This window comes from Arthrobacter sp. UYCo732 (genome assembly GCF_040547265.1).
Classification (GTDB): Bacteria; Actinomycetota; Actinomycetes; order Actinomycetales; family Micrococcaceae; genus Arthrobacter.
The window spans coordinates 54,794-110,341 of record NZ_JBEPPJ010000006.1 but is presented as its reverse complement, the minus strand read 5'-3'; the positions used below and the strand labels follow the sequence as shown (position 1 = coordinate 110,341).

Below are 55,548 nucleotides of genomic sequence, written 5' to 3'. Positions count from 1 at the left end.
CATGAAGCTATTCACTGCAGTGGCCGCCCTGCAGTCGCTCGGTCCTGAGCACCGGTTCAGCACCAGGGTACTGGCCGGTGCCGCCGCCAACCAGGTGGTGCTCACCGGAGGCGGAGATGTCCTCCTCGGTGCCGGCGAATCCGCGCCGGACCGAGTGATGGGACACGCCGGGCTCGCCACGCTCGCCACCTCCACGGTGGCAGCGCTCCAGGCCAGCGGAACAACCGGCGAGCTAACGGTCCTGGTAGACGATTCCCTATTCAGCGGACCCGCGTTGAACCCAGCCTGGGCTGACGGCGACGTTGCGGCCGGTGAGGTTGCGCCGCTGTTCCCGCTCGCCCTGAACGCCGCGCGATACAACCCCGCCGTCACCACCGGCGCCCGCCCGCAGGACTCGGCGCTCACGGCCGGGGAGGCGTTCGCCGCGCAGCTCAAGGCGGCCGGCACAGCTGCGGGACTTACGGTAGCGGCCCGCGTCGGACGTTCCCCGGCGCCCGAAGCCGGGCCCGGCGCCGCTCCCGAAACCACTGGCAGCGCGCCCACCGCGCTGGCGGAGGTCCAGTCCGCCACGGTCGGCGAACAGGTGGGCCTGATGCTGGAGACCTCGGACAACTACCTGGCGGAGGTCCTGGGCCGGATGGCAGCGGCGGCTGCGGGGGAGTCCGCGAGTAACGACGGCGCCACGGCCACCGTCCGCGCCCAGCTCGCCGAAATCGGCATTGACACCGGCAGTATGCGGTTCGCGGACGTGTCCGGTCTCGCCATCGGCAACCAGGCGTCTGCCCGCCAGTTCGCCGGCGCGGTGCGTGCCATCACCAGCGGAACCGATCCCCGGCTCCGGGCCGCACTGGACGGCTTCCCGGTGGCAGGACTGACCGGAACCCTGCACGACCGCTACGAGGACGCGGCATCGTCCCGGGGCGCGGGCCTGGTCCGGGCCAAAACGGGCACGCTGAACACAGTGATCGCACTCAGCGGATACGTGGTGGACGCCGACGGCAGGCTCCTGGTGTTCTCGTTCATCGGCAACGGACTGGCGCCTGGTGCCGCCGGCAACCGGCAGGCCGTGGACCGCGCGGCCGCCGCACTGGCTGCCTGCGGCTGCCGGTAACGGCTCACGGCTTTCCGGAACTGTCCACGGGCGCCATTACCGAAAAGTCCAGGTCTGCGGCCACTGCGGAGGTCGCGGTAGTGCCCGGCAGACCGGCCATCACGACGGCGGCGACCACCGACTTCCAGCCCCCGCCGGGTCCGAGGGTAAGGGGAGGAACAGGACGGTAGGGGACCATGGGTTCTCCTTTCGGGGCGGTTATGACCACTTTGCCGGCGGGAGCTGTCACGCCGCTTTCCCTCACCTGTGGGTGGCTGTGAACCGGTCGGCCGGGGGCGCCCACCACGGCCAGGGCGTTCGCCGGTCAGCGAACTTAAGGGCCATCCGCCGAAGGCTGTGATGTGATGGGGCTATGGAGTCCACTGCACGTGATTCGTCCGCACCGGTATCATCCAGCCCGGCCCAGGCCCTGATTAACTGGGACCTGGCCGCATCCACCGCCGCCCGGCTGGCTTCCGCGGGTCCAACGCTCGGCTCGGCGGAAATCGGCGAGGCCGTGGACAGCCTGCGCCGCCTCGCGGATGCCTCCGTCCCCCACGTCCACGAGATCACTGGCCTCGAGGCCGCGAGGGACCTCCGCGACTCCTCTGTCCTGGTAGTCGACCGGGCAAACTGGGCCAAGGCCAACACCCAGAGCTTCGCGGTGATGCTCAAGCCCGCCATGGAAAAGATGCTCGAAAGTCGCCGCGGTACGGTCAGCCCGGCGGCGGCCAGCGTCAGCGGCGCCATCACGGGCAGCCAACTCGGCGCTGTCCTGGCGTTCCTGTCCAGCAAGGTCCTGGGCCAATACGATCCGTTCGCCGCGCTCGCCGAAGGTTCCAAAGCGCCCGCCGGTGGAAGGCTGCTGCTGGTGGCCCCCAACATCGTGTCTGTGGAGCGGGAACTCAACGTCACCCCAGAGGATTTCCGGCTCTGGGTCTGCCTCCATGAGCAGACGCACCGCGTTCAGTTCGCGGCCGCGCCCTGGCTCCGCCACCACATGCTGTCCGAGATCGATAACCTCAGCGTCCACCTGCTGGGCAACGTCGATTCCCTGATGGAGCGGGCCTCCGCCGCCGCCCGCTCCCTGAAGGACCGGACCGCAGACGGCCACACCCCCGGCCGCGGCGCCATCCTGGACCTGCTGCAGAACCCTGAGGAAAAGGCGTCCCTCTCGCACCTGACGGCTGTGATGAGCCTGCTGGAGGGCCACGCGAACGTGGTGATGGACGCCGTCGACGCCAGCATCGTCCCGTCGGTCAAGACTATCCGGCAGCGCTTCACCGACCGCGGCAAGGACCGCGGCGTCATCGAGAAATTCATCCGCAGCCTGCTGGGTCTCGATGCCAAGATGCGCCAGTACTCCGACGGCGCCAAGTTTGTCCGCGCCGTAGTAGCCGTCGCCGGGATGGAGGGCTTTAACAGGGTCTGGGAGTCCGCGGACAACCTTCCCACCGAGCCTGAAATCCACGAGCCCAAGCTGTGGGTTGACCGGATGGGTTTGTAGGTGCCCGGTTTCCCTAACGCTTCAAGCGGCCGACGGCGGCCCGGCAGGCTGGCGCCCGTCGTCGGCAAAGCGCGCAAGATGCTCCAGAACGCCCTGGCGGAGGCCGGCTACCCGGCCCACGTGCTGGTGGCGTGCAGCGGCGGCCCGGACTCCCTGGCGCTCGCCGCCGTGGCCGCCTACTTTGCCCGCCGCGGCCACGTTGACGGGCACCCGCTGACGGTGGGCGCCGTGGTGGTGGACCACCAGCTGCAGGAGGGGTCGGCCCAGGTTGCTGCGGCCGCGGCCCAGGCACTGAAGGAACTGGGGCTCTCACCGGTGGAGGTCCGGACGGTCGATGTGGCGCCCACAGGCATGGGCCCTGAGGCTGCCGCCCGCGATGCCCGCCACGCAGCGCTTGACGCCGCGGCCCGCGAGCAGGGCGCCGCCGCGGTCCTGCTGGGCCACACGCTGGACGACCAGGCCGAACAGGTTCTCCTCGGCCTGGCCCGCGGCTCCGGCACCCGCTCGCTGGCCGGAATGCGGCCTGCCCGCGGCCTGCTGCTCCGGCCCTTCCTGGGCCTGCGCCGCGAGGAAACCCTGGAGATCTGCCATGTGGAGGAACTGGCGCCCTGGCACGATCCGAGCAATTCGGATCCGTCCTTCGCCCGCTCCCGGACCCGGGTGGAAGTGCTGCCGCTGCTGGAGGAAAAACTCGGGCCCGGCGTGGCTGAATCGCTCGCCCGGACGGCCGCCATCCTGCAGCTGGACGCCGACTACCTGGAGGACGTGGCAGAACGCACATACGCCGGTTTGGCGCAGCGTTCCGGCCCGGAAATCAGCCTGCCCGAAGACGCCCTCGGTGAACTTTCCCCGGCCATCAGGTTCCGGGTGATCGCCAAGGCGGCGGCCGACGTCGGGGGTCAACAACCCAGCTACCACCGCCTTCTGGCCGCGGAAGCGCTGCTGCGGCGGCAGGGCTCCGCCGGTCCCGTGGAGCTCCCCGGCGGCGTGAGCGTCTACCGGCTGTCACTGGCGCAGCTGGACGCCGCCGGCCAGCGGAGCAGGACCACGGACGGGACCGACGGCGGCACTTCCGTTCCCCGCGAAGCGGCGCGCTGTGGGAAGCTAGTATTCCGGCCTCAAAAACCGCCCCAAGAATAGTCGCACCCCCGCATCTACACAGGAGCCATTGGTGGATTCAAACGACGTCCAGGCAGATCTCAAGCACGTTCTCTACACCAAGGAACAGATCCAACAGCGGATCACCGAGCTCGCTGCAGAGATTGACAAGGACTACGAAGGCCGCGAAATCCTCGTCGTCGGCGTACTCAAGGGCGCTGTGATGGTCATGGCCGACCTCGCCCGCGCACTCCACAGCCACGTGTCGATGGACTGGATGGCAGTGTCCTCCTACGGCTCCGGCACCCAGTCCTCCGGCGTGGTCCGCATCCTCAAGGACCTGGACACGGACCTGATGGGCAAGGACGTCCTGATCGTTGAAGACATCATCGACTCGGGTCTGACGCTGTCCTGGCTCAAGACCAACCTCGAATCCCGCGGCACAGCGTCGGTGGAAATCTGCACCGCCTTCCGCAAGCCCACGGCCGCCAAGGTTAAAATCGACGTCAAGTACGTCGGCTATGACATCCCCAACGAGTTCGTGGTGGGCTACGGCCTGGATTACGCCGAGAGGTACCGCAACCTGGACTTCGTGGGCACCCTCGCCCCGCACGTCTACGAGTAAACCTTCTTCCCGCCGAGATGGCGTTCCATGGCATTCGCGCGCCCGCGCCTTGCCTTGAAATGCCATCTCGCGGCATTTAAATGAGCGGGGAGAGATGTGAGCGGCAAGAACGTCGGCATCAAGGACGTTGCGGCCGCCGCCGGCGTCTCTGCCACCACGGTGTCTCACGTCCTGAACAACGTGGCGTCCGCCAGGATCAGTCGGGAGACCCGGGAACGGGTCAGGTCCGCTGCAGGACAGTTGGGCTACGGGCCGGACAGTGTTGCACGCGCCCTGCGGACCAGCCGGACAGCCCTACTGGGGCTGGCCATCGAGGACATCGGCGCCGGTCCCCACGCCGGGCAGATCATCCTCGGGGCCGATGAGGCTGCCCGCGCCCGCGGCTACCACCTCGTGGTCATCAACGTCCCTGCCTCCGCGACCGACGGGTCCGCGAGCGACGAGTCGCGGGAGGCCGGCGTCGAGTCCCTCCTGAAGCGCCGGGTGGACGGCATCATGTACGCCCCGCTCCACTTCCGGCAGCTTCCGGGACCGGCCAACCTCGGCAGCGTACCGGCGGTGCTGGTGAACGCCGTCAGTACCAACGGCAGCATCGCCGCAGTGGTGCCGGACCACGACGGCGGCGCCCGGGACGCCGTCCGATGCCTCCTTGCAGCAGGGCACACCCGTATTGGGTTCATCAACAACGCCGACGGCACGCCGGCCGCCCAGGACCGCCTCAGCGGCTTCCGGGGCGCCTTGTCCGCTGCAGGGCTCGACGGCGGTGCGGCGCCGGTTGATTCTGTTCCCCTTGTGTCCGCCCCGCCCGCTGAGTCCGCCCAACCCTTGGAGCAGGGCGGCTACGAGGCCGCCCGCCGGATGCTGGCGCGCGCGAACAGGCCAACCGGGCTGGTGTGTCACGATGACCGGGTGGCCATGGGCGCCTACCGCGCCGCCGCCGAACTGGGACTCGCCATCCCCGCAAACCTCTCCGTGGTGGCCCTCGCCGACCGTGAAGGGATCGGCGCGAGCCTGTACCCGGCACTCACCACGGTGGCGCTGCCCCTTGCCGAACTGGCGGCCAGGGCCGCCGAAATCCTGATGGACGCCATCGAGGACACCTCGGACACGGCCCGCCGTGCCAACTCGAAAGAAGTCACCGCATGCCTGCTGGTGAAACGCGGATCGGTGGCACCGCCCCGCGGAACCGCTACGCCCAGAGGGAACTTTTGAGCGGCACCGTGCGTGAATTACTCCGGACGGTGTATAGCTAGTAGCTGATGCAGCACCACACGCGCGTGGACTACTCGCCGTGCAGCACTACCAGGAGGGACGGGGCCAGCCCCCGAACAGATGAAAGCTAAGAGTTTCTTCAAGGGCCCGGGCATCTGGATCGTTGTTGTGATCGCCATGCTCCTCGTGGCCTTTGCAACATTGGCTCCCGGTGGTGCGGCACGGATCGACACCGACAAGGGCCTTGGGCTCCTCGCCGACGGCGGCAAGGTTGAACAGGCAAAGATCTTCGACGGCGAAAACCGTGTTGACCTGGTCCTGAAGGACAGCCTCAACGTCGACGGACAGGACAAGGGAAAGAGCGTCCAGTTCTTCTACGTCGACGCCCGCGCCGCGAACGTGGTCAAGGCCGTGACCGATGCCAAGCCGGCCAACGGCTACACGGACCAGCCGATCGAAAGCAATTGGTTCTCCGGGCTGCTCTCGCTGCTGATCCCCGTCATCCTGCTCGGCGCACTGTTCTGGTTCCTGATGACCCGCATGCAGGGCGGCGGCTCGAAGATCATGCAGTTCGGCAAGTCCAAGGCCAAGATGGTCAACAAGGACATGCCGCAGGTGACGTTCGCTGACGTTGCCGGCGCGGATGAAGCCGTGGAGGAACTCCAGGAAATCAAGGAGTTCCTGCAGGAACCGGCCAAATTCCAGGCCGTGGGCGCCAAGATCCCCAAGGGTGTGCTGCTGTACGGCCCTCCCGGTACCGGCAAGACCCTCCTGGCCCGCGCAGTCGCCGGCGAGGCCGGGGTGCCGTTCTTCTCCATCTCCGGCTCGGACTTCGTAGAGATGTTTGTGGGCGTGGGCGCATCCCGTGTCCGCGACCTCTTTGAGCAGGCGAAAGCCAACTCGCCCGCCATCATCTTCGTTGATGAGATCGATGCCGTCGGCCGCCACCGCGGCGCAGGCATCGGCGGCGGCAACGACGAACGCGAGCAGACCCTCAACCAGCTGCTGGTGGAAATGGACGGCTTCGACGTCAAGACCAACGTGATCCTGATCGCGGCCACCAACCGTCCGGACGTCCTGGACCCGGCGCTGTTGCGCCCGGGCCGGTTCGACCGCCAGATTACCGTAGACGCGCCGGACCTGATCGGCCGCGACCAGATCCTGCAGGTCCACGCCAAGGGCAAGCCTATGGCGCCCGGCGTTGACCTCAAGAGCGTGGCCAAGAAGACCCCCGGCTACACGGGTGCCGACCTCGCCAACGTCCTCAACGAAGCCGCGCTGCTGACGGCCCGTTCCAACGCCAACCTCATTGATGACCGCGCCCTGGACGAAGCGATCGACCGCGTAATGGCCGGCCCGCAGAAGCGCAGCCGCGTTATGAAGGAACACGAGCGCAAGATCACTGCGTACCACGAAGGTGGCCACGCCCTCGTGGCCGCGGCGCTGCGGAACTCTGCGCCGGTCACCAAGATCACCATCCTGCCCCGCGGCCGAGCCCTGGGTTACACCATGGTGGTGCCGGAGAACGACAAGTACTCCGTGACGCGCAACGAGCTTTTGGACCAGATGGCCTACGCTATGGGCGGCCGCGTTGCGGAGGAAATAGTCTTCCACGATCCCTCCACCGGTGCCTCCAACGACATCGAAAAGGCAACCTCCACGGCCCGCAAGATGGTTACCGAATACGGCATGAGCGAGCGTGTCGGTGCAGTACGGCTCGGCCAGGGCGGCGGCGAACCCTTCCTGGGCCGCGACGCCGGCCACGAGCGCAACTTCTCCGACCAGATCGCCTTCGTAGTGGATGAGGAAGTGCGCCGTCTGATCGACCAGGCGCACGACGAGGCGTACGCCATCCTCATCGAAAACCGCGACGTCCTGGACCAGCTGGCCCTAGAACTCCTGGAACGGGAAACCCTGAACCAGGCCGAGATCGCAGAGATTTTCAGCGACATCCGCAAGCGTGACTTCCGCGAGGTGTGGCTGTCCAAGGAGACCCGCCCGGTCCAGCAGGCCGGCCCGGTGGAATCCCGTCAGGAGAAGGCCGAGCGCGAAGCCCAGGAGGAAGCCAAGCGGGCCCGCCTGGAGGAGCCGTTGGACGCACAGCCCCCGCACCCGCAGGGTGTCCCGGAGGATGCTCCGTTCCAGGGCGGCATTCCCGACTCGGGGCCTGACGCCCTGCGCGGCTAAGCTTTCTACTGTGAATCACTTCGACGACGATGACGCCCCCGCCTCCGCCGGTCACCCGGAGGAGGACGGATCCCACCACAAAAAGCACGAGAAAGTGGACCGGCCGCGGATTGAAGCTGCCGTCCGCGAGATCCTGCTGGCCATCGGTGAAGACCCGGACCGCGGCGGGCTGGTGGACACCCCCAGGCGGGTGGCCAAGGCGTACGCCGAGGTGTTCGCCGGGCTGCACCACGACCCCGCCGACGTCCTGTCCACCACCTTCGACCTGGACCACGAAGAACTGGTCCTGGTCAAGGACATCCCGTTCTACTCCACATGCGAGCACCACCTGGTGCCGTTCCATGGAGTGGCGCACGTGGGCTACATACCCTCGCACGAAGGCAAAGTGACCGGCCTCAGCAAGCTGGCACGGCTCGTGGACATCTACGCCCGGCGCCCCCAGGTGCAGGAGCGGCTCACCACCCAGATCGTTGAAGCAATGGTCAGCCACCTTAAGCCGCGTGGCGCGATCGTTGTTGTTGAATGCGAACACATGTGCATGTCCATGCGCGGTGTCCGCAAGCCCGGAGCGAAGACCGTCACCAGTGCGGTACGCGGGCAGCTCCATGACCCGGCCACCCGCGCCGAGGCCATGAGCCTCATCCTCGGAAGGTAATTATCAGACCATGGACTCACTAGCTGCAGCCCCGGGAACCGGGCCCGCAACATCTCCGCTGCCCATCCTGCGTAAAGCGCGCACGGCCGCGAAGTTCGCAGACCTGCCCACCGGCCGCACCCTGGTCATGGGCATCTTGAATGTCACCCCGGACTCCTTCAGCGACGGCGGCAAGCACGCAACGGCGGACACCGCCATTGCAGCCGGCTTGCGGATGTTCTATGCGGGGGCGGACATCATCGACGTCGGCGGCGAGTCGACGCGCCCCGGCGCTGAGGATGTCAGCCCCGAGGAGGAACAGCGCCGGGTAGTTCCCGTCATCGAGGGCCTGGTTAAGGCCGGTGCCCTGGTTTCCATCGACACCACCCACGCGTCTACGGCTGCGGCCGCGCTGAAGGCCGGCGCCGCCATCATCAACGACGTCTCCGGACTCACCATGGAACCCGAGATGGCAGAGCTGGTGGCCACATCCAAGGCGCCCTACGTTCTCACCCACCGCCGCGGCGACGCCCGTACCATGAATGCCCTGGCCGAATACCAGGACGTTGCCGGCGAAGTGGTTGCCGAGCTGGCGGGCGTGCGGGACAAACTCTACGCCGCCGGTGTGAGCCCGGAGCAGATCATCGTTGACCCGGGCCTGGGCTTCGCCAAGAACGACGCCCAGAACTGGGAGCTCCTGCAGAACCTGGGCCAGCTGGACAGCCTAGGGCACAGGGTCCTTGTGGCAGCATCACGCAAGCGCTTTCTGGGTACCCTGCTGACCGTGGCCGGCAAGTCCGCCGCCCCGGAGGAAAGGGACGCCGCCACCGCGGCCATCACCGCCATCAGCGCCTTCCGCGGCGCCTGGGCTGTCCGCGTGCACGACGTCGGTCCGAGCCTTGACGCTGTTAAGGTCGCCTCGCGTGTGGCGGCCACCCGCACCGAACACTAGGGCCGGGAGACCCATGGACAGGATTACGCTGAGCGGCGTCACCGCCGTCGGCCATCACGGCGTGTTCGAATTTGAGCGCCGTGAGGGCCAGCCATTCGTGGTGGATGCTGTCCTGCACCTGGACTTTGCCAAAGCCGCGGAATCCGACGACGTCCGGGACACGGCGCATTACGGTGAAGTGGCTGAACGGATCAAGGACTGGATCACGGGGGAGCCCCTGAACCTGATCGAGGCCCTGGCCGTCCGGATCGCCGATGGCCTCCTCGCCGAATTCGCTGTCCACGCCGTGGACATCACTGTCCACAAACCCAAGGCGCCCATCGAGGTGCCCTTCGGGGATGTGGCCGTCAGTGTGCACCGGGACCGGGCAAACAGCGCCCGACACGAGGCGTGGCAAGAGGAGCGCCGGCCATGACCGGCTACACTAAAGCGGTCCTGGCACTTGGCAGCAACCTGGGCGAACGGAACGACACCCTGGCCGAGGCGGTCGCAGACCTCGTGGACCCGCCGGAGGTTCGCCTGCTGGCAGTCTCCCCAGTGGTGCAGACCAAAGCCGTCGGCGGCCCGGCTGGCCAGCCCGACTTCCTGAATATGGTCCTGACAGTGGACACCATCCTGTCCCCGGCAGAGCTCCTGAAGCACTGCCAGGCGGTAGAGAACAAGCATCTCCGCGTACGGGAGGTGCACTGGGGTCCGCGAACGCTCGACGTCGACATCATCACCTACGGCGACGTTACCAGCGGGGATCCGGACCTGACCCTGCCGCACCCGCTGGCCGCGGAGCGCGCCTTTGTCCTGTATCCGTGGTCCCTGATCGAGCCGGCGGCCACGCTGGGCGGCGAACGGATCGCTGAGCTGGCCGCCCGCGCCGCGGACTTTGCGGACATCGTCCCCTTCGACGGCTTCGGGAACTACGACGGCCTCCCCACCGCCGGTACGGTTGAATAGCAATGAAGCCCATCAACCCTGTCCGCCTCCTGCTGATCGGCCTGGTCACTACAGTGGCCGGCTGGTCAGCCACTGTAGTGACAACCCGTTACAGTATGGCTACGCCTGTTCTGCCTGCTACGGCTTTGGCCACCATGTCTGTCATCGTTGTGATCACCCTGGTTCTTGGCATCCGCGTCCTGCAGTGGCGCAACAGCACCAAGCGCAAGAAAGCGCTTGACCCGATCCTGGCAGCCAGGACCTTGGTCCTCGCACAGGCATGCGCGTACGCGGGCACTGTCCTGCTCGGCTGGCACGTTGGGATTTTCCTGGACCAGTTGCGGATCTGGAACCTCCGCAGCGACCAGGGCCTCACGTGGGTGGCAATCGCGGTAGCCGCCGGCGGGCTGGTGATGATTGTGGTGGGCCTGCTGGTGGAGAGGTTCTGCAGGATCCCACCCGAAGACAGCGATGCGGCGCCCGGCGACGGGAAACCCGGCCACGGGGTACACGGGGAAGTCGCAGGGGAAGGCGAGTATGCCTACCGGGGCGATTGATCCAGCGGGTATCACGTGGCAGCGGGTGTCGCCGAAGTACGTCACGGTGCGGTTGGTGGAGTGGGCAATCGGAAATGTCCTGGCCGTGCTGGTCCTGTGCCTGCCCCTGGTTTTTGTCCTTCTAGGCTGGTGGAAGTGGCCGCCGCTGTGGCTGGCCATCGTGGTGCCGGCCGCTCTGCTGGTGCTTGCTGTGTGGCGGCTGCTGCTCATCCCGCGCCAGGTCCGTGCCATCGGCTACGCGGAACGGGACGATGACCTGTTGATCCGTGGCGGCATCTTCTTCCAGCGGACCATGGCCGTGCCTTACGGCCGGATGCAGTACGTTGACATTGGTGTTGGTCCGGTGGAACGCGGGCTGGGCCTGTGCACGCTCAAACTCCACACCGCCGCACCCGGGACAAATGCCACCATTCCCGGCCTGGCCGCAGAGGAGGGGGCGCGCCTGCGCGAACAGCTCGCCGCCCGGGGCGAAGCCAGGCTGGCAGGGCTGTGACTGCTGACGTTCCGGAGCGAGGTGCGCCCGGTGCGCCAATCGCAGCGCCCGACGGCCAGTGGCTGCGTGTGCACCCGGCGTCGCCTTTTGTGCGGGGCTGGGTGGCGCTGGCCGCCATCGGCGTCTTCTTCGGGCGGGACATCTTCGAACGGATGCTGCAGGGAAGGCCCCTGGTCGAAGAGGATTTCGCGGGCCGGGCGCCGTGGCTGGTGGCCGGCGGTGGCATAGTGCTGGTGATTACTGTGCTGGGCTTTATTCTGACGTGGTATTTCACCAAGTACCAGGTGTCCGGGGGGTACGTCAGGGTGAACTCGGGCTTCATCTTCCGGCAGCAGCGGCAGGCCCGGCTGGACCGCGTGCAGGCCATCGACATTGTCCAGCCCCTGCTGGCCAGGATCTTCGGCCTGGCAGAACTCAAGTTTGAGGTGGCCGACGCCGGCGAGTCGGCCGTCACGCTCGCCTTCCTGCGGATGGACGATGCCAAGCAGCTCCGGGCCACCATCCTGGCGCGTGCTGCCGGTGTGGTCCCGGACCCGGCCCGGCCCCAGGAGGCCCCGCCCGAGGCGCCCCAACATCTGGTGCTGTCCGTGCCGCCGTCGCGGCTGGTCGGTTCGCTGCTGCTCAGCGAGCAGAGCTTCTTTGTGGTGCTCGGCGGCGTGGTCTCCGTGATCCTGTCCGCGGTAACCGAGAACCGCGGGTTCTATTTCTACCTGATTCCCGCGGCGCTGGGCCTGGCTGCGAGCTACTGGGGATCCTTCAACAAGGGCTACAATTTCACCGCGGCCATTTCGCCGGAAGGGATCCGGCTTCGCTACGGGCTCCTGGACACCCAGGCGCAGACGCTCCCGCCCGGCAGGATCCAGGCGCTGAAAGTGACCCAGTCGCCGCTGTGGCGGGTCTTCGGCTGGTACCGGATCCAGGTCAACGTGGCCGGGTACGGTGCCGTGGGCAGTAACGGTGAGGCGGCGCCACGGACCACGCTGCTGCCCGTGGGCAAACTCCCCGACGTGATGAGCATGATCGCGCTGGTGCTCCCGGAACCCGGTACCTCGGAGTCCGGGCGCACCTTCGCGGCGGGGCTCAGCGGGGTGGATTCCGACGGCGGTTTTGTCACCACGCCGCGCCGCGGCCGCCCCCTGGCGCCGTTCGGCTGGCGGCGCAACGGTTTCGCCAGCACTGATACGGCCTTGCTGATCCGCTCGGGCCGGTGGTGGCGCCAGCTGGTGATGGTTCCGCATCAGCGCACCCAGTCCATGGCCCTGCACCAGGGCCCGCTCGCCCGGCGGTTCGGCTTGGCGGACCTGGTCCTCCACACCACAGCGGGGCCGGTTTCTCCGCGGCTGACCCAGGCTGGGGTGGACCAGGCCCGGGCTCTCTTTGACGAACAGTCCGCCCGGGCGCGGCTGGCCCGCAAGCGGCAGGCCAGCGAACAGTGGCTGGTGCAGGTGGCCCCCACGCTGGCGGGTGAGCCCGTCCAGGATCCGGTGGGTGAACCTGCTCCATCCCCGGTGGGTGAACCTGCTCCATCCCCGGTGGTCGAGCCCACTCAAGCCCCGGCGGGTGAGCCCGTCGAAACCGCTCTTCAACAGGAAGGCCCGAACCATGGCTAAGCCCGGACGCCTCGGCGTCGGAATCATCAGTGCCGGAAAGGTGGGCGCGGTCCTCGGTGCCGCTCTCCGCGCGGCCGAGCACGCCGTCGTCGGGGTTTCCGCAGTGTCCGAAACCAGCCGCGAACGCGCAGAAGCACTGCTGCCCGGCGTGCCCGTGCTGGAGATCCAGGACATTGTGGAGCGCGCCGAATTGGTGCTCCTGGCCGTGCCGGACGACGCCCTGGCCACCCTGGTGGACGGCCTGGCCAAGCTCGGAGCGTGGCAGCCCGGACAGCTGGTGGCCCATACTTCAGGCCGGTTCGGGGTGGGTGTGCTTCGCCCGGTGCGGGCCGCCGGAGCGATCCCCCTGGCCCTGCATCCGGCCATGACCTTCACAGGCATGAGCCTGGACCTGACCAGACTGCTTGACTGCACGTTCGGGGTGACCGCGGACGCCGCGATGCTCCCCATCGCCCAGGCCCTGGTGGTGGAGATGGGGGCCGAGCCCGTGGCCATCGCCGAGGCGGACCGGACGCTGTACCACACGGCCCTGGCCCATGGCTCGAACCACCTGGTCACACTCGTGGCGCAGGCTTCGCAACTGCTGCGGGACGTGGGCGTGGACGAGCCGGGCCGCATGTTGGGGCCGCTGCTGCGGGCCACGCTGGAGAACGCACTGGCCTCCGGTGAAGCGGCGCTGACCGGGCCGGTGGCCCGCGGCGACGTGGGAACCGTGGCAGCCCACGCCGAGGCGTTGCGGGAGTACGACGCCGGGGCGCACGGGGATGTGCTTGAGGCGTACCTGGCCATGGCCCGTGCCACTGCCCGGCGGGCGGAGAGCCGGGGGCTACTTAAAACCGACAAACTGGGCGCCATCCGTGCGGCCTTGGAAGAAGGAGACTGACATGGTTGCGCAAGTGGTGCGAACAGCGGCGGAACTGCGGGCGGCGAGTGCCGTGCTGCTGGCCGAACGAGGGGGCAGGTCCCAGGGCCTCGTGCCCACCATGGGAGCCCTCCATGACGGGCATGCCGCGCTGGCGCGGACCGCCGTTGAACAGAACGACGTTGTGGTGGCCTCCATCTTTGTGAACCCGTTGCAATTTGGCGACGCGGTGGACCTGGACCGCTATCCCCGGACGCTCGAAGCCGATGTCGGCCTGCTCGAAGAACAAGGTGTGGACCTGGTTTTCGCGCCGTCGGTGGACGAGGTCTACCCCGGCGGCGAGCCTTTGGTGCGCGTGACCGCCGGCTCCTTGGGGGAGAAATGGGAAGGCGCGTCCCGCCCCGGGCATTTCGACGGCGCCCTCACCGTGGTTGCCAAGTTGCTGCATTACGGGCTGCCCGGTGCAGGCCTCCCGCCCGCCGGCGCGTTCGTCACGGGCGGCGGCGCCGGACTGCCCGCCTACCGTGCGTACTTTGGCCAAAAGGATGCCCAGCAGTTGGCGCTGGTTCGCCGTATGGTGTCGGACCTGAACTTCCCGGTCGAGATTGTTGCCGTGCCTACGAAGCGGTCCGCGGAAGGGCTCGCGTTGTCCAGCCGCAACCGCTTTCTGTCCGACGGCGAGCGAGAAGCAGCCTTGGTGCTGTCGCGGGCGCTGCGGCTTCTTGAGGCGCATGCCAATGCCCATGAACCCCTCGACCTCGACGCGGCCCAGGCCCTGGTCGCCTCACAGCCGCTGGTGGAACTGGATTACTTCGACGTGGTGGATCCAATGACCCTCGAACCGCTCGCCGAAAACTGCCGGAAAGTGCCCTTCCGAGGCGAGGGCCTGGCGCTCATCGCGGCCAGGGTGGGACCGGTCCGCCTGATCGACAATGCGCCGCTCAGTGCCTGATTCCCATGCGGGTACATTTGGGCGGGTCCCCGGCTTGATTGCGCGCGGCGCTGAGTCATCGTGGCCAGTGCGGGCATCCTATAACGTTGATTCGCCCATTGGTGCCCGGTTGAGCATCAACTGCTGGAGGAGTGCACGTTCGGGACGGCCGGGGTTCTGGGCCACGCAACGGCGGAGCCTGGCCCTGGCCAGCTCTTCGCCGGGTTCCGTTCCGTTGAGCACTTCATCGATGATTTCCTGTGCCTGCCAGCGAAGGGACTCACGGGCGAACTGCCGTACCTCGGCTGACGCCGCGGTGGTTTCAATCCACGGGTCGGGGTCGTTGCATGGGATAAACTCGAACGTTCGCTCTGCTGACATTGGGGCCTCCTTGCACCAGACCGAAAGGTCCTGGAAGGGGCCTGTCGGCGTCAAAAGCACTTTCGTTTGTAAAGACAATACAGTGAGTAAGACCGGTCTGTCTGTACCCGAGGTAAACTAATATCACGATGAATCGCGATGGAGAAACCACACTGCCGCCTGCGGATGACCACGCAGCGCTGGCGGGCCGTCGTGCCGATTCCCACGAGCGGATCCTGGCCGTGGCCTACGATCTTTTTTCTCGCCGTGGGGTCCGCGACGTTGGCGTTAATGAACTCATTGAACGCTCGGGCGTGGCCAAGGCAACGTTCTACCGGCACTTCCCGTCCAAGGATTCGCTCGTCCTGGCGTTCCTCGAGCAGCGCGACCAACTGTGGACCGTGGATGCCATTGTTGCCCAGGCGAAGCTCCGTGGCACCACGCCCAAGGATCAGTTGCTGGCCATCTTCGACGTTTTTGGTGAATGGTTCCGCCAGGACGACTTTGAAGCCTGCTCCTTCATTAACATCCTGCTTGAAATGGGTCCGGCGCACCCGCTGGGCCTCGCCAGCATTGATTACCTGTCAAGGATCCGGGGGCACGTGCAGGCCCTCGCCGAGCAGGCCGGTCTGGACCGCCCGGAGGATTTCGCCAGATCCTGGCACATCCTCATGAAGGGGTCCATCGTCTCCGCCTCCGAAGGTGACACGCTTGCGGCGAAACGCGCCCAGCAGATGGCCGGCTGGCTGATCGAGCACCACAGCGGCTGAGCGGCGGCGCGCTTCATGCGTCCCTCGGTGCCGTCTCGAGGCATTGCCAGTTAGTCTGCTTGCTTAGAATGTCAGAACACAACATCGCAGGCAAGAAGGTCGCTTTCCTGTTGACGGACGGCGTGGAGCAGATTGAACTCGCCAGCCCGTGGCAGGCGGTCAAGGATGCCGGCGGCGAAGCAACTCTGGTGGCTCTCGCAGGCGGGCGTCTGCAGGTGGGTGAACCCGTGCCGGTGGAAGAACGGCGCCGTGCGAAGTCCGGTGGCCCGGCGTCCGCCGAGGCCATGGATGTGGATAACCCAGGAACCGGGGTCGGCGCCGGGAACGAACCAGGCCGGCGCAGGCCCTGGGAGGGTGATGTCGTCGAAAGGCAGACCAGCTGCTGCAGGGCCCGGGTAGACGTATCCGGACACGTACCCCGAAGTATCCGGCGCAAGCTGGCCTGCGAAGATCGCCTCCACCCGGCGGGTGACTGTGCCGGTCTTCGTGTCGCTGAATAACACCTGGCCGATGCGGGCATGGCCAGAGTGTTGGCCCCAGAAGAGGCTGAAGACGCCGGCAGCCAAGGTGTCGCGGTCGGCACGAAGCGTGACAGTGCCGTCGCCGGAATCCACAATCCTGATTCGTTCGCGATGCCGGCCCGGCGGGGTGACCAGAGCCTTTGCTATGTGAAGGCTCACCCAGCCCGCCAGGGATGCCGCGGCAGCAGCTGCTGCGCCGAGGAGGATCCGGATGTTCACAATTGCCAAAGTATCGGGGTTTCGCCGACGCAACGCGGGGTCACTGAGCGCCCGTCCGGACCACCGCATTGGGCGTTTAGTGACCCCGCGTTGCTTTGGTGGAGGTCAGCCGGCGAAGAACTCGCTCAGCTCGGTGATGAGCTTGTCCGGGGCGCGGAGGACGCCGTCGTGCCCGGAGCCCTGCAGGATGGTGTAGCTGGAGCCGGAGAGGACGTCGTGGATCTGGCCGCACGCCACACCAAAGTAGGCCGGGCTCTTCTCACCCACCACGATCAGGGTTTCCAGCGGCAACTCCAGGAACGGTTCGGCAGGCATGTCCGCGGCGATGATCGCCTTGATCTCCCGGACACCGGTGCGCATCATGTCCCGCATCTGCTTGCCCAGGTGGGTGCCGGCGGTGAGCTTGTTGGCGATGGTCAGCATGGACAGCGGCATCCGGGAGAAGGCGCCCGTTTCCAGGCCCTTGGTCAGGACGGCCAAAGCTCGGTCATCGTCTCCGGCGGCAGTGGCGCGCTCATATTCCGTAGTCCAGTCGGCCTTGACGCTGTGGTTTACGGACACGGCGGGGTCGTAAACGGCCAACCGCTCCACGGGGAGTGTGCGCGCCGCGTGCAGGGCCACCGCGCCGCCGAAGCTGTGGCCAAACACGTCAGTGCTGGACGTGTGCTTCATGACGGCGTCCAAGTCCCGGATGTCCGCATCGAGGGTGTAATCCCCAGCCTGCGGCGAGGATGTACCCCGGCCGCGGCGGTTGAACGTGTGCACCGGCCGGCCCAGAGCGGCGCTGAGTTTCTGCGCAAACCGGGTGTAATCGGCCGCCGTCACCATGGAGGCGGGCACCACCACCACGCCGGAGCCGGCAGACGCCAGTTCCGAACCCGTGGTGAAGAGCTCCAGAGTGCCGCCGTCGGGGGTCGTGATTGTCTCGCGCGTCATCATCCGAGCCTAGTCGAGCAACCTGCGGAATGTCTCAGCCGGTGAAGTACTCGGCGATGTCCGTGACCAGTTCCTTCACTGCGGCCGGAACGGAGCCGTGAAATCCCTTCGGCGAGAGCTCGAACGTGCTGCCGGGGACGGCCGCATGCAGGCGCTGGGCAGTGACCTTGTAGTAGCGCGGGCTTTTACCGCCCGCCATGAAGTGCGTGTTGGCGGGCAGGACGGTGAAGTCCCGAGCGTGCTCGGCTTCGTCGTAGGCGGCTCTCAGCTCGCCCACCCCCGTGGGCATCAGCTCCAGTGCCAGCCTGTTAACCTTGGTCCGGGAGACCACCGCCATCAGCCCTGCGAGGACCGGTTCGGGGACTTTCGACAACGCGGTGGCCGGCTGCATGCCCTTCTTTAACCGCGCCATGGCGTGGCCCAAGTTGCCGGCATTGACCGCGGCCTCAAAGGCCTCCAACCACGACGTATCGATGCTGCCGTCGATGTTCACAGCCGCGTCGTAAACCGCCAGTTTGTCCGGCTCGTGCGGCGTTCCCACGGATTCCTGGACGGCATTCAGGGCCACCGAACCCCCGAGGCTGTGGCCCAGGAGGTTGCGCGCGCCAGTGGCATCCATGATCGTACGGACATCGGCGATCTCCGTAGCCATCGAGTAGCCGGCAGGCTGTTCCGTGGACTTGCCGCGTCCGCGCCGGTCATAGACGTCCACGGCCCACCCCTCGCCCAGGCCCTTGGCCAATGCCATCGAGAACGGCCGGTAGATCAGCGCCGTGAGGAAAGCTCCGCCAATCACCACCACCCGGCGCTCTCCCGGGGCATCCTCGGTGCCGTAGCTGTATAGGGCCAGCCTGCCGCCGTCGTGCGTGGGGACTTCCTGTTCTTTCACGGTTCCCATCCTAGGTGGGTGCCGCTGCGCCCCGCCGGCGATGCGCGTTACCGCCGCCGCCCCAGCGACCGGGCCTGGCCGTCGCTGGCGTTGATGAACCGGGCAATCCGCACAGCCAGCCCTTTGCCGGGCCGGATGGGTCCCTCATGCAGCTGTCCCGGGACCACCCGGAAGTCGATGGACGGGACCGCAGCGGCGAGTTGCCGGCCCGTTTCGGCGAAGTACGCCGGGCTCCAGCCGCCGCTGAGCATCAGGATGGGTGAGGTGAGGGCGGTGAAATCACTTAGTTCGGCACCGGCGTCGATCACGGCGCGCATTTCCTTGACGGCGGTGGGCAAAAGTTGCCGCATCTCTGTCCCCAGATTGGTCCTGGCGGACAGGATGCTCAGCATGCGCAGCGCGCCCAACGGCAGGTAGGACAGCGGGCCGGCTGTGCCCAGGCCCTGGACCAGGTGTGCCCAGGCATGATTGAGCTGGCCCGCCGTGACGGCGTCCTCAAGCTCGGGCCGCCAGCGGTGACTGAGGTTTCCGGACAGTGACACCGCGGCGTCGTAAGTCACCAGCCGGCCGATCGGCAGGGTCCGGGCGGCCTGCAGCGCCACGAAGCCGCCGTAGCTGTGCGCAACAACATCCCTAGAGCCCGTTTCGTGCATGACCGCACCGAGGTCGCTGACCTCAGTTTCCGCCGAGTAGCCGGCTGGCTGCGGCGAGGACCCGGCCCGGCCACGCCGGTTGTAGCAGTGCACCGGGCGCCCCAGCAGGACGCTGAGCTTCCGCGCAAAAGGGCGGTAGAGGGCGTCGGTGACCAAAGTGCCGTGGACAAGTACGACGCCGGGACGACCCGCCGTCGTCGGCTCCTGTTCCGCAGGGGTGAGGAACGAGTGCCCCTCGATGTGGCCGCCGTCCGACGTTTCAAGTTTCCAGGACTCCACAGCCCGAGTCTATGCCCACCTCCCCTCGGAGTTTTTGTCCAGATAATCCACGTCCGGGGGCCATCTGGGGGCATTATCTGGACAAAAACTCGGGTGGAAGGGTGGACTGGGCGCCGGAAGCCGGTCAGCGGAACTCCCGGTAAACTTAGGGATTGTGACTTCCCAAAACACCCCCGCCCCCCAAAATGCCCCAGAGCCCCTCGACGCCAGCGAGCAGATGCGCATCCGCATGGAGAAGCGCGCCAGGCTGATCGAGCGCGGCACCGAGGCGTATCCGGTGGGTGTGGAACGCACACACTCCCTGACAGAGATCCGCGAAAAGTACGCGCACCTCGAAGCCGACGAGACCACCGGCGACGTTGTGGGCGTCACCGGCCGCATCGTTTTTGTGCGCAATACCGGCAAGCTATGCTTCGCCACCCTGCAGGAAGGCGGCGTAGACGGCAAGGGCACCCGGCTCCAGGCCATGCTGAGTCTCGCCAATATAGGTGAGGAAGCGCTGGCCGACTGGAAGGCGCTGGTGGACCTGGGCGACCACGTCTTCATCAAGGGCGAGGTCATTTCCTCCCGCCGCGGCGAGCTGTCCGTGATGGCCGAGTCATGGTCCATGGCGTCCAAGGCGCTGCGCCCGCTGCCTGTGCTGCACGCGGAACTGAACGAGGAAACCCGGGTCCGGCAGCGCTACGTGGACCTGATGGTGCGCGACGAAGCCCGCGAAATGGTCTACACTCGCGCCGCGATCACGCGCTCCATCCGCGAGAGCCTGTACCGCCACAACTATGTTGAGGTGGAGACCCCCATCCTGCAGCTGGTTCACGGCGGCGCCCTGGCGCGCCCGTTCGAGACGCACATGAACGCGTTCGACCAGAAGATGACCCTGCGCATCGCCACCGAGCTTTACCTCAAGCGCGCCGTGGTGGGCGGGATCGACCGGGTCTACGACATGGGCCGGGTTTTCCGCAACGAGGGCGTGGACTCCACCCACAGCCCCGAATTCACCACCCTTGAGTGCTACGAGGCCTGGGCGGACCAGTTCGTGATGGCCGAACGCATCAAGGAGATCATCCTTGACGCCGCGGACGCGGTGGGTGCCGGCCGCACCCTCCAGACGGAAGCCGGGGAGATCAACCTCGACGGCGACTGGGCCTGGGTTTCGGTTTACCCGGGACTGTCCGACGCCGTTGGCCAGGAAGTCACGCCGGACACTTCGCTGGAGGTGCTGCGCGAGATCGCCGCGAAGCATGAGGTCAAGGCGGACCCGAAATGGGATGCCGAGAAACTGGCGGTGGAACTGTTCGGCGAAATTGTGGAACCCACGCTCCTGAACCCCACGTTCGTTTACGATTACCCGCCGTCCGCCCAGCCGCTCGCCCGGCCGCACCGCGAGGACGGGCGGCTGATCGAAGCCTGGGACCTCATCATCGGCGGCATGGAACGCGGCACGGCTTTCTCCGAACTGATTGACCCGGTGATCCAGCGCGAGCGGCTCACCGAACAGTCCCGGCACGCGGCCGCCGGTGATGTCGAGGCCATGCAGCTGGACGAAGACTTCCTCCGCGCCCTCGAATACGGCGCCCCGCCCATGGGTGGAATCGGCCTGGGCATCGACCGCCTGGTGATGCTGTTCACGGGCGCAGGCATTCGCGAAACTATCCTCTTCCCGCTCCTGAAGCCCGAAGGAAACTAATTATGGAATATGTAGCCGTACTGCTGCCGTCATTGGTGGTGGGCCTGATTTTCTGGTTTGCCATGAAATCAATCTTCAATGCCGATAAGTCCGAGCGGCAGGCGGAGGCGCGCGCCCAGGCCGACGCTGAAGCAAGTGCCGCCAGGCCATTGAACGGCCAAGACCCGGAATCCAGTAAATAGATCGAAAGTTTTTACTGTGGATTTCCGCAGGAACCAAATGGAACTTTGACGCGTTGCCATTAAGAGGGTCATACTTTTGTAGGGACATCCTGCTTTTTTGACAACCCGCTCCTTTCCAACAGGAAGACTATTTAATGGCTCAGAAAGTAAACATCGTCCTCGTCGATGATCTGGACGGGGGATCCGCTGACGAGAATGTCCGGTTTGGCCTTGACGGGGCCGGTTACGAAATCGACCTCTCATCGGCAAATGCTGCGGAACTGCGGTCAACCCTTGAACGTTTCGTTGCGGCCGCACGTAAAACGACTGCGGGGCGCACTACCCGCACCAAACCGGCCGTGCAGGCCCGTGGCAACGATTCGGCCCAGATTCGCCAATGGGCCCGGGATAACGGCTACACGGTTAACAGCCGCGGCAGAATTCAGGCTGAAATCCAGGAAGCCTACCAAAAGGCTAATTCCTAGGGGCAGTGTCTCTTTGAGTTCTAAAGACCCTGTCCCGCCGTTTGGCGGGACAGGGTTTTTTGATGCCAATTGAATGGAAGGCCGGGCTGTTCACCTGCGGATATGGCAATGCCATGAATAATGGGCCGTTACAGCGAAGCCCACGCAATACTGGGCGCCACCAGGGCAGCCAGCGACAGCCAGGTGCGGTGGATGTTCCAGAGGGTCCACCGGCGTTCGAAGGATTTCCTGCCGGTGGCGGCATTTCCGGACGCTGGCCTGTCGTGGAGTTTGTTATTGAGGGGGATGTTCACGCCGCTGGTAATGCCCAGTGTGGCCGTGTAGCAGGCCAAGGACACCAACGCAGGCAGCGCACTGTCAGCCCATTGGCCCACGACGAGGCTGCCGTGCCCGCCAAGGCCACTAAAGTCCCCACGAAGCTCGGCGCAAACACCGGGTTCTGGATTGCAGTGTTAATCCGGGACATGGCGCTGACAAAAGTTGCATCATCAGTGGCGCGCAGTCCCGGCATCACTGAACGGGCGCAGGAGTAGTGAACGCGCCATGTTTCCCCTGTGGCGAACACGCTCCACAACTCGGGATCGGGCACGTAGCATCAAAGTACGTTGTAGCTAGGAGTGTGGCGAAATGTTTGAGCGATTTACGGACCGTGCCCGTCGCGTCGTTGTGCTTGCCCAAGAAGAGGCACGCATGCTGAACCACAATTACATTGGTACCGAACACATCCTCTTGGGGCTGATCCATGAGGGTGAGGGTGTGGCCGCCAAGGCGCTTGAGTCCTTGAGCATTTCGCTCGATGGCGTCCGCGAGCAGGTACAGGAGATCATCGGCCAGGGCCAGCAGGCCCCGTCCGGCCACATCCCCTTCACGCCCCGCGCCAAGAAGGTGCTGGAACTCTCCCTGCGCGAAGCGCTGCAGCTGGGCCACAACTACATCGGCACGGAGCACATCCTGCTGGGACTCATCCGCGAGGGTGAGGGCGTTGCTGCACAGGTGCTCGTCAAGCTCGGTGCTGACCTGAACCGGGTCCGCCAGCAGGTCATCCAGCTGCTCTCCGGCTACCAGGGCAAGGAAACCACCGGCGCAGGCGTCGGCCCGGGCCAGCCCGAAGGCACCCCTGCCGGTTCCGTGGTCCTGGACCAGTTCGGCCGCAACCTGACACAGGCTGCGCGCGAGAACAAGCTGGACCCGGTGATCGGCCGCGAGTCCGAAATGGAACGCGTGATGCAGGTCCTGTCGCGCCGGACCAAGAACAACCCCGTCCTGATCGGTGAGCCCGGCGTTGGCAAGACCGCCGTCGTTGAGGGCCTCGCGCAGGCGATCGTCCGCGGCGACGTCCCGGAAACCATCAAGGACAAGCAGCTCTACACCTTGGACCTTGGGTCCCTGGTGGCCGGTTCCCGGTACCGCGGTGACTTCGAAGAGCGCCTGAAGAAGGTCCTCAAAGAAATCCGCACCCGTGGCGACATCATCCTCTTCATTGACGAGATCCACACCCTTGTTGGTGCAGGTGCCGCCGAAGGTGCCATTGATGCTGCATCGATACTCAAGCCCATGCTGGCCCGCGGTGAACTGCAGACCATCGGCGCCACCACGCTGGATGAGTACCGTAAGCACATCGAGAAGGACGCTGCGCTGGAGCGCCGCTTCCAGCCGATCCAGGTCAAGGAGCCTTCTGTCGCACACGCGATCGAGATCCTTAAGGGCCTGCGTGACCGCTACGAGGCGCACCACCGCGTGACCATCACCGACGGCGCCCTCGCCTCGGCCGCCAGCCTCGCCGAACGCTACATCTCGGACCGCTTCCTGCCGGACAAGGCCATCGACCTGATCGATGAGGCTGGCGCCCGGTTGCGCATCCGCCGGATGACGGCCCCGCCGGAGCTTAAGGCCATGGACGAGCGGATCGCCCAGCTGAAGATGGAGAAGGAATCAGCCATCGACGCGCAGGACTTCGAAGGCGCTGCGTCGCTCCGGGACAAAGAGCAGAAGCTAATTACCGAGCGCGCCGAGAAGGAACGCCAGTGGAAGTCCGGCGGCATGGACGACATCTCCGAGGTGGATGAGGATCTCATCGCCGAGGTTTTGGCCAACTCCACAGGCATCCCGGTGTTCAAGCTGACCGAGGAAGAGTCCTCGCGCCTGCTGAAGATGGAAGACGAACTGCACAAGCGAGTGGTGGGCCAGAACGAGGCCATCAAGGCGCTGTCCCAGGCGATCCGTCGCACCCGTGCAGGCCTGAAGGACCCCAAGCGTCCCGGTGGTTCGTTCATCTTCGCCGGCCCCACCGGCGTCGGCAAGACCGAACTGGCCAAGGCCCTGGCCGAGTTCCTGTTCGGTGAAGAGGATGCCCTCATCACGCTGGACATGTCCGAGTACTCCGAAAAGCACACGGTTTCGCGGCTCTTCGGTGCCCCTCCGGGCTACGTCGGCTACGAAGAGGGTGGCCAGCTCACCGAGAAGGTCCGCCGTCGCCCGTTCTCCGTGGTCCTGTTCGACGAAGTGGAGAAGGCACACGCCGACCTCTTCAACTCACTCCTGCAGATCCTCGAAGACGGCCGCCTGACCGACTCCCAGGGTCGCGTGGTGGACTTCAAGAACACCGTCATCATCATGACCACCAACCTGGGCACCCGGGACATCTCCAAGAGCGTTGCCACCGGCTTCCAGTCCGGCACGGACACCCAGACCGGGTACAACCGGATGCGTGCCCGCGTGACGGAGGAGCTCAAGCAGCACTTCCGCCCGGAGTTCCTGAACCGTGTGGATGACGTTGTGGTGTTCCCGCAGCTCACCCAGGACGAGATCATCGAGATCGTGGACATGTTCGTTGGCCGGCTGGAGAAGCGCCTCCAGGACAAGGACATGGGCATCGAGCTCACACCCGCGGCCAAGGTGCTCCTGGCAACCCGCGGCTACGATCCTGCCATGGGTGCCCGGCCGCTGCGCCGCACCATCCAGCGCGAGATCGAGGACCAGCTCTCCGAGAAGATCCTGTTCGGCGAGCTCCACGCCGGCGACATCGTGGTAGTGGGTGTGGACGGCGAAGGAGACGACGCCAAGTTCACCTTCGCCGGCAACGCCAAGCCGCGCATCCCGGAGATCGCCCCAAGCGTCTAAGCACCAAACCGAAGCCCCGCCCGTTCCACAAGAGCAGGCGGGGCTTTCGTGTGCCGTGTGTTGGGCGGCGTCCGCGAAGGTACCGGCGCCATTTGCCGCTTGCTGCTCCTTTGTCGCTCTGACGCAAGCTACACAAATGTCTGGGAGCCGGGGCCGGACCCGGCGGTCGATTCCGACCCTGACCCCGCAGACGGCCGCCGTAGGATTGTGGGTGTGACTGACTCCTTCCGTATCCGCCCTGCCCGTACCGGCGACGTACACGCCATCAAAGCCCTCGTGGCGCCGTTGGCCGACCGACGGATCCTGATGGCAAAGGAAACGGTGGCCTACTACGAGAGCCTGCAGGAATTCCGGATCGCCGAGTCGGCCGACGGTGTAGTCATTGGCTGCGGCGCCCTGCACGTGATGTGGGAGGACCTTGCCGAAGTACGCACCTTGGCCGCCTCGGATGCATGGCGCGGCAAGGGAGTGGGCCACGTGCTCGTGGAAAGCCTGCTCGAGGAGGCGCGGGCGCTCGGCGTGGACCGCGTCTTCTGTCTCACCTTCGAGGTGGATTTCTTCAAGCGCCACGGCTTCGAGGTGATGGCGGACCAGTCTGCGGTGGACCCGGTGGTCTACTCGGAGCTGCTCCGCTCCCATGACGAAGGCGTGGCTGAATTCCTGGACCTGGCCCGGGTCAAGCCCAACACCCTGGGCAATACCCGAATGATCAAGGCCCTCTAACCCTGCCCGCCGTAAACGGACTTCACTTTCCGTTTGTTTTAGTCGAATTGATGGATAAACTGAGCGGGCTGCAGTTTGGGGCCCGCCGGTACGGGACGGTCATTGGGGGCTGTCCCTTACCTCAGCCCTGGCGGCGGGAGACGGGAGGCTACCGGAGTACATGCTGCGGTAGTAGGGTCAAAGTGCATCGTGTAGGACGAGCCCATACCCAGGAGTTCTGCCATGAAAAAGCTCATCAATGACCCCCGTTCCGTAGTTGACGAGTCGGTGGAGGGCTTTGGCCTTGCCCATGCCCACCTCGTCACCGTCAGCGCGGACCCCAAGTACGTCACGCGCAAAGACGCTCCCGTGGCCGGGAAGGTCGGACTCGTTTCCGGCGGGGGAAGCGGCCACGAGCCGCTGCATGCCGGTTACGTCGGGAAGGGAATGCTCGACGCCGCCGTGCCGGGGGCGGTGTTCACCTCACCCACGCCTGACCAGATCCTTCCGGCGACGCTTGCCGTTAACTCGGGTGCCGGCGTCGTGCACATAGTGAAGAACTACACCGGCGACGTCCTGAACTTTGAGACCGCCGGCGAACTGGCTCAGGCCGAGGGCGTGGAGGTCCGCACGGTCCTCGTCAACGACGACGTGGCGGTGGAGGATTCGCTGTACACGGCCGGACGCCGCGGAGTAGGCGGAACGGTCCTCGTGGAGAAGATCGCCGGCGCCGCGGCTGAACGGGGCGACAACCTCGATGCAGTGGCCGCAATCGGCGACCGTGTCAACAGCAACGTCCGCACCATGGGCGTCGCGCTGTCGGCGTGCACGGTGCCGCACGCCGGGGTGCCGAGCTTCGACCTGGCGGACGACGAGATCGAGATCGGCATCGGGATCCACGGCGAACCCGGCCGGCACAAGATCCCGATGGAGAATGCGGACGGCATCACCGACCGGCTGCTGGAGCCTGTCCTCAGCGATCTGGGCATTGCCGCTGGCGAGAAGGTCCTGCTGTTTGTCAATGGAATGGGCGGCACTCCGTTGAGTGAGCTGTACATCGTATACCGCCGTGCGGTGCAGGTGATCGCGGATCGGGGAGCCACTGTGGAGCGCTCACTGGTAGGTAACTACATCACCGCACTGGAGATGCAGGGTTGTTCCATCTCGGTGCTCCGGCTCGACGATGAACTGACGCAACTGTGGGACGCCCCGGTGCACACGGCTGCGCTGCGTTGGGGAGTATAGCGATGCTGCTCGACGTCAAGTGGGCCGTGAAATGGCTGACGATGTGCGCCGAGGCGATGGCCGAGAACCGGGTGTGGCTCATAGAGCTGGACCGCGCCATCGGCGACTCGGACCACGGCGAGAACATGGACCGTGGCTTCCAGGCCGTCCTGGCGAAGCTGGCTGAAGCCCCGCCGGAGACGCCTGGCGCGGCACTCAAACTTACGGCCATGACCTTGATGTCCAAGGTGGGCGGTGCCGCCGGACCGTTGTACGGCACGGCCTTCCTGCGTGCCTCCACTGCCCTCGGTGATGCACTCGAGGTTGACCCGGCAGCCCTGGCCACTGCACTGGTTGCTGCCCGTGACGGGATCGTGGCCAGGGGCAAGGCGAAGTCCGGCGACAAGACCATGGTGGATGCGTGGACGCCCGCGGCCGAAGCTGCCCAGGCCGCCGCTGCCGACGGCACTGGCAATGCCCTGGCTGTGCTGGTGGCTGCCGCCGAGGCCGCCGAAGCGGGCGCGGTGGCAACGGACCCGCTGGTGGCCCGCAAGGGCAGGGCCAGTTATCTGGGGGAGCGGAGCGCCGGCCACCGCGACCCCGGCGCCGCCTCCAGCGCGTTGATTCTCCGGGCCGCCGTCGGGGCCGCAGCATGACAGTACGCCTGGTGGTGGTCTCGCATAGCGAAAAAATCGCCGACGGTGCCGTGGAGCTTGCCGCCCAGATGGCGCCCGACGTCCTGATGGTAGCCGCCGGGGGCACCGCGGACGGCAGGATCGGGACGAGCCTGGAGAAGGTCATGTCGGCGCTGGATCAGACTGCAGGCGGCGACGGTGTGGTGGTTTTGACCGACCTTGGCTCCGCCGTGATGACGGCGGAATCGGCGCAGGAACTCGCGGGGGACCCGTCCGGGGTGCTCCTCGCGGACGCACCCTTGGTGGAAGGCTTGGTAGCTGCCGCAGTGGCCGCCCAGGGCGGCGCGGACATGCAGGCCGTCAAGCGGGCCGCCGAGGCCGTGTATGCCTGCGGTCCGGCGTCCCCCGTCAGCTCCGTCGCGGAAGGTTCGGTGACAGGTACCGGACCGGAATTCACCGGTGACTTCGAGCTCATCAACCAGGCCGGCATGCATGCCCGCCCGGCGGCCAAGCTCGCGGGCGGCCTGGCGGCCCTGAACGCGGAAGTTACAGTCAACGGGGTGGATGGCGCCTCCATGACGTCACTCATGACCCTGGCCGCGGGTAAGGGGTCCATGCTGCACGTTGAGGCCTGGGGACCGGACGCGGAACGCGCCATGAACTACGTGGGCGGCCTGGTCCAGGCAGGCTTCGGCGAGCCGTAAGCGTCCGCAGTTCTGGGCTGGTCAGGGTTGCTTGAGGCTCTTGCGAAGCCGCCGGGGGTGCGAGCCCAGAAGCAAGTATGTGCCGGCCCCCATGAGAAGGAAGCCGCCGACGCCGACCACGATGATTTGCGTGCTGACGCCGGTGATCAGCAAAACCAGCCCGAGCAGGCATAAGGCCAGCCCGAGAAAGGTCCTGGCACGGAGCCTGGACCTGATGGAACCTGACGAAAGTCTTTGCGCGAGCTGCGGATCGACCGCCGCCAGATCCGCCTCCAGCTCTTCCAGCTGCTTGCGCTCCCGATCTGATAGCGGCATCGGAACCCCCGTCTGGCGTCCAGTAACTCTCTAAATCTAACATTCGCAGTGTTAGTAAACCTGACGCTAAGAGTGTTGTCGACGGAAGTCAATACCCGCTGGGGGCGGGCGCCGCTGGCCCGGATTGGCGGGTATTTTTCTGCCAGGCCCGCTGGCCGGGGCCGCACGGAACTGAAGGTCAGGAGCTCGCCCGCAACCCCTCGGCGTCGAGCACTACAGACGCGCTGACGAACCTTCCGCAGTTTTCGCCAAAGGGGAAGTTGCCGTGCGGCCGGAATTCGAGCGTACGGACCGGCAGGGCCCTCCCGTCGGGGGCGTTCCCGGTGGCGGTCACCGCCATCGTGGCCTCCGTGAGGGAGTCCAGGAACAGCATGCCCGTCAGCGTCCCGTCCGGCGAGGCGGTGGCCGAGCAGCTGCCGTCGGGGGTGCAGCCCTGGTCCACGGAGACAGATCCCGGGCGGAGTTCCACGGCGTCTTCCTTGCACACGCCGTCCTGGCACGCCTTAAGGCGGAGGGTGGCCACCTCAGGCACGTAGGAAACCGGAATGGTCACCGAGACCACTGTCGCCTGGGCGATCGCCGGGCAGCGCCGCGGGCCCGGATAGTAGTAGCAGCTGGAGGCGAGAACCGTCGTTGTCAGCAGTGCCAGAAGCAGTCCGGACTTGCGCATACTTCAGCGTAGGACGGGCACCCGCGGGGCGGCACGGCTACCGGGAAAGTGACCCAAACATTGTTATGGCCGCCGCGCCAAAGAGCACCAGAATGAGACCCGTCGCCAGGCGGCCCTTAGCAATAACGAAACCCCGCAGCGTGGATTCGGCCGGCCAGGCCGGGTTGTACACCACGGCGATGCGCTCACCGATGATCGCCTGGTCCTGGCTGTAGATGTCGGACTGGCCCAGCCGGCGTTTGCCGTTGGCGTCCTCGAATTCGTAAGACGGCGCAAAACGGTCCCGGCCGTTGCTCCCCGGTCCGTCCTTGCCGTGCAGGTTGCCGGTGACAGTGGCGGAGGCGTGCGACCACCCGGCCATGGAACGTTTCCGGCGGAATGACGCGGCGAGGGGCAGCCCTGCCAGGATCAGGCCCAGAATGAGGAAAAGTCCGGGCAGCACCATAAAAAGCAGTTTCAGGAAATCCACGGTTCAGTCCAGCGGGAAGGCGCCGACAACCCAGAACAGCAGCAGGCAAAACAGCGCGAAGAACGGCACCAGGCACCCGAGCACCATTTTGGATTCAGAAGCTACCTGGAACGACTGGTTGGGATTGGCCGGGTTATACGCCACCTCCACCAGCGATCCCGGTACCTGCTGGTTGCGGTACGAAACCTCGGATTCGCCGGCATACAGGGTCCCGTTCGGGTCGGCGAACCGGAACGTGGGGTAATATCGCCGGCTCTGTGATGAGCCGCCGCTGCCACCGCTCCAGCCGCCCACGTTGCCGGTGACGGTGGCCTGGACTTTTGGCCAGCTGGCGATCAGTTTTTCCTGGCGCCTGGTTTTCCGCAGCGAATGGATCAGCGCGAAAATGACGCCGGCCACGAACAGGGCCCAGATGATGTACAGCACGATTCTCATAGATGTCCCCCGATACGAGTCACCAGAAAGTATGCCACCCGGGCCACGGACGGCCCTAAAAATGCCTTAGGCAGGCAGCCGGTAACCGCCCTGGTGCAGCTCGACCAGCCCGTCGCCCAGCAGCCCGGCCAGCGCACGCTCCAGCTGTTCGGGGGCGGATTTCAGCCGGTGCAGCGCGGCCAACGGCACGCCGATGCCCTCCGGTGCGAAGCCCAGGTCCGCGGGCTCCTGCTGGAACATTTCCGCCGGAACCGGGGTGTCCGCCAGCCGCAGCACAGCCATCACGGCGCCCCGGACCTGACGGTCCGTACCGTGCCACGCCTGGCCTTTGGGGATGTACGACGGCGGCGGCTCGCCGGCTGCCAGCCAGGCGCAGGAGTCGCGCACCGGGCAGGCCGCACACTTCGGCGCCCGCGCCGTGCACACCAGTGCCCCCAGCTCCATGACCGCGGCGTTCCAGCGCACAGAAGTGCCGTCGTCGTCGGGCAGCAGTTCCGCGGCGAGCCGCATCTCCGCGGCGCTCAGGGACGGGGAAGGGAGCGCGACGCCGGAAATGAGGCGGGCGTGCACCCGCCGGATGTTGGTGTCCACCACAGTCTCACGGCGTCCAAAGGCGAAGGCAGCCACAGCCGCGGCCGTGTAGCTCCCCACGCCGGGCAGCGCAAGGAGCTCAGCGTAATTACCGGGGACTTCACTGCCGTGGTCGCGGACGATGGCTGCGGCGGCTGCGTGCAGGCGGAGCGCGCGGCGGGGGTAGCCGAGCCGGCCCCAAGATCGGACTGCTTCGCCCGCGGGTTCTCCCGCAAGGCCGGCGGGGGTGGGCCAGCGCTCCAGCCATTCGTGCCAAACCGGCAGCACCCGCACCACGGGGGTCTGCTGCAGCATGACCTCACTGACCAGGATGCCCCACGGTGAGCAGTCCGGTTCGCGCCAGGGAAGCTCCCGCGCCGTCTCCGCGAACCAGCCCGTGATCCGGCGGTGCAGTCCGCTGAGTTGGCCGGCACCGGGCCCATCCATGGCGGGCTGGATCGGAACGTGCGCGGCGTCAGGGGCATCAAAGGGAGCGGCGCCCGCGGGCAGTGCTGGGGAAAGGGTTGTAGCGTCGATCCCCACACTGTAGTTGATGCCTCGCGGGCGATGCCAAAGTGCCGGCAAGGCGGCCGCATGACCGCCCGCATGACCGCCGCCGGCAAACTGTGACCTTAGCGTTGGCTGGGCGACGGCGTGGTGGGCAGGCAGAATCCGGCCGGTTCTTTAGCCTAGAAGGATGGGCAGGCAAGACAATTCATCACAGCGCAGCACGGCATCCGCTTCCGGTTCCCGGACTGGTTCCGGTGCGCCGCGCACGCCGAGCCCTGCCGTCTACCGCCGCCGTCGACTGTTTGTGGGCATAGCCCTCCTGATTGTGGTGGGCTTGGCGTTTAGCGTCTTTGCCGCGGCCGGCGCTTTCAACGGCACAGAGAAGGCGTCGTCCACCGCCGCCAGCCCGGACGCCACCGGAGAGGCCCCCGTTCCCAGCGGGTCGCCGTCGGCCTTGCCCAGTAACACCCCGACTCCCACGCCCACACCGACGCCCACCTGCAACCAGAACCTCGTCACCGTTTCGGCGTCCACTGACAAGGCCGCGTACGGCCCGGATCAAAAGCCGCTGCTCAGCCTGAAGGTGACCAACGGGGGCACCACGCCCTGCGAAGTGAACATAGGGACGTCCCAGATGGAGTTCCTGGTGACCAGCGGAGCGGACAGGATTTTCTCGTCCAAGGACTGCCAGGCAAAGAGCGAAGACCTCGTGAAGACCATTGCGCCGGGCGCCAGCGAGACGGCCAACTTCCCGTGGGCCATGAACCGTACACTCGAAGGATGCAAGCCCATCGAGGCGAAGCCCGGCGGCGGCGGGGCCTACTACATCTACACGGCCAAGCTTGGCTCGAAAGCCAGCCCCAAAGCAGTGTTCCAGCTCAACTGACCATGCCGTTCCCCTGAGCCCACGCCGGCAGGGAGCCGGTAGGGACTTGCGGGGCCGGGGGTGCCGGTGGGGACTAGCCGGTGGGGATCAGAGGAAGCGGTCCAGCAGGCTTGCTTCGGCCATCCGGCTCAGGCCCTCGCGGACGGTGCGGGCGCGCTGGTCGCCGATGCCGTCAACGGTCATCAGGTCATCAATGGAGGCAGCCATCAGGAACTGCAGGCCGCCGAAGTGGTCCACCAGGCGGTCGGCCACGGCTTTGGGAACTGCCTTGAGGCCGGAGAGGAGCCGGTAACCGCGGGGCTGCACCACGGCGTCGAGCGTGTCCACACCGCCGGCGAAACCGATGATCCCGGAGATCTTGCCGAGGTCGATCAGCTCTGTGGGGCCCAAGTGCACCAAGGCGCTCACAGCCTTTTCGATGTCGTCGGCGGAAGCGTCCGGGCCGGCGTAGTCGCGGATAATGACATCGCTGCCCGGGCCACGGCCCACGGTCAACTCATCCAGCTGGAGCGACAGCAGCCGGCCGTCCTCGCCGAGTTCCAGGACGTACTGCGAGATTTCCTCGGAGATGCGGCGGACCATTTCCTGCCGCTGCAGGGTGACGGCGACGTCGCGGACGGTCACCATGGCCTCGATCTCCAGGGCGGACAGCGAACTGGTGACCTGGTCCAGGCGCGAGCGGTACCGCTCCAGCGTGGCCAGGGCCTGGTTGGCACGGGCCAGGACCTTTTCGGATCCCTCCAGAACGTGCCGGAGGCCGTTGACGTAGAGCGCAATGATCTGCATGGACTGGCTGACGGAGATCACCGGGACGCCGGTCTGGATGGCTACTCGCTCGGCGGTGCGGTGCCGGGTGCCGGATTCCTGGGTCTCGATGCTTGAATCAGGGACCAGTTGGACGGCGGCGCGCAGGATGTTGCCGGCGTCCTTGTCGCAGATGATGGCACCGTCCATTTTGGCCAGCTCGCGGAGCCGTGTGGGGGAAAAGTCGATCCCGATGTCGAAGCCGCCGGAACAGATGGATTCGATGGTCCGGTCGATCCCCAGCACGATCAGTGCGCCGGTCCGTCCGCGGAGAATGCGCTCGAGTCCGTCCCGCAGCGGCGTTCCCGGAGCCACTCTGCCGAGAGTCGCCTTGAGCGATTCTTCAGGGCTCCGCGCCATAGGTGTTCCCTTCAAAGGTGCGGACCAGCGCCCGCAGAATGCCGGAAGTCACGCTGAGCCGGCAGGACCAAAAGTACTCATTTTTCTGCTAGGTCAATGATAGGGGTAAAAAATCCGAACAACCGCACGGGCAAGCCCCAAAGTGCCCCATGCGGGGGTGCCGTCCAAAGGCGCGGAACACGTTCGACAGCGGGTGGCCGGGCGGGCACTTTGTAGGTCAGCGGGTGTGGGGCGGGAAAGTCAGGCGGACTGGGCTCAGCGCCTCCCCGACGTTGTATTGACCGCCCAGCAGCAGGCGCCCCTGGCCGGTCAGCGACGCCAAGAAAACGACTGACCCGGACGCAGCGCTGTCCCCGGACGCGGAACCATCCCGGGAGCCGCCGTCGGACCCCGCGTTTGCCACGCACATTCAGCGTGGCAAACGGGAGGAACTTGTCAGTGTCCCGGCCGCCGCGCTGCCTGAGGTGCAGCGTGCAGCCCCCTTCGGTGAGTTCAATCCGCGGATCCCGGAGTCAGACGTCGAGCATTCCCAGTGGCCCGTCAGCCGGACCGCACCCTGGAACTGCAGTGTGCCCGTGGATAGATTTGCCAAAGCAGCAGGTGCGGCGCCGTCCCAGGGAAAGGCAAATTCCGCCCCGGTCCGGACTGCGGGCGCCACTGCCTTTGACGGCCCAGCTCAATCCTGATTCGTTAACCAACGCAACCTCCAGCAGTCCGTCTTGGCCGCCGCCGCTCCTCGGTGGGCACGCGGGACTCAGAGCGTATGACATCCGAAAAGCGAATGGACAACATTGTGACTATTCATTCGGCGGCGTGCATAGTGGCGAGGAAGCGTGCAGTGAGGAGATTTCCTGCCCGCCGGCTGAAGTGAGGAAGCAACCGGCGCTGCGATAAACTTGGAACTTGGCTGACAGAGAGCCACGCTTTACCTTAAGGCCTGACGAGTGCCCTGGGGTATCCCCATCGCAGCGAAAGTAGCACCGTGTCCCAAGATGTCCTTAGCCCCGCCCGGGTCCACGAGATTCACAAACAGGCGGCCCGGCGTCGGACCTTTGCTGTTATTTCGCACCCTGACGCCGGCAAGTCCACGCTTACCGAAGCATTGGCGCTGCACGCGAAAGTGATAGGTACCGCCGGTGCCTCAAGCGGCAAGGCCAACCGCAAGGAAACGGTCTCGGACTGGATGCAGATGGAGAAGGACCGCGGCATCTCCATCAGCTCCGCCGCCCTGCAGTTCTCCTACCGGGACACCGTCATCAACCTGCTGGACACCCCCGGCCACGCCGACTTCTCCGAGGACACCTACCGGGTCCTCGCCGCCGTCGACTGCGCAGTGATGCTGGTTGACGCGGCAAAAGGCCTGGAAACCCAGACAATGAAGCTGTTTGAGGTCTGTAAGGCGCGGAACCTGCCCATTATCACCGTGATCAACAAGTGGGACCGGCCCGGCCTGGACGCTCTGGCGCTCATGGACGAGCTAACCGAGCGGACCGGCCTGCAGCCGATGCCGCTGACCTGGGCCGTGGGCATCTCCGGTGACTTCCGCGGCGTCTGGGACCTCCGCCAGGACCGCTTCGCCCGCTTCCAGCGCAACAATTCCGGCGCCAACATCGCGCTGACGGAGTACTTCACGCCGGAAGAGGCCGCCGAGAGCCAGGGCAACAACTGGACCGACGCAGTAGACGAGGCCGGCCTGGTCATCGAGTCCAATCTTGAATTCGACGTCGAAGCCTTCCATGCAGGCACCGCCACCCCCATCCTGTTCAGTTCCGCCGCCCTGAACTTCGGCGTGAAGGAACTGCTGGACGCACTGGTGGATTTCGCACCGCCCGCCGCACCCCGCCCGGACATCGAGGGCAGCCCGCGCCCGGTTGAATCGTCCTTCTCCGGCTTTGTCTTCAAGGTCCAGGCCGGCATGAACAAGGCCCACCGCGACCATGTGGCCTTCATCCGCGTCTGTTCGGGTGTCTTTGAACGCGGCATGGTGGTCACCCAGACCCGCACCGGGAAGTCGTTCGCCACCAAATACGCCCAGCAGGTGTTCGGCCGCGAACGCGAGGTCATTGACGAGGCCTACCCCGGCGACGTGGTGGGCCTGGTGAACGCCTCCACGCTGCGCGTAGGCGACAGCCTGTTCCTCGAAGGCGCGGTGGAGTACCCGGCCATCCCGCTGTTCGCCCCGGAACACTTTCAGGTGGCCCGGTCCAAGGACCCCAGCAAGTTCAAGCAGTTCCGCCGCGGCATCGAGCAGCTCGAGCACGAGGGCGTCATCCAGGTGCTCCGCTCCGACGTCCGCGGCGACCAGGCGCCGGTGCTTGCCGCCGTCGGACCCATGCAGTTCGAAGTGGTGGAGGACAGGATGGCGCATGATTTCAGCGCGCCCATGCGGCTGGAACGGCTGCCGTACTCCATCGCCAGGATTTCGACGGCGGAAGCCATGCCCGCGCTCGCCAACGTGCCGGGCGCCGAGGTGCTGTTGAGGTCCGACGGCGAATACCTCGCCTTGTTCAACGACGTCTGGGCCCTCCGCCGGATCGAGAAGAACCACCCCGATCTGACCCTCATGCCCATCGGCACCCACAATCCCGCGAAGTAGAGTCCAATGACTGCAGTCCACCCACGCGCGCTGATCACCGGCGTCGGCACCATCAATCCGCTCGGCTCCACCGCGGCCGAGACCTGGTCCGGCCTCGTGACCGGGAAATCCGGGATCGCCGCGCTGGATGCTGACTGGGCGGCGCAGCTGCCCGTGCGGATGGCCGGGCAGGTCGCTGCCGACATGTCCGAGCACCTCACCACCCGCGAGCTCAAGCGGATGGACCGGTGTGGCCAGCTGGCGCTGGTGGCTGCCCGCGAAGCCTGGCACCAGGCCGGCGCGCCGGACGTGGACCCTGAGCGGTTTGCCGTGGTGATCGGCTCTGCCTACGGCGGCCTGGGCTCCACTTTGGAGCAGGACCGGGCACTCGCGAGCGGCGGCCCCCGCCGCGTTTCGCCGCACACCCTTACCCGCCTGATGGTCAACGGCCCGGCAGCCTGGGTGTCCATTGACCTTGGCGCCCGCGGCGGAGCCCGCACACCGGTCAGCGCGTGCGCGTCCGGCGCCGAAGCCATTGTCCAAGGCGCCGAAATGATCCGTTCGGGAGCGGCCGACGTCGTCATTGCCGGCGGTGTGGACGCCTCCGTGAACGACCTGGTGATCACCGGGTTTTCCCAGATCCGCGCCTTGTCCACGCGCAACGATGAGCCCCAGCGGGCATCCCGCCCGTTCGACGCCGGCCGCGACGGTTTTGTCCTCGCTGAAGGCGCCGGGATTGTGGTGCTTGAGAGTGAGGCGCATGCCCGGGCACGCGGCGCCGCCGTCCTCGGCGCAGTAGCAGGCGGAGCGGTCACCTCCGATGCCAACGACATCGTGGCGGCGGATCCGGCCATGCAGCAGCGCGTCATGCAAAAGGCCCTGGCCTCGGCTGGATTGCAGGCTTCGGACATCGGATTCATCCACGCCCACGCCACCTCCACGCCGGTAGGGGACCGGCTGGAAGCGCAGGCCATCAACGCCATCTTCGGCGCTGACGTGCCGGTGACCTCTACCAAGGGCCACACCGGCCACCTGCTGGGCGGTGCCGGTGCACTCGCCGCCGTGGTGGTGGTCCAGGCCCTGCAGGCCGCCCAGCTGCCGGGCACGGTGAACATCGAGGCGCTGGATCCCGAAGTGAACCTGAACGTCGTCACCGAAAACTCCCGCACGCTGCCGTCCGGTTCAGCCCCCGCCGGACTCGTAAACGCCTTCGGCTTCGGCGGACACAGCGTTGCGCTGGTGATTACGGGGAGCTGACCGTCGCAGCCGCTCGGTGAAGGTGCGCCCTGGGACAACTCGGGCGATTCCCCCGAATCTGGCTGGTTCGCCGGCGCCAAGAGCTTCAAGCCCCGCAACAAGTTTTAATCGGAACCACCATTCAACAGCTCCTGTCCCGGGCGCCGTCGATGGGGGAGCGGACGACGCCGTAATCGGCCTGTGCCCATTCAAGGAGGCACCATGACGGCAGCCAAACACGAAAACCACAACCACGCCGTCACGCCTGCCCACGAACGCAACCAGCCGGAAGAGTTCGTCCACACGCCATGGGCAGGGTGGTACTAGGAACAATGCGCCCTCGTCGCCGGCCTGCCTGCCGCATAGGCCCGACCGTCCGACGGCCTAGCCGATCAGCAGGCTCAGCGCCTCCGTCAGGTGCTCCACTTCCCGCACGGAGAAGCCCGCCGGGACGGGGCCAGGCCCGTTATGGCTGGCCGGCACCACGGCGTGCGTGAAGCCCAAGCGGTGGGCCTCCTGGATGCGCTGGTTGATGCCTGGCACAGGACGCACCTCACCGGCCAGGCCCACTTCACCGAACGCGATCAGCCGGATGGGCAGGGGCTTGCGGGCCTTGGCCGAAGCCACTGCCAATGCAATAGCGAGGTCCGTGGCGGGTTCGCTGAGCTTCACGCCGCCCACCGTGGCCACGTAGGAGTCGTCCTTGTGCAGCAGGCAACCGGCACGCTGCTGCAGGACGGCCAACAGCATGGACACCCGGGAACTGTCCAGCCCGCTGGTGGCGCGGCGGGGCTGCGAGTTGGGGCTCTCGGCCAGCAGCGACTGCACTTCGGCCAGCAAGGGCCGCCGGCCTTCCATGGTCACGGTGATGCAGGTGCCGGACACAGGCTCCTTGGTGCGGCTGACGAACAGCCCGCTGGGGTCCGTGAGCCCTTCAATTCCGTTCTCGTTCAGGTCAAAACAGCCGACGTCGTCCGTGGGCCCGTACCGGTTCTTCACCGCGCGCAGCATCCGGAGCCGGGAATGGCGTTCACCTTCGAACTGGCACACCACGTCCACGAGATGTTCCAGCAGCCGTGGCCCTGCAATGGACCCATCTTTGGTCACATGCCCCACCAGCAGCGTGGTCATGTTGCGCCGTTTGGCCGCCGCGATGATGGACGCTGCCACCTCACGCACCTGGGACACGCCGCCGGCACTGCCGTCCACGTCCGCGCTGCTGAGGGTCTGGACCGAATCCACAATGAGCAGCCGCGGCTCGATCTTTTCGACCTGTCCCAGAGCCTGCCCCAGGTCCGTTTCCGCTGACAGGTACAGGGAATCGGCGACGGCGTCGATCCGCTCGGCGCGCAGCTTCACCTGCGCGGCGGACTCCTCGCCGGTCACGTACAGGACGTCCTGCGCGGTCCGGGCGAACTTCGCGGCGACATCCAGCAGCAGCGTGGACTTGCCCACGCCCGGCTCGCCGGCCAGCAGGATGACTGCGCCGGGGACCAGTCCGCCGCCCAGGACGCGGTCCAGTTCGTCCACGCCGGTGGGCAGGAAAGCCGCGGTCGTGGCGTCCACCTCGGCAATCCGGCGCGCCGGCTCCACAACCGTTGTGGCCGCCGTCGTACGCGCAACCGCGGCGCCCGTTTCTTCAACGGTGCCCCACGCCTGGCACTCACCGCAGCGCCCCACCCACTTAACTGTGGTCCAGCCGCATTCGGCGCACTTGTATGCGGGCGCCTTGGCGGCGCGGGAAGTCTTTGTTGCCATGCGTTCCACCTTAACCGTGGGGGCGGACATTCCCCGTCGGCGCCCTATACTCGCAAGTCCCCACCGGGGCAGGCTACAGGCCGGGCAGCACGTCCCGGGCCTCGCGCGAATCCATGCCGGCGGCCTCCAGCAGGTCCACCATGAGCGGACGGAACAGCATCACTACTGTCTCACCCTCCAAAAGCTGGACCTCCAGCAGTTTGGGATGCAGCCGCAACGCAATCTCGCTTAGTTCGTGCCTGGCGGTGCGGAGATGGGCGCGGCGCACGCCGTCGTGCGTTTCTGCCAGGCCCAACGACAGCTCATCAATCGCTGCGGCGGTTTCTATCAGGACGTCGGAGATGTTCTCGGTAGCTTCGTCGGACAGCGCCGTGTGGTTGATGGCGCTGGTCAGCCGCCGTGCGAAGACACGGCTGTTGCGGAGCGCCAGGTCGATGAAGTCCAGGGACTGTTCCAGCCGGTCCAGCTCATCGCGGTGCCGTCGGTGGGCGGGCGACAGGGTGGCCACTTCGTTCGATGAGCGCAGCGACTGCCTCATGCGGTCCACCAGGGGCTGGCCATTGCGGCCGCGGACTAGGGCATGCCAGGCGCGGGTGGAATCACTTTCCGTCAGGGCCACGGCACATTCGCGCAGCACCTCGGAGAGTTCGTGCAGGATTTTCCGAACGTCGCTGCGGGGCTCCCGGCGCGGATCTTTCGGGATCAGGACCGTAACCAGCAGGGCGAAGAGGCCCCCCACCACGGCGTCCAGGCTGCGCGTGAACGGCCCGCCGGCCGGCGCCGGCAGCAGGACCACCAGCAGCGATTGCAGCCCCAGCTGCGTGGCGAAGATGGTGCCGCTGTCCAGGAACCGGGCCAACAGGATGGAGAACAGAAGTACGACGGCGGCCTGCCAGATGCCGCTGCCCAGCCAGTGCAGGAGCAAATCACCGACGGCGATGCCGATGGTGCAGCCCAGGCCCACCTCCATGACGCGCCGCAGGCGTGGGTCACGCGAAAAGCCCAGTGCTATCAGTGACGACGTGGCCGCGAACAGCGGACCGGAATGGCCCAGGACGTACTCGGCGAAGGCGTACGCGCCCACCGCGCAGCCAGTCATCTGGACGGCAGGGAGCAGTGAGTTCCGGCTCCGGATCAGGCCCGTGCGGATCCGTCCGCGCAGGAAGCGCCTGCTTGCTGAGAGTCCTGCTGCTGCGGCCATGCCCTCCAGTCTATTTGCCGCCCGGCCCCCTACGGCCAAAAGTGTGACCTTCGCAATGGTGACGTCGCACTTGTTGGCTAATGGCCAACGTTCGTTAACCTTCCGTTCACTCTCGGCCGCCAATCCCGTTACCTGCGGCGCCTAAATTCGATGAAGGTACAAAACGTACGCATCGCGCTGCAGGCCGCCTCCGGCCCTGCCCGCAACTGAATAACCCTGGAAGGGGTACATCTAGTGAAGGCATTCCGTTTCGGCCGCCACGCGGCTATCGCTGTAATCGCGGCCGGCGCACTCGCGCTCACCGCCTGCGGTTCAGACAACGCCACGGGCAACACGCCTGCCGGCACCCAGACTTCCGGCACCAAAGTGACCGGCACCCTGACCGGAATCGGCGCCTCCTCCACCGGCCCAGCCATGGACGCCTGGAAGGCAGGCTTCGCAGCCGCCAACTCCGGTGCCACTGTGCAGTACTCCCCGGACGGCTCGGGCGCAGGCCGCAAGGCCATCATCGACGGTTCGGCCCAGTTTGCCGGTTCCGACGCGTATCTCAAGGATGAAGAGCTGGCCAGCTCCAAGGCCAAGTGCGGCCCCGACGGCGCCCTCAACCTCCCGGTGTACATCTCCCCGATCGCCGTGGCCTTCAACCTGCCCGGCATCACCGAGCTGAAGCTTGACGCCACCACCGTGGCCAAGATCTTCCGCGGCGAGATCGCCACCTGGAACGATCCGGCAATTGCCGCCCTGAACGCGGGCGTCACCCTCCCGGACACGAAGGTCACCCCGGTGAACCGCTCTGACGACTCCGGCACCACCACTAACTTCACCGACTACCTCTCCGCTGCTGCAGCCGACGTCTGGACCGACAAGGCTTCCGGCGTCTGGCCCGCAACCCTGCAGGGCGAAAACGCCAAGGGCACCTCCGGCGTTGTCAAGACCGTCACCGACACCCCGGGCGCCGTGACCTACGCTGATGACTCCGCCGTGGGCGGCAAGCTGGGCACCGCCTCCATCAAGGTCGGCGAAGGGTTCGTCAAGATCTCCGCTGACGCCGCTGCCAAGGCCGTTGAAGCCGGCAAGCCGGTCGAAGGCCGCTCCGCCAACGACGTTGCCATCAAGCTGGACCGCAAGACCACTGCTTCAGGCGCCTACCCGATCGTCCTGGTTTCCTACCACGTCGTCTGCTCCACCTACGACAAGCAGGAGACCGTTGACCTGGTCAAGGCTTTCGAAAGCTACGTAGTTTCGGACGCCGGCCAGAAGGCAGCAGCTGACGCCGCGAAGTCTGCACCGCTCTCGGCCTCCCTCGCCGAGAAGGCCACCAAGGCCATCGAATCCATCAAGGTCAAGTCCTAGTACTTAGCCCTGATCCAAGTTCCCCGCCACGCCGAAAGGCGGGGTGGGGAACTTGGCTTTGTAAGCTAGTTCTTGCGCACCGCCAAACAACCGAAGGGTCTGGAATGACCGCCACCTCCCTGAGCAGTTCCCAGGGCGCAGGCCGCGCCGGGGATAAGATCTTTTCCGGCGCCGCACTGGCCGCCGGGTGCCTCATCCTCGCCATCCTCTTCGGCGTTGCTTTGTTCCTTGTTGTCCAGGCCATTCCGGCGCTGACCGCCCCGGCCGCCGAAATCCAGGGCGGAGCAGGCTTCTTCGTTTACATCTGGCCGATCGTCATTGGCACGCTCATCGCCGCTGTCATCGCCCTGGTAATAGCCACGCCGGTCGCCATTGGGGTGGCGCTGTTCATTTCGCACTATGCCCCGCGCGGGCTCGCCTCCGGCCTGGGCTACGTGGTTGACCTCCTGGCCGCGATCCCCTCGGTGATCTACGGCGCCTGGGGTGCAGCGTTCCTCGCCAAGGAAATCTCCCCGGCCTACAACTGGCTGGCCGAAAACATGGGCTGGCTGCCCATTTTCCAGGGCCCGGCCTCCGCCACCGGCAAGACCATCCTTACCGCCGGGATCGTGCTTTCGGTCATGGTGCTGCCCATCATCACCTCCCTGACCCGCGAAATCTTCCTGCAGACCCCCAAACTGCACGAGGAAGCCGCACTGGCCCTCGGCGCCACCCGCTGGGAAATGATCAAGATGTCAGTGCTGCCGTTCGCCCGGCCGGGCATCATCAGCGCCGTCATGCTTGGCCTGGGCCGCGCGCTCGGCGAAACCATGGCCGTGGCACTGGTGCTCTCCTCGGGTGCCCTGACCGCCAGCCTGATCACGTCCGGCAACCAGACTATTGCCGCGGAAATCGCCCTGAACTTCCCCGAAGCCAGCGGCCTCAAGGTCAGCACACTGATCGCCGCCGGCCTGGTCCTGTTCCTCATCACGCTTGCCGTGAACATGATCGCCCGCTGGATCATCAGCCGGCACAAAGAATTCTCGGGAGCCAACTAAATGTCCTCCACTATTACTCCGGTGCGCAATAAGCGCTCAGCCCTCACAAAGGGCCAGCTTCCGTCCTATGCACCGTACGTGGTCCTGGCGGCTGCGCTTATTGTCGGCGCCGCGATCCTGGCACTGATCGGTTTCAACGCCTTTGGCTGGGGGATCGTCTCGGCCCTGCTCTTCGCCATCGGCCTGGTGAGCTGGAGCGCCATTGTGGAGGGCAGCCGCAAGGCCAAGGACAAGCTGGCCACCTGCCTGGTGGTGGGTTCGTTCCTGATCGCACTGCTCCCGCTGATCTCGGTGATCTGGACCGTGCTGGTCAACGGCATCCCCGGGCTCATCGCCCCGGGCTTCCTCACCAGCTCCATGAACGGCGTCACGGGCGCCTATGACAACAAGGCCGTGGAAGCGGGTGCCCCCGTGATCGGCGGCATCTACCACGCATTGATCGGCACCGTCCAGATCACGTTGGTAGCCACCATCATCTCCGTTCCGGTCGGACTGCTGACCGCCATTTACCTGGTGGAGTACGGCAATGACGGCAGGCTGGCACGCGCCATCACGTTCTTCGTGGATGTAATGACGGGCATCCCGTCCATCGTGGCCGGCCTGTTCGCCGCCGCGTTCTTCTTCGCGGTAGTGGGGCCCGGCACCAAAACCGGCGCCGTCGCCGCCGTCGCCCTTTCCGTGCTGATGATCCCCGTGGTGGTGCGCTCCAGCGAGGAAATGCTGAAGATCGTTCCCAACGAGCTGCGCGAAGCGGCTTACGCGCTGGGTGTCCGGAAATGGCGCACCATCATCAAAGTGGTTATCCCGACGGCGATCTCCGGCATTGCGTCCGGCGTCACCCTCGCGATCGCCCGCGTAATCGGTGAGACCGCCCCCATTCTGGTCACCGCCGGGTTCGCCACCAGCATCAACAACAACGTTTTCGGCGGCTGGATGGCTTCCCTGCCAACGTTCATCTATACCCAGATCCTGAACCCCACCTCGCCGGCCAACCCTGATCCGTCGTCGCAGCGTGCTTGGGGCGCAGCCTTGGTGCTGATCATCCTGGTGATGGTCCTGAACCTCGGGGCCCGCCTGATCGCCAGGATTTTTGCCCCCAAGACGGGCCGCTGAAAAAGTTTCGGCAGGCCATTTTGGTCCTCGCGACCAAACCCTAGACTTCAATCCGTACCCCCAGTAAGTGAAGGAACATCATGTCTAAGCGCATCGACGTCAAAGACCTGAACGTGTACTACGGCGATTTTCTGGCCGTGGAGGATGTCAGCATCAACATCGAGGCAAAGTCCGTGACGGCCTTCATTGGTCCCTCAGGCTGTGGCAAGTCAACTTTCCTGCGCACGCTGAACCGCATGCACGAAGTGCTGCCCGGCGCCCGCGTTGAAGGCGAAGTCCTGCTGGACGGCGACAACCTCTACGGACCCGGTGTTGATCCCGTGACCGTTCGATCCCAGATCGGCATGGTTTTCCAGCGGCCCAACCCGTTCCCCACCATGTCCATCCGCGACAACGTGCTGGCCGGTGTGAAGCTGAACAACAAAAAGATCTCCAAGGGCGAGGCTGACGCGCTGGTGGAAAGCTCCCTGCTGGGCGCCAACCTCTGGAACGAGGTCAAGGACCGGCTGGAGAAGCCGGGCTCGGGCCTGTCAGGCGGCCAGCAGCAGCGCCTCTGCATCGCCCGCGCCATCGCCGTGCAGCCGCAGGTGATCCTCATGGACGAGCCGTGCTCGGCCCTGGACCCGATCTCCACTCTGGCCATCGAGGACCTCATCAATGAGCTCAAGGACCAGTACACCGTGGTGATCGTGACCCACAACATGCAGCAGGCGGCCCGCGTCTCGGAAAAGACGGCGTTCTTCAACATCGCCGGTACCGGCAAGCCAGGCAAGCTGATCGAATACGGGAACACCCAGAACATCTTCAGTAACCCCACCCAGAAGGCCACCGAAGACTACGTTTCCGGCCGCTTCGGATAGCCCACCAACATCCTGTGTTTAAGGGGTTACCTGCAGGGCTGGGCTTAGGCGCCCGCCAGGGGTGAGAGCGCCAGCGCGAACACGAAGGCGACGGCTGCGGCCGTCAAGGGCGTGAGCACCCACAGCCCCAGAATCTGCAGGACAAGTTTCCGGTTGGTCACCGCGAAGTGCTGGTTCTCGCCCGCGCCCAGCACGGCGGATGTCACGGTGTGGGTGGTCGAGAGCGGCGCCTGCAGCGCGATGGCACCAAAGAACAGCATCATCGCGCTGAAGGTCTGGGCTACGGAACCGCGCAGCGGATCAACCCGCGTGATCTTGTAGCCGATGGTGTGGGAGATCCGCCAGCCGCCGCAAAGCGTTCCGGCAGTGAGCAAGATGGCGGACGCCAGCGCCACCCACACAGGGATACTGTCGCCGTCAGTATAACCGGCCCCCACCACAGCCAGCAGCAGGACTGCACCCACTCGCTGGCCATCCTGCATGCCGTGGCCGAACGCCACAGCACCGGCCGCAATGGCCTGGGCACGGCGGAAGCGCTGGTTGATGACATTGGGCTGGGCATAACGGGCCGCCCAGCTGACAGGGAAGACCGCCAAGTACGCGCCGATGTAGGCGACGATGGGGGAGAGTAGGAGCGGCAGGATCACCTGGACCACTAGGGACCGGTCAACGCCACCCACTCCCATCCCGCCCACCGCGAGGCTGGCGAGTCCGGCGCCGGCAAGTCCGCCCACCAAGGCGTGCGTGGAGGATGCGGGGATGCCCCGCCACCACATCAGCAGGCCCCACGCGCAGGCGCTGCCCACGCCGGCCAGCAGGATGCTCAGGCCGCTTACCCCCTCCGGCAGGTGGATCCACGTGTGGCTGACGGACACCACTATGGAGGCGCTAAGCAAGGCGCCCACAAGGTTGAAGAAGGCGGCCAGCAGCACACCCACCGTGGGCGTGAGTGCCCGGGTCCGGACGGCAAGTGCCACGGAGGTGGAGACGTCCCTGAAGCCATTGAGGAAAGCAAACACCCCGGTCAGCAGGACCACGGCGCCGAAGAGGACTGCTGTCACCTCAGGATTCCTTGACGATGATGCTGCCTACCTGGGTGGCAATCCGGCGCATGTCCTTGGTGACTTCTACGAGCTGGTTGGCGACGTCACGGTTACGCGAGTACTGCGCCCACTTCATGTCCCGGATCATGTCCGCCACCCAGATCCGGTGCGTCCGTTCTGCACGCTTGGCCAGCCTGAGGATTTCGATCCAGTAATCCTCGAGGTCATCGAGGTTGTTGAGCCGCCTCATGGCGTCCACGGTGAGTTCGGCCTGCCGGCTGATGATCTCCAGCTGGTCCGCGGCCCGCCGGGGCAACCGGTCCAGCCTGTACAGGAAAACGAGTTCCGCGGCGCCGTCCAGCTTCTCGAGCGCCTCGTTGAGGTAGCGGGAAAGGGCGTACATGTCTTCGCGGGGGAGGGGGTTTACGAAGCTCGTGCGCATATGGGTCAGCAGGGCGAAGTGCAGCTCGGCGGATTTGGCTTCGTGGCTATGCATGTCGTCCACCAGCTTGGCGTGCTCGCTGGCGGGAACGCCGAGGATCTCGGCCATGGTGCCGCTGGCGCGCACAATTTGCTGGGCCATCTGGGACAGCAGGGTCAGCCCTGCAGGTTCCTGGGGGAAAAGGCGCAGCTTCACGTTGGGTTACCGGTCTCCGGGTGATGTACTGGGTCGGGGGCCGCCCACTGTGACTTGACGCAGGCCAGCAACTGGTTTTGATTCTACCCGGCCCCTGTCCACGCCCGCCAAACAGGCATAAAAATGGTGCCGAACCGGATACGCCTCTCGGCGGTAGGCCGCTCTAGGCGGCTAAATGTTGAAGCCCGGGGGTTTCGCGGTTCGACACCAGTTTCAGTGTTCTACGTTGGCTGGCCCAAGTCAACATTGACAGATCGGGCCGGTGGGGTCAGTCCAGCTCGCCCAGCCGCCAGGCATTCGCGGCGTGTTCGAGGTCCTCAGCTGTTTTTACGAGCTGGTGGGAGTTGCGTGTGAGCTTGCTCGCGTGGGCCTCATTGGTGTGCTCAGCACCATCGGCGAGGGTCGCCTGGCCGAGCGCCACAACGCGGCAGAAAGCAGCGGAACGTTCCAGCGCGACGTCGAACTCGCCGTCGAACGCGCCCGAGAGAATGGCGTCAGCCAGCGTCCGCATTTCCTCGGCGCCCGGCGGTTCGGCAGCGCCGGCCACCACATGGGAGACCTGCGCGGTGTCCTTGCCTGCGCGGAAGTAGACCGAGATCCGCTCCGGATCCTGGACAGTGGCCGCGCGGAGCGCGTACAGCCGCCAGAGTGCGCCGGGCAGGGAACGTGCAGGGCTTTCCGCCCACATCTCCGCGATGGCGTCCAGGCCCTGTTCATCCGTCAGCTTGACCAGCCGTTCGGTGATGACGGGATCGTCGCTGTCGCGGCCGTGGCGAACCAGAGCCTGGGCAGCAAGGTGTGCTGCCTCAGAGACGCGCGCAGGGTCCGGGCCGCCGGCGAACGGCTCAAAGTCGATAGGGGCGAACGGCTTGGGCTTGTGATGCCGGTTGGCTCCGCCGTAATGACTGTGTCCTGCTTGCTGGCTCATGCCCCCACGCTACTCCTGTGCCGTGGGGGAAATCGAGTACTCCGCGTAGGCAGGGCGGCCGGCGCCGGGGCCCATAGATCCTGGCGGAATCAGGAACGTAGGACGGCGGCGCATGCCTGCGTGCCAAAGCGGTCCCATGCGTGGGGTAGAGTATCTATCGTCCAGAAATGGACTGGGCTGATCGGTCTTTTGACCGTCAGTTGGGGCCTTTAGCTCAGTTGGTAGAGCATCGGACTTTTAATCCGTGGGTCGTGGGTTCGATCCCCACAGGGCCCACCCACGAAGCAGGCCAGAGGCATATTGCCCCTGGCCTGCTTTTTGTTTCAAGGAACCGTGACGCCCTGGGACTGTACATACCGGCGGAGCTAGAGCTGCGCGGCCGGTTCAGCTCAGCGACAGGCCCAGGTAGAGCAGCGCCAAGGCCAGCACCGTGGGCGTCATGACCAGCCGCTCCTGCCGGCTGCGCGATATCCCGTTCATAACAACGCCCACGGCAAAGTAGGCCGTGAGCACCCAGGCGGCCACTTCCGTGAACGTTTGGCCGACCAGGGGCTCGGCCACCTCCGCCCTCGCCAGCGCAATGTATGCGAAAACGGCGTACAGGGCTATGGAGACCACGCTGCCGATCCGCAGCTTACGCGGCAAGACCCTGTGCTGGCCGCCCCAGGCCAGATGGCCAAAGGGAGCACCCGCGATCAGCGCTGCTTGGAAACCGGCCAAACCGGCCAGGACCGCGGTGGCAACTAGCGCATAAACTTGAACCATTTTTTACCCGATCGTTTACCGTTCCGTCAGTTCGGAACGCACATACCGCTAACTTAGCTCAGGGGTTCCGGCCTGCAGGTAAACGCAGGTTGGTATCAGGACTAACGCCGAGGCAATGGCCCTGACCAGCGACGACGCCCGCGGCTGGCCGCGCCCGACGCCCGCCAGGCCTAGTGATCGAAGTGGGTCCCGGGTGCGCCGCCGGGCAGCTTCTCCAAGATGCCCTCGGCCACCTTGCGCAGCTTGAGGTTCCGGTGGCTGGAGGCTTTGGCGATGATGGCGATAGCGTCGTTGTAGGAGCACCTGTTCTGCGCCATGATCACTCCACAGGCAATGTTGATGGAGGTCCGGCTTTCAAGTGCGGACTGCAGGTCCGAGGCCCGGGTGCTGGTGGCCTGCAACTCGAGGACAAGCCCGAGGCCGCGAGCTGCGAGGTCCGTGAAATTGCGGGCCTCGGCGATGACCTGAAGCGGGAACGCCTGGACGCCCGGGGCGAAGAAGGCGAGGGCGGCCTCAGCGCCATCATCGAGGCGGAGCCGCAGGCCAAGGACGCTTCCGAACCCGGCGTCCTGCAGGTATGGCCGGTAACGTGACCACCGGAAGTCAGAAGACACGTGGTTCATGGCCACGGTGCCGTTGCCGGCAATGGCTTCCGTCAGGGGGCCTTCGCCTACCTCCCCTTCCAACCGGGCCAGCCCGGCAGCCTGCGTGCTTGTGCCGGCGGTGGCTGGGACGCTCTTGACCCTTCTCAGCAACAGGCAGCATTCGACCGGTGAGTCCATAAGCCTGTTCAGGGTGGCCGCCGCCGTCCGGGTCAGGATCTCGAGGGAGTCCGCAACGCTTGTCGCACCGGTGGCCAAATCGGGGATGAACCCGGCGGTGCCTGTCATGCCGTTCCCTGTTCCGGCCGATGCCTGCATTTGGGCGGCACCCTGGTCTGCAAGCGTGGTTGGATGACCGGCCGTGTGCTGGGTTTGGTGCGACCGCATAGTCCTCCGGCCCGCAGCCGTGTGCGTCGGGGAAACCTGCGAAGGGGAGTACTTCATGGCCGGATCTCGCAGGCCGGCGCGGCCCGCGGATGCATTGCAGGAGCTGCCTGGAACCAGAATGCTGCCGGGCTAAACCCATCGGTCAGAGGGCCGGCGACGGCTGGGGGAGAGGCCTTGGTCTCGAAGACCTCCTCGTCGCCGGCCCCGCTCAACTCCCGGATCCGAAGACCCGGGAAAACGTGGCTGGTAAGTCCAGTGTTCATTCCTTCTCACGCCCCCTAGTGAGACATCCGACCCGGTGCCATAGCGGGTCTTGGCTCTAAGTCGAAGGTAGTTGGGGCGTGGTCCCGGGCGAACGCGTATTCGGTACTCGTATTTGAGATTAGGTAGTACTTGGTTTTGCGGACAACCACCCCCAAACCTGGCAACGCTCGACGCCGAACGGGCGAGGCGATCATCTTCGCCGTGAACCGCTCGGCCGCGGATGCCCTGACCCCGGACGCCGTGGTCGAGGGCCTGAGCAGTGCCCTGGTTCATGATCCGGTCGGCGGAGTCCTGAGCCTCCCATGACGCAAACACCCAGAGGTGGAAAGATAAGGGCCATGGAACTGCATATCACCGGTGACCCGGCCGCCGACCAACTGCTCACTGATGACGCGTTTGCGCTGCTGACCGGCATGCTGCTGGATCAGCAGGTAACCATGGAATCCGCCTTTGCCGGGCCGGAGAAAATTCGGGCACGGATCGGCTCGATCGAGCCGGCAGCTGTGGCTGCGTACAAACCGGAGGCATTCGTCGAGGTGTTCAAGGAACGTCCCGCGGTCCACCGCTATCCTGGCTCCATGGCGGCAAGGGTCCAGGCACTTGCCGAGACGGTGGAGCAGGACTGGGACGGCGATACCACCCTGATCTGGACCAAGGGCGGCCCCGACGGCAAGGAGGTGCTGCGGCGGCTGCAGGCGCTGCCCGGCTTCGGGGAGCAGAAGGCAAAGATTTTCCTCGCTCTCCTGGGCAAGCAGTGCGGGCTGCAGGCGCCCGGCTGGCGCGAGGCCACAGGCCACTACGGCGAGGAGGGCGCTTTCCTGTCGGTTGCCGATATCGTCGATCCTGGCTCTCTCGTCAAGGTGCGGGCCAGCAAGCAGGCAGCAAAGGCGGCGGCCAAGGCTGCCCAGGGCTGACCTCCGATGGCAGTGACCATGAACGATGTTGCCCGCGTGGCGAGGTGTCCTTCAATGCGCCTTCGAACGTGCTGAACGACTGCGAGTTCATCCGCCCGGTTGCTGTCTGCGGCAGAACGGCAGGGGATACCGCCGCGTACCGTTCTACGCCGTGTTCGGACTGAACGACGCCCTTGCCCTGGGTGCCATGCACGAACGGATTCTCCGCGGGGTAAAAGCGCGTGGAGGCGGGCTATGTCTTGAAAATCCGCGAAGCGGCGCCCTGAGGACGGCCGCTACCAGTAGCGTGCCGGGTCACGGCCGGGCCACCAGATTGTCGCGGATTTTCCGCCGGAGGACTTTGCCGATGAGGGAGCGGGGGAGAGAATCGAGCACCACCACCCTGCGTGGCACCTTGTATGCGGTCAGGTGGCCGCGGGCATAGGCCAGGAGGGCGGCAGGATCGATCGTGGTGCCCGGAACCGGCACCACAGCGGCCACCACGTCCTCGCCCCCGCCGGGGCGGGGCAAGCCGACGACAGAGACTTCCGCAACGCCGTCGAAAGCGGCTATCACGTCCTCCACCTCACTGGGTGAGACGTTGAAGCCACCCGTGATGATCAGTTCCTTGATCCGGTCCCGGATCGTGACGAAATAGTCGTCGTCCACTGAGACGATGTCGCCGGTGCGGAACCAGCCGCCGTCGAGCAGGGCATCCTCGGTCTCCTCCGGCCGGTTCCAGTAGCCGCGGAATACCTGGGGGCCGCGGATCAGAAGCTCCCCTTCCTCACCCGGGGCACGGTCCAGCGCCACGTTTTTGGGGTCCACCACGCGGATGTCGGTCAGCGGGAACGGCACGCCGACGGTGCCGGGCTTCCGGCTCGGGCCGAACGGGTTGCCGATTGCGATCGGGGAGGTTTCGGTCAGGCCGTAGCCCTCAATCAGGTAACCGCCGGTCGCTTTCTCCCAGGTCTCCACTGTGGACGTTGGCAGGTTCATGGCGCCGGAAATGGAGAAGCGGATGCTTTCCAGTCCGATGCCGCGTTGCGCCGCCGCGGCGGCGAGCCGGTCATAGATCGGAGGTACTGCGGGCAGGAACGTCGCGGGGGACTCCTTATGCGCCTTGAGTACGAGGTCGACGTCGAACTTGGGGAACAGGACCAGCTTCGCGCCGATGCTGAAGGCGAAAGTCATGCAGAGCGTCAGGCCATAGGCGTGGAACATCGGCAGCACTGCATAAACAGTTTCCCGGCCATCCTTCAGCCCCGGTACCCAGGCCCGGCCCTGCGCGGCGTTCGCCTGCAGATTGGCGTGGCTGAGCATGGCGCCCTTCGGCATGCCCGTGGTGCCGGACGTGTACTGCAGGACGGCGATGTCCTGGGCCGACGGGCGAGGGTGTTTCTTCCCGAGCTCGCCGGCCTCAAGGAGTTCCCGCCACTGAACCACGGGCCGTGCGGCGGGAGCAGTCGGTCCCTTGGCTTGGTTCTTGCCGACGGTGAGTGCAGCGCGGGCCTTGCGGGCAGCGGGCACCGGCAGGCGGAGCGCCAGCCGCTGGAGCAACGGCATCGCCGGGATCAGATCCACTGAGACAATGCTGCGCAGCCCGACGTCGGCCGGTAGTTGGCGGACGCGCTCCACTGATTTGTCCCAGACAATCGCGACGGCCGCTCCGTGGTCCTCGAACTGATGGCGCAGTTCACGGTCCGTATAGAGGGGGTTATGTTCGACCACAACGGCGCCGAGGCGCAGCACCGCGTGGAAGGCGACGATGTGCTGGGGGCAATTCGGCATGACCAGGGCAACCCTGTCGCCCGCCGTGACACCTAGCTTTTTCAGACCGGCGGCGGCATGGCTGATCTGTCTGCCGAGCTCACGGTAGCTGGTGCGCGCACCGAAGAACTCCAGCGCGGTCTTCGACCCATAGCGGCGCACTGACTTGTCCATCAAGTCCACGAGCGAACCCTTGGGGAGCTTCAGCTGCGCTGGGACACCCGGTCCATAGGAACTGGTCCACGGTCGGTCACGCCAAGGTCCCCGGTCCTGCTGCGCTGTGCTGTTCGCAGGCGTGCTGTGGGGCTTGATCTGGGTGCTTTTTTTCTTCACTATCAGTCCTTGCCACCAGTTGCCGGGTTCGTTGGCGGGCCGAGGGACACGCCGCAAGAATCCTACCGGTGCCTACACTGGATGGATGATCACAGTCAGCGGCACCGTGGAATCAAAACTCTCTCCCGCCAAGGCATTTGCGTTCCTCTCCGAGTTCGAGAATGCAAGCGAGTGGGATCCCAGCACTCCCGTAATGGACAAGCTGACAGCCGGACCCGTGGCCGTGGGCCACCGGTACCACGCCGAATCCGAATTCCGGGGGAAGCGCCAGTCCCTGGAATACGAGGTCATTGAGCTGACCGACCGCCACATCAAGCTCCGCGGCGAGAACAAAACGGTCACCGCGTTCGATTCCATCGATGTCAGCCCGGCCCCTGAGGGTTCGCTGATCAAGTACACAGCTGAATTCAGCGTCAAGGGACCAGCGAAGATTCTCCAGCCATTGCTGAAACCGGTATTTATGTCCCTCCGGGATCCTGCGCTGAACGGCATCCGGGACACCCTGAATTCCCTCGCGGCGCGCTGACGCTTTCCCGGGCGGCCGGCAGAATCGCCGCCGCCCGGGGCTTCCTGCCTGCGTTTAGGTCACCTGCCCAGCCTGGTGCTGCCTGCCGGCAGGTTACGGACCCGGCATGGGCGCTGGCCGGGCAAACAGTGTCCTCCTGCAATAATCGGAACCGACAGTTGTCCGGGAGCGAGGAAGCCCCCGGTCGAACAGGACGCAATGTAAGTTCAGGCCCATCACACCAGACGAGGCGGACATCCATGAAGGCTCCAGACCAGCAGCACGCTCGATTCTCCGGAACGCCGTTTCCGCCAGGCGACAGCGATGCAGCCCGTCATGGGCATGTGGACCAGGAACTCCTCCACCGCCTGGCTGACGCGCACGGCGTGGGCACAACGTTCTGGGGCTTTGACGGACTGCAGTACAGCGTCGCACCCGACACCCTGGTCAAGGTCCTGGCGGCCCTGGGCGTTCAGGCCCACACGAACGAACTGATCGAAGCTGCCCAGGCCGAGGCGGAGCTGGCGCCGTGGCGGCGGATGCTGCCGCCCGCCGTCGTGATTCAACAGGGTGAAACCACACTGGTTTCGGTCCATGTCCGGGACGGTTCCACCGCTCGCCTGACCGTTGAACTGGAATCCGGGGCGGGTGAGCCGGTGGACGCGGTCCAGCAGGACGTCTGGGTCCCGCCGCAGGATGTGGAAGGCGTGCCCACCGGGCGGGCCACCTTCGAGGTGCCGGCGGGGCTGCCGCTGGGCTGGCACACCCTGCATGCCGAGTCCGACGGCGTCACAGCCGAATGTGCGCTGGTGGTGGTCCCGGCGCGGCTTACTACCGCCGATTCCCTCGTGGATCGCCGTGGGTGGGGACTGGCCACGCAACTGTACTCAGTGCGGTCGAAGCGTTCGTGGGGGATCGGTGACTTCGCCGACCTCGCGGACCTGGCGGCCCTTAGTGGTGAGCGGGGTGCGGACTATGTCCTGGTCAACCCCCTGCACGCCGCGGAGCCGGTCCCTCCTGTCCAGCCGTCGCCGTATTCGCCGTCCACGCGCCGCTTCTTCAACCCGCTGTACATTCGGGTGGAAGCCATCCCGGAACTCCCGTACCTGAAGCCGCGGAAGCGTGCCACGATTGACCGGCTCCAGGAACAGGTCCAGGGCCTGAATGCGGACGGTGCGCGGTTGGACCGGAACGCCGTTTTCGCGGCCAAACTCCAGGCTCTGGAACTGCTGTATCACGCACGGCGCTCGCCGGCGCGGCAGGCGGCCTTCGACGCATTCTGCCGGATCTCAGGCCGCGGGCTGGACGACTTTGCGCTCTGGTCCGCCATCCGGGAGGACCTCGCGCCGGAGGATCCGCTGTGGACGGACCCGGACTGTGCGCTTGGGTCCGATGAGGCGGAAGCCCTGCGCGGCAAGCTTGCGGACCGGATCGATTTCCATCGCTGGCTGCAGTGGATCTGCGACGAGCAGCTCGAGAACGCGCAGCTGGCCGCCCGACGGGCCGGGATGCGGCTCGGCGTGGTGCACGACCTCGCTGTCGGCGTCGACTTGAGCAGCGCCGACGCCTGGACCCTCCGCCACGTGCTGGCGCCCGGGATCAGTGTGGGGGCGCCGCCGGACATGTACAACCAGCTGGGCCAGGACTGGAACCAGCCGCCGTGGCACCCCTCCCGCCTGGCCGAGGCCGGGTACGCGCCATTCCGCAACATGCTCGCCACCGTACTCCGGCACGCGGGCGGCATCCGCGTGGACCACGTGCTGGGCTTGTTCCGCCTCTGGTGGGTGCCGGCGGGCAACTCGCCGCGCGACGGCGCCTACGTCACGTACGACCACGACGCACTGATCGGCATCCTGGCGCTGGAGGCCCAGCGTGCCGGCGCCGTGGTGATCGGCGAGGATCTGGGAACCTTCGAGCCGTGGGTGCGTGACTACCTTGCTGCCCGCGGCGTCCTGGGCACATCCATCCTTTGGTTCGAGAACGATGGCGACTCCCCGCTGCCGCCCGAGCGTTACCGCACGCAGGCGCTCGCCAGCGTCAACACCCACGACCTGCCGCCCACTGCCGGTTACCTTGCGGGCGACCACGTGGCACTCCGCAGCAGGCTGGGGCTGCTGGAACGCACCGAGGCTGAAGAGCGGGCCGAACATGTGGCCACGCTGGAGAAGATGATGGGGCTGGTGCGGGAACGCGGGCTGCTGCCCGAGAGTGGGACTGGCCGCCACGACAGCGAGGAGCGCACCATCGAGGCGCTGCACCGCCTGCTGGCCCAGACGCCGTCGGTGCTGCTCGGCGTCGCACTCGTCGACGCGGTGGGGGAGCGGCGCGTGCAGAACCAGCCCGGCACCACGGAGTCGCTCTATCCGAACTGGCAGGTCCCGCTGGGGGACCCGGACGGCAATCCGGTATACCTTGACGACCTTCCCCGCAACGCCAGGTTCAACTCCCTCCTGGCCGCGGTTTCGGAGTCGCTGCGCGGTTGAGCACAAACAACGAGGGGTCACTTTTAGCCCTTCCGAGACTCCGGATTGGGCGGAAAGTGACCCCGCGTTGTTGTTTGGGGGAGGAAGGAGCCCTAGCCGGCAGTGATCATACGCGTCCGGTGGTCGTAGCGGAAGGTCGCGGGCCCGCCCGGGTGGTCCAGGACGATGTTGTTGCCGTTGAGGGCCCCGTCCGCGCCGTAGTTCACACCCCAGGTGCCGTTGAGGGCGACCTTGTATTCGTACTGCCCGGGAGGCAGATTTTCGGCGGTGAGGCGCCAGACGTTATCGGCCGGGTCGAGTGTGAGTGACGCGGTTGGGCAGGCGGGGTCCCAGTCTGCCGGGCATCCCAGTTCGCTGTTGAACGACCCCGCCACAGTCACACAGTCGGGCTGTGGCGCCTGGCCCACCGTCACCGTGCGCGGTTCGCTTGCGGGGCACTGCCTGACTGTGTGCCGCGGGACAGTGCGGTGCGAAGCAGCGCGGGAGGATTCGGCGTCGTTCGGGTATCTAAAGGACTGTCGAGGTATGGGGTGGTGCCCCTTGGGATGCGTGAATTTACGTCAGGAGTCCTTCCTGGTTGCGGCGATGCTTTACAGGGTGTTGCGGGACTGCGATTCGGTGGACGACTTGCCGATCGGCAATTGCGGTTGGTCCCGGCGATCCCAGCGATCGCCGAGCGCACCACGCCCAAACTAAGCGCATGCACCGAGTAAATCCAGTCTTTTGAGACCAATTTCAAGCAGCTAATGTGCGCAT

Annotated in this window: 56 protein-coding genes, 1 tRNA gene and 2 pseudogenes (1 of these 59 running past the window's edge); 37 read left to right on the top strand and 22 right to left on the bottom strand. The window is 66.0% G+C overall.

The annotated features are described in order from the left end of the window. Positions 1-1,111 carry the 3' portion of a D-alanyl-D-alanine carboxypeptidase/D-alanyl-D-alanine endopeptidase gene (gene dacB / locus ABIB45_RS10990; protein WP_502909134.1) on the top strand. It extends 401 nt beyond the left edge of the window, so 1,111 of the gene's 1,512 nt are visible here — the last part of the coding sequence; its start codon lies beyond the left edge, outside the window; the stop codon is at positions 1,109-1,111. A 4-nt stretch (positions 1,112-1,115) separates the two neighbouring features. Here the strand turns inward: dacB and ABIB45_RS10985 are convergent, their stop codons facing one another. Next, on the bottom strand, positions 1,116-1,289 hold the full coding sequence (locus ABIB45_RS10985; protein WP_354215892.1) for a hypothetical protein: 174 nt from the start codon (positions 1,287-1,289) through the stop codon (positions 1,116-1,118). A 174-nt stretch (positions 1,290-1,463) separates the two neighbouring features. On the opposite strand from ABIB45_RS10985, the gene ABIB45_RS10980 reads away from it, so the two are divergent. The 14 genes from ABIB45_RS10980 (at position 1,464) to ABIB45_RS10915 (ending at position 14,706) form a co-directional block, all read left to right on the top strand. Next, positions 1,464-2,597, top strand: a complete 1,134-nt coding sequence (locus ABIB45_RS10980; protein WP_354215891.1) for an Rv3626c family coenzyme F420 biosynthesis-associated protein — start codon at positions 1,464-1,466, stop codon at positions 2,595-2,597. A gap of 78 nt (positions 2,598-2,675) precedes the next feature. Next, on the top strand, positions 2,676-3,737 hold the full coding sequence (gene tilS, locus ABIB45_RS10975) for a tRNA lysidine(34) synthetase TilS (RefSeq protein ID WP_354215890.1): 1,062 nt from the start codon (positions 2,676-2,678) through the stop codon (positions 3,735-3,737). A 31-nt stretch (positions 3,738-3,768) separates the two neighbouring features. Then, positions 3,769-4,320 (top strand): hypoxanthine phosphoribosyltransferase, encoded by a 552-nt coding sequence (gene hpt, locus ABIB45_RS10970; protein ID WP_354215889.1) that lies wholly within the window; start codon positions 3,769-3,771, stop codon positions 4,318-4,320. A gap of 96 nt (positions 4,321-4,416) precedes the next feature. Next, entirely contained in the window at positions 4,417-5,532 is a 1,116-nt protein-coding gene (locus ABIB45_RS10965; RefSeq protein WP_354215888.1) for a LacI family DNA-binding transcriptional regulator, read from the top strand. Positions 5,533-5,652: 120 nt separating this feature from the next. Continuing rightward, on the top strand, positions 5,653-7,719 hold the full coding sequence (gene ftsH / locus ABIB45_RS10960; RefSeq protein ID WP_354215887.1) for an ATP-dependent zinc metalloprotease FtsH: 2,067 nt from the start codon (positions 5,653-5,655) through the stop codon (positions 7,717-7,719). Between the two features lie 10 nt (positions 7,720-7,729). Continuing rightward, on the top strand, positions 7,730-8,374 hold the full coding sequence (gene folE, locus ABIB45_RS10955) for a GTP cyclohydrolase I FolE (protein ID WP_354215886.1): 645 nt from the start codon (positions 7,730-7,732) through the stop codon (positions 8,372-8,374). Positions 8,375-8,384: 10 nt separating this feature from the next. Beyond that, entirely contained in the window at positions 8,385-9,305 is a 921-nt protein-coding gene (gene folP, locus ABIB45_RS10950; protein WP_354215885.1) for a dihydropteroate synthase, read from the top strand. A gap of 13 nt (positions 9,306-9,318) precedes the next feature. Further along, entirely contained in the window at positions 9,319-9,720 is a 402-nt protein-coding gene (folB, locus tag ABIB45_RS10945; protein ID WP_354215884.1) for a dihydroneopterin aldolase, read from the top strand. Further along, on the top strand, positions 9,717-10,253 hold the full coding sequence (gene folK, locus ABIB45_RS10940; protein WP_354215883.1) for a 2-amino-4-hydroxy-6-hydroxymethyldihydropteridine diphosphokinase: 537 nt from the start codon (positions 9,717-9,719) through the stop codon (positions 10,251-10,253). The genes folB and folK overlap by 4 nt, the downstream gene beginning before the upstream one ends. Positions 10,254-10,255: 2 nt before the next feature. Next, a complete protein-coding gene (locus ABIB45_RS10935; protein ID WP_354215882.1) occupies positions 10,256-10,789 on the top strand; it encodes a DUF3180 domain-containing protein in 534 nt (177 codons plus the stop codon). Continuing rightward, entirely contained in the window at positions 10,770-11,282 is a 513-nt protein-coding gene (locus tag ABIB45_RS10930) for a PH domain-containing protein (protein WP_354215881.1), read from the top strand. Before ABIB45_RS10935 ends, ABIB45_RS10930 begins: the two co-directional genes overlap by 20 nt. Beyond that, complete coding sequence (locus ABIB45_RS10925) at positions 11,279-12,892, top strand: PH domain-containing protein (RefSeq protein WP_354215880.1); 1,614 nt, start codon at positions 11,279-11,281, stop codon at positions 12,890-12,892. Before ABIB45_RS10930 ends, ABIB45_RS10925 begins: the two co-directional genes overlap by 4 nt. Then, positions 12,885-13,775: a Rossmann-like and DUF2520 domain-containing protein gene (locus ABIB45_RS10920; protein ID WP_354215879.1), complete on the top strand. Its 891-nt coding sequence runs from the start codon at positions 12,885-12,887 to the stop codon at positions 13,773-13,775. The genes ABIB45_RS10925 and ABIB45_RS10920 overlap by 8 nt, the downstream gene beginning before the upstream one ends. 1 nt (position 13,776) lies before the next feature. Next, positions 13,777-14,706, top strand: coding sequence for a 4-phosphopantoate--beta-alanine ligase (locus ABIB45_RS10915; RefSeq protein WP_354215878.1), 930 nt, complete (start codon positions 13,777-13,779; stop codon positions 14,704-14,706). Between the two features lie 78 nt (positions 14,707-14,784). Here the strand turns inward: ABIB45_RS10915 and ABIB45_RS10910 are convergent, their stop codons facing one another. Then, entirely contained in the window at positions 14,785-15,066 is a 282-nt protein-coding gene (locus tag ABIB45_RS10910; protein ID WP_354215877.1) for a hypothetical protein, read from the bottom strand. A 128-nt stretch (positions 15,067-15,194) separates the two neighbouring features. On the opposite strand from ABIB45_RS10910, the gene ABIB45_RS10905 reads away from it, so the two are divergent. Both ABIB45_RS10905 and ABIB45_RS10900 read left to right on the top strand, forming a co-directional pair. Beyond that, positions 15,195-15,815 (top strand): TetR/AcrR family transcriptional regulator, encoded by a 621-nt coding sequence (locus ABIB45_RS10905; protein ID WP_354215876.1) that lies wholly within the window; start codon positions 15,195-15,197, stop codon positions 15,813-15,815. Between the two features lie 68 nt (positions 15,816-15,883). After that, positions 15,884-16,030, top strand: a pseudogene (locus ABIB45_RS10900) (peptidase C56); the annotation flags it as partial. A 207-nt stretch (positions 16,031-16,237) separates the two neighbouring features. On the opposite strand, the pseudogene ABIB45_RS22595 reads toward ABIB45_RS10900, so the two are convergent. From ABIB45_RS22595 to ABIB45_RS10885, 4 genes and pseudogenes are all read right to left on the bottom strand, one after another. Then, positions 16,238-16,624 (bottom strand): annotated as a pseudogene (locus tag ABIB45_RS22595) (DUF8805 domain-containing protein); the annotation flags it as partial. Positions 16,625-16,660: 36 nt separating this feature from the next. After that, positions 16,661-17,491, bottom strand: a complete 831-nt coding sequence (locus tag ABIB45_RS10895; protein ID WP_354215875.1) for an alpha/beta fold hydrolase — start codon at positions 17,489-17,491, stop codon at positions 16,661-16,663. Between the two features lie 34 nt (positions 17,492-17,525). Then, positions 17,526-18,389, bottom strand: coding sequence for an alpha/beta fold hydrolase (locus tag ABIB45_RS10890; protein ID WP_502914528.1), 864 nt, complete (start codon positions 18,387-18,389; stop codon positions 17,526-17,528). Positions 18,390-18,427: 38 nt separating this feature from the next. Beyond that, complete coding sequence (locus tag ABIB45_RS10885; RefSeq protein ID WP_354215873.1) at positions 18,428-19,312, bottom strand: alpha/beta fold hydrolase; 885 nt, start codon at positions 19,310-19,312, stop codon at positions 18,428-18,430. Positions 19,313-19,466: 154 nt separating this feature from the next. Between ABIB45_RS10885 and lysS the strand changes: the two genes are divergently transcribed. From lysS to ABIB45_RS10870, 3 genes are all read left to right on the top strand, one after another. Next, on the top strand, positions 19,467-20,999 hold the full coding sequence (gene lysS, locus ABIB45_RS10880; RefSeq protein WP_354215872.1) for a lysine--tRNA ligase: 1,533 nt from the start codon (positions 19,467-19,469) through the stop codon (positions 20,997-20,999). 2 nt (positions 21,000-21,001) lie between these two features. After that, positions 21,002-21,181 carry a hypothetical protein gene (locus ABIB45_RS10875; protein ID WP_354215871.1) on the top strand — a complete coding sequence of 60 codons (180 nt, stop codon included), beginning with the start codon at positions 21,002-21,004 and terminating at the stop codon, positions 21,179-21,181. Between the two features lie 134 nt (positions 21,182-21,315). Beyond that, on the top strand, positions 21,316-21,645 hold the full coding sequence (locus tag ABIB45_RS10870) for a histone-like nucleoid-structuring protein Lsr2 (RefSeq protein WP_354215870.1): 330 nt from the start codon (positions 21,316-21,318) through the stop codon (positions 21,643-21,645). Positions 21,646-21,773: 128 nt separating this feature from the next. Here ABIB45_RS10870 and ABIB45_RS10865 read toward each other — a convergent pair whose 3' ends face one another. Beyond that, a complete protein-coding gene (locus ABIB45_RS10865; protein ID WP_354215869.1) occupies positions 21,774-22,019 on the bottom strand; it encodes an anthrone oxygenase family protein in 246 nt (81 codons plus the stop codon). Positions 22,020-22,272: 253 nt separating this feature from the next. On the opposite strand from ABIB45_RS10865, the gene ABIB45_RS10860 reads away from it, so the two are divergent. The 5 genes from ABIB45_RS10860 to dhaM all read left to right on the top strand — a co-directional run bounded on the left by ABIB45_RS10860 (position 22,273) and on the right by dhaM (position 28,030). Continuing rightward, positions 22,273-24,765, top strand: coding sequence for an ATP-dependent Clp protease ATP-binding subunit (locus ABIB45_RS10860; protein ID WP_354215868.1), 2,493 nt, complete (start codon positions 22,273-22,275; stop codon positions 24,763-24,765). 213 nt (positions 24,766-24,978) lie between these two features. Further along, positions 24,979-25,488, top strand: a complete 510-nt coding sequence (locus ABIB45_RS10855; RefSeq protein WP_354215867.1) for an amino-acid N-acetyltransferase — start codon at positions 24,979-24,981, stop codon at positions 25,486-25,488. Between the two features lie 222 nt (positions 25,489-25,710). Beyond that, complete coding sequence (dhaK, locus tag ABIB45_RS10850) at positions 25,711-26,712, top strand: dihydroxyacetone kinase subunit DhaK (RefSeq protein WP_354215866.1); 1,002 nt, start codon at positions 25,711-25,713, stop codon at positions 26,710-26,712. Positions 26,713-26,714: 2 nt separating this feature from the next. Next, positions 26,715-27,347 carry a dihydroxyacetone kinase subunit DhaL gene (gene dhaL, locus ABIB45_RS10845; RefSeq protein WP_354215865.1) on the top strand — a complete coding sequence of 211 codons (633 nt, stop codon included), beginning with the start codon at positions 26,715-26,717 and terminating at the stop codon, positions 27,345-27,347. Beyond that, on the top strand, positions 27,344-28,030 hold the full coding sequence (gene dhaM, locus ABIB45_RS10840; protein WP_354215864.1) for a dihydroxyacetone kinase phosphoryl donor subunit DhaM: 687 nt from the start codon (positions 27,344-27,346) through the stop codon (positions 28,028-28,030). The genes dhaL and dhaM overlap by 4 nt, the downstream gene beginning before the upstream one ends. A 21-nt stretch (positions 28,031-28,051) precedes the next feature. On the opposite strand, the gene ABIB45_RS10835 is transcribed toward dhaM, so the two are convergent. The 5 genes from ABIB45_RS10835 to ABIB45_RS10815 form a co-directional block, all read right to left on the bottom strand. Next, a complete protein-coding gene (locus ABIB45_RS10835) occupies positions 28,052-28,345 on the bottom strand; it encodes a DUF3040 domain-containing protein (RefSeq protein ID WP_354215863.1) in 294 nt (97 codons plus the stop codon). Positions 28,346-28,523: 178 nt separating this feature from the next. Next, positions 28,524-29,015, bottom strand: a complete 492-nt coding sequence (locus tag ABIB45_RS10830; RefSeq protein ID WP_354215862.1) for a hypothetical protein — start codon at positions 29,013-29,015, stop codon at positions 28,524-28,526. Between the two features lie 37 nt (positions 29,016-29,052). Continuing rightward, on the bottom strand, positions 29,053-29,484 hold the full coding sequence (locus ABIB45_RS10825) for a DUF3592 domain-containing protein (RefSeq protein WP_354215861.1): 432 nt from the start codon (positions 29,482-29,484) through the stop codon (positions 29,053-29,055). 3 nt (positions 29,485-29,487) lie between these two features. Then, complete coding sequence (locus tag ABIB45_RS10820) at positions 29,488-29,919, bottom strand: DUF3592 domain-containing protein (protein WP_354215860.1); 432 nt, start codon at positions 29,917-29,919, stop codon at positions 29,488-29,490. 66 nt (positions 29,920-29,985) lie between these two features. After that, positions 29,986-30,936 carry an iron-sulfur binding domain-containing protein gene (locus ABIB45_RS10815; protein ID WP_354215954.1) on the bottom strand — a complete coding sequence of 317 codons (951 nt, stop codon included), beginning with the start codon at positions 30,934-30,936 and terminating at the stop codon, positions 29,986-29,988. A gap of 250 nt (positions 30,937-31,186) precedes the next feature. On the opposite strand from ABIB45_RS10815, the gene ABIB45_RS10810 reads away from it, so the two are divergent. Beyond that, a complete protein-coding gene (locus tag ABIB45_RS10810) occupies positions 31,187-31,885 on the top strand; it encodes a hypothetical protein (RefSeq protein WP_354215859.1) in 699 nt (232 codons plus the stop codon). Positions 31,886-31,972: 87 nt separating this feature from the next. Here ABIB45_RS10810 and disA read toward each other — a convergent pair whose 3' ends face one another. Next, on the bottom strand, positions 31,973-33,049 hold the full coding sequence (disA, locus tag ABIB45_RS10805; RefSeq protein ID WP_354215858.1) for a DNA integrity scanning diadenylate cyclase DisA: 1,077 nt from the start codon (positions 33,047-33,049) through the stop codon (positions 31,973-31,975). Between the two features lie 982 nt (positions 33,050-34,031). Here disA and ABIB45_RS10800 point away from each other — a divergent pair. Beyond that, positions 34,032-35,645: a peptide chain release factor 3 gene (locus tag ABIB45_RS10800; protein WP_354215857.1), complete on the top strand. Its 1,614-nt coding sequence runs from the start codon at positions 34,032-34,034 to the stop codon at positions 35,643-35,645. A 6-nt stretch (positions 35,646-35,651) separates the two neighbouring features. Continuing rightward, the gene (locus ABIB45_RS10795) at positions 35,652-36,881 is read left to right on the top strand and encodes a beta-ketoacyl-[acyl-carrier-protein] synthase family protein (protein WP_354215856.1); all 1,230 of its coding nucleotides are present in this window, start codon (positions 35,652-35,654) and stop codon (positions 36,879-36,881) included. Between the two features lie 363 nt (positions 36,882-37,244). Here ABIB45_RS10795 and radA read toward each other — a convergent pair whose 3' ends face one another. Further along, a complete protein-coding gene (gene radA / locus ABIB45_RS10790; protein WP_354215855.1) occupies positions 37,245-38,618 on the bottom strand; it encodes a DNA repair protein RadA in 1,374 nt (457 codons plus the stop codon). Between the two features lie 73 nt (positions 38,619-38,691). Next, complete coding sequence (locus ABIB45_RS10785; protein ID WP_354215854.1) at positions 38,692-39,819, bottom strand: FUSC family protein; 1,128 nt, start codon at positions 39,817-39,819, stop codon at positions 38,692-38,694. Positions 39,820-40,053: 234 nt separating this feature from the next. Between ABIB45_RS10785 and pstS the strand changes: the two genes are divergently transcribed. The 4 genes from pstS (at position 40,054) to pstB (ending at position 44,182) form a co-directional block, all read left to right on the top strand. Further along, a complete protein-coding gene (pstS, locus tag ABIB45_RS10780; RefSeq protein WP_354215853.1) occupies positions 40,054-41,172 on the top strand; it encodes a phosphate ABC transporter substrate-binding protein PstS in 1,119 nt (372 codons plus the stop codon). A 104-nt stretch (positions 41,173-41,276) separates the two neighbouring features. Then, positions 41,277-42,209 carry a phosphate ABC transporter permease subunit PstC gene (pstC, locus tag ABIB45_RS10775; protein ID WP_354215852.1) on the top strand — a complete coding sequence of 311 codons (933 nt, stop codon included), beginning with the start codon at positions 41,277-41,279 and terminating at the stop codon, positions 42,207-42,209. Further along, on the top strand, positions 42,210-43,322 hold the full coding sequence (gene pstA / locus ABIB45_RS10770) for a phosphate ABC transporter permease PstA (protein WP_354215851.1): 1,113 nt from the start codon (positions 42,210-42,212) through the stop codon (positions 43,320-43,322). Positions 43,323-43,402: 80 nt separating this feature from the next. Further along, positions 43,403-44,182 (top strand): phosphate ABC transporter ATP-binding protein PstB, encoded by a 780-nt coding sequence (gene pstB, locus ABIB45_RS10765; RefSeq protein WP_354215850.1) that lies wholly within the window; start codon positions 43,403-43,405, stop codon positions 44,180-44,182. A 44-nt stretch (positions 44,183-44,226) separates the two neighbouring features. On the opposite strand, the gene ABIB45_RS10760 is transcribed toward pstB, so the two are convergent. The 3 genes from ABIB45_RS10760 to ABIB45_RS10750 form a co-directional block, all read right to left on the bottom strand. Then, positions 44,227-45,243 (bottom strand): inorganic phosphate transporter, encoded by a 1,017-nt coding sequence (locus ABIB45_RS10760; protein ID WP_354215849.1) that lies wholly within the window; start codon positions 45,241-45,243, stop codon positions 44,227-44,229. Between the two features lies 1 nt (position 45,244). After that, positions 45,245-45,862, bottom strand: coding sequence for a nuclease PIN (locus ABIB45_RS10755; RefSeq protein WP_354215848.1), 618 nt, complete (start codon positions 45,860-45,862; stop codon positions 45,245-45,247). A 268-nt stretch (positions 45,863-46,130) separates the two neighbouring features. Then, complete coding sequence (locus tag ABIB45_RS10750) at positions 46,131-46,790, bottom strand: hypothetical protein (protein ID WP_354215847.1); 660 nt, start codon at positions 46,788-46,790, stop codon at positions 46,131-46,133. 203 nt (positions 46,791-46,993) lie between these two features. Here ABIB45_RS10750 and ABIB45_RS10745 point away from each other — a divergent pair. After that, positions 46,994-47,066 (top strand) — tRNA-Lys (locus ABIB45_RS10745). A 108-nt stretch (positions 47,067-47,174) separates the two neighbouring features. On the opposite strand, the gene ABIB45_RS10740 is transcribed toward ABIB45_RS10745, so the two are convergent. After that, positions 47,175-47,555 carry a hypothetical protein gene (locus ABIB45_RS10740; RefSeq protein ID WP_354215846.1) on the bottom strand — a complete coding sequence of 127 codons (381 nt, stop codon included), beginning with the start codon at positions 47,553-47,555 and terminating at the stop codon, positions 47,175-47,177. Positions 47,556-47,725: 170 nt separating this feature from the next. Beyond that, a complete protein-coding gene (locus ABIB45_RS10735; protein WP_354215845.1) occupies positions 47,726-48,445 on the bottom strand; it encodes a GAF and ANTAR domain-containing protein in 720 nt (239 codons plus the stop codon). Between the two features lie 498 nt (positions 48,446-48,943). On the opposite strand from ABIB45_RS10735, the gene ABIB45_RS10730 reads away from it, so the two are divergent. Both ABIB45_RS10730 and ABIB45_RS10725 read left to right on the top strand, forming a co-directional pair. Beyond that, positions 48,944-49,114 (top strand): hypothetical protein, encoded by a 171-nt coding sequence (locus ABIB45_RS10730; protein ID WP_354215844.1) that lies wholly within the window; start codon positions 48,944-48,946, stop codon positions 49,112-49,114. A gap of 32 nt (positions 49,115-49,146) precedes the next feature. Continuing rightward, entirely contained in the window at positions 49,147-49,722 is a 576-nt protein-coding gene (locus tag ABIB45_RS10725) for an HhH-GPD-type base excision DNA repair protein (RefSeq protein ID WP_354215843.1), read from the top strand. 294 nt (positions 49,723-50,016) lie between these two features. Here the strand turns inward: ABIB45_RS10725 and ABIB45_RS10720 are convergent, their stop codons facing one another. Continuing rightward, positions 50,017-51,783 (bottom strand): long-chain-fatty-acid--CoA ligase, encoded by a 1,767-nt coding sequence (locus tag ABIB45_RS10720; protein WP_354215953.1) that lies wholly within the window; start codon positions 51,781-51,783, stop codon positions 50,017-50,019. 106 nt (positions 51,784-51,889) lie between these two features. Here ABIB45_RS10720 and ABIB45_RS10715 point away from each other — a divergent pair, with 106 nt between their 5' ends. Next, positions 51,890-52,330 carry an SRPBCC family protein gene (locus tag ABIB45_RS10715; RefSeq protein ID WP_354215842.1) on the top strand — a complete coding sequence of 147 codons (441 nt, stop codon included), beginning with the start codon at positions 51,890-51,892 and terminating at the stop codon, positions 52,328-52,330. A gap of 239 nt (positions 52,331-52,569) precedes the next feature. Beyond that, positions 52,570-54,792, top strand: coding sequence for a 4-alpha-glucanotransferase (gene malQ / locus ABIB45_RS10710; RefSeq protein ID WP_354215841.1), 2,223 nt, complete (start codon positions 52,570-52,572; stop codon positions 54,790-54,792). A gap of 92 nt (positions 54,793-54,884) precedes the next feature. Here malQ and ABIB45_RS10705 read toward each other — a convergent pair whose 3' ends face one another. After that, positions 54,885-55,172 carry a pullulanase X25 domain-containing protein gene (locus tag ABIB45_RS10705; RefSeq protein ID WP_354215840.1) on the bottom strand — a complete coding sequence of 96 codons (288 nt, stop codon included), beginning with the start codon at positions 55,170-55,172 and terminating at the stop codon, positions 54,885-54,887. Between the last annotated feature and the right edge of the window lie 376 nt (positions 55,173-55,548).

Excerpts from the sequence above, each read along its gene's own strand:
- ABIB45_RS10740 (WP_354215846.1), bottom strand. The coding sequence starts at position 47,555 with ATGGTTCAAGTTTATGCGCTAGTTGCCACCGCGGTCCTGGCCGGTTTG.
- dhaL (WP_354215865.1), top strand. The coding sequence starts at position 26,715 with ATGCTGCTCGACGTCAAGTGGGCCGTGAAATGGCTGACGATGTGCGCC.
- ABIB45_RS10810 (WP_354215859.1), top strand. The coding sequence starts at position 31,187 with ATGGGCAGGCAAGACAATTCATCACAGCGCAGCACGGCATCCGCTTCC.
- ABIB45_RS10795 (WP_354215856.1), top strand. The coding sequence starts at position 35,652 with ATGACTGCAGTCCACCCACGCGCGCTGATCACCGGCGTCGGCACCATC.
- dhaK (WP_354215866.1), top strand. The coding sequence starts at position 25,711 with ATGAAAAAGCTCATCAATGACCCCCGTTCCGTAGTTGACGAGTCGGTG.
- ABIB45_RS10830 (WP_354215862.1), bottom strand. The coding sequence starts at position 29,015 with ATGCGCAAGTCCGGACTGCTTCTGGCACTGCTGACAACGACGGTTCTC.
- radA (WP_354215855.1), bottom strand. The coding sequence starts at position 38,618 with ATGGCAACAAAGACTTCCCGCGCCGCCAAGGCGCCCGCATACAAGTGC.
- ABIB45_RS10930 (WP_354215881.1), top strand. The coding sequence starts at position 10,770 with ATGCCTACCGGGGCGATTGATCCAGCGGGTATCACGTGGCAGCGGGTG.
- ABIB45_RS10985 (WP_354215892.1), bottom strand. The coding sequence starts at position 1,289 with ATGGTCCCCTACCGTCCTGTTCCTCCCCTTACCCTCGGACCCGGCGGG.
- folK (WP_354215883.1), top strand. The coding sequence starts at position 9,717 with ATGACCGGCTACACTAAAGCGGTCCTGGCACTTGGCAGCAACCTGGGC.
- dhaM (WP_354215864.1), top strand. The coding sequence starts at position 27,344 with ATGACAGTACGCCTGGTGGTGGTCTCGCATAGCGAAAAAATCGCCGAC.
- ABIB45_RS10820 (WP_354215860.1), bottom strand. The coding sequence starts at position 29,919 with ATGAGAATCGTGCTGTACATCATCTGGGCCCTGTTCGTGGCCGGCGTC.
- ABIB45_RS10915 (WP_354215878.1), top strand. The coding sequence starts at position 13,777 with ATGGTTGCGCAAGTGGTGCGAACAGCGGCGGAACTGCGGGCGGCGAGT.
- ABIB45_RS10815 (WP_354215954.1), bottom strand. The coding sequence starts at position 30,936 with ATGGATGGGCCCGGTGCCGGCCAACTCAGCGGACTGCACCGCCGGATC.
- pstA (WP_354215851.1), top strand. The coding sequence starts at position 42,210 with ATGTCCTCCACTATTACTCCGGTGCGCAATAAGCGCTCAGCCCTCACA.
- ABIB45_RS10895 (WP_354215875.1), bottom strand. The coding sequence starts at position 17,491 with ATGACGCGCGAGACAATCACGACCCCCGACGGCGGCACTCTGGAGCTC.
- folP (WP_354215885.1), top strand. The coding sequence starts at position 8,385 with ATGGACTCACTAGCTGCAGCCCCGGGAACCGGGCCCGCAACATCTCCG.
- ftsH (WP_354215887.1), top strand. The coding sequence starts at position 5,653 with ATGAAAGCTAAGAGTTTCTTCAAGGGCCCGGGCATCTGGATCGTTGTT.
- ABIB45_RS10785 (WP_354215854.1), bottom strand. The coding sequence starts at position 39,819 with ATGGCCGCAGCAGCAGGACTCTCAGCAAGCAGGCGCTTCCTGCGCGGA.
- malQ (WP_354215841.1), top strand. The coding sequence starts at position 52,570 with ATGAAGGCTCCAGACCAGCAGCACGCTCGATTCTCCGGAACGCCGTTT.
- ABIB45_RS10750 (WP_354215847.1), bottom strand. The coding sequence starts at position 46,790 with ATGAGCCAGCAAGCAGGACACAGTCATTACGGCGGAGCCAACCGGCAT.
- folB (WP_354215884.1), top strand. The coding sequence starts at position 9,319 with ATGGACAGGATTACGCTGAGCGGCGTCACCGCCGTCGGCCATCACGGC.
- ABIB45_RS10905 (WP_354215876.1), top strand. The coding sequence starts at position 15,195 with ATGAATCGCGATGGAGAAACCACACTGCCGCCTGCGGATGACCACGCA.
- pstC (WP_354215852.1), top strand. The coding sequence starts at position 41,277 with ATGACCGCCACCTCCCTGAGCAGTTCCCAGGGCGCAGGCCGCGCCGGG.
- disA (WP_354215858.1), bottom strand. The coding sequence starts at position 33,049 with ATGGCGCGGAGCCCTGAAGAATCGCTCAAGGCGACTCTCGGCAGAGTG.
- ABIB45_RS10890 (WP_502914528.1), bottom strand. The coding sequence starts at position 18,389 with ATGGGAACCGTGAAAGAACAGGAAGTCCCCACGCACGACGGCGGCAGG.
- ABIB45_RS10870 (WP_354215870.1), top strand. The coding sequence starts at position 21,316 with ATGGCTCAGAAAGTAAACATCGTCCTCGTCGATGATCTGGACGGGGGA.
- pstB (WP_354215850.1), top strand. The coding sequence starts at position 43,403 with ATGTCTAAGCGCATCGACGTCAAAGACCTGAACGTGTACTACGGCGAT.
- ABIB45_RS10935 (WP_354215882.1), top strand. The coding sequence starts at position 10,256 with ATGAAGCCCATCAACCCTGTCCGCCTCCTGCTGATCGGCCTGGTCACT.
- ABIB45_RS10980 (WP_354215891.1), top strand. The coding sequence starts at position 1,464 with ATGGAGTCCACTGCACGTGATTCGTCCGCACCGGTATCATCCAGCCCG.
- ABIB45_RS10860 (WP_354215868.1), top strand. The coding sequence starts at position 22,273 with ATGTTTGAGCGATTTACGGACCGTGCCCGTCGCGTCGTTGTGCTTGCC.
- ABIB45_RS10910 (WP_354215877.1), bottom strand. The coding sequence starts at position 15,066 with ATGTCAGCAGAGCGAACGTTCGAGTTTATCCCATGCAACGACCCCGAC.
- ABIB45_RS10920 (WP_354215879.1), top strand. The coding sequence starts at position 12,885 with ATGGCTAAGCCCGGACGCCTCGGCGTCGGAATCATCAGTGCCGGAAAG.
- ABIB45_RS10875 (WP_354215871.1), top strand. The coding sequence starts at position 21,002 with ATGGAATATGTAGCCGTACTGCTGCCGTCATTGGTGGTGGGCCTGATT.
- ABIB45_RS10735 (WP_354215845.1), bottom strand. The coding sequence starts at position 48,445 with ATGACAGGCACCGCCGGGTTCATCCCCGATTTGGCCACCGGTGCGACA.
- ABIB45_RS10715 (WP_354215842.1), top strand. The coding sequence starts at position 51,890 with ATGATCACAGTCAGCGGCACCGTGGAATCAAAACTCTCTCCCGCCAAG.
- ABIB45_RS10835 (WP_354215863.1), bottom strand. The coding sequence starts at position 28,345 with ATGCCGCTATCAGATCGGGAGCGCAAGCAGCTGGAAGAGCTGGAGGCG.
- tilS (WP_354215890.1), top strand. The coding sequence starts at position 2,676 with ATGCTCCAGAACGCCCTGGCGGAGGCCGGCTACCCGGCCCACGTGCTG.
- ABIB45_RS10725 (WP_354215843.1), top strand. The coding sequence starts at position 49,147 with ATGGAACTGCATATCACCGGTGACCCGGCCGCCGACCAACTGCTCACT.